Annotated in this window: 52 protein-coding genes and 2 tRNA genes (1 of these 54 only partly in view); 25 read left to right on the top strand and 29 right to left on the bottom strand. The window is 44.9% G+C overall.

Annotated features, from left to right (window positions below; all coding sequences use genetic code 11):
* A protein-coding gene (locus QUB13_RS15510) for a serine hydrolase (RefSeq protein WP_333382228.1) crosses the window boundary here: on the top strand, positions 1–980 show its 3' portion. 478 nt of this gene lie to the left of the window's left edge; 980 of the gene's 1,458 nt are visible here — the last part of the coding sequence; the start codon falls outside the window, past its left edge; its stop codon occupies positions 978–980.
* Positions 981–1,140: 160 nt separating this feature from the next.
* Here QUB13_RS15510 and QUB13_RS15505 read toward each other — a convergent pair.
* The 3 genes from QUB13_RS15505 to QUB13_RS15495 form a co-directional block, all read right to left on the bottom strand.
* Positions 1,141–1,212, bottom strand: a tRNA-Gln gene (locus QUB13_RS15505).
* A 27-nt stretch (positions 1,213–1,239) separates the two neighbouring features.
* Positions 1,240–1,770 (bottom strand): hypothetical protein, encoded by a 531-nt coding sequence (locus QUB13_RS15500; RefSeq protein WP_333382226.1) that lies wholly within the window; start codon positions 1,768–1,770, stop codon positions 1,240–1,242.
* Between the two features lie 6 nt (positions 1,771–1,776).
* Positions 1,777–1,965 (bottom strand): hypothetical protein, encoded by a 189-nt coding sequence (locus tag QUB13_RS15495; RefSeq protein ID WP_333382224.1) that lies wholly within the window; start codon positions 1,963–1,965, stop codon positions 1,777–1,779.
* A 652-nt stretch (positions 1,966–2,617) separates the two neighbouring features.
* Between QUB13_RS15495 and QUB13_RS15490 the strand changes: the two genes are divergently transcribed.
* Positions 2,618–3,007, top strand: a complete 390-nt coding sequence (locus QUB13_RS15490) for a response regulator (protein WP_194013022.1) — start codon at positions 2,618–2,620, stop codon at positions 3,005–3,007.
* A gap of 165 nt (positions 3,008–3,172) precedes the next feature.
* Here the strand turns inward: QUB13_RS15490 and cheB are convergent, their stop codons facing one another.
* From cheB to QUB13_RS15455, 7 genes are all read right to left on the bottom strand, one after another.
* Positions 3,173–4,261, bottom strand: a complete 1,089-nt coding sequence (gene cheB / locus QUB13_RS15485; protein ID WP_333382221.1) for a chemotaxis-specific protein-glutamate methyltransferase CheB — start codon at positions 4,259–4,261, stop codon at positions 3,173–3,175.
* A 204-nt stretch (positions 4,262–4,465) separates the two neighbouring features.
* The gene (locus tag QUB13_RS15480) at positions 4,466–6,958 is read right to left on the bottom strand and encodes a hybrid sensor histidine kinase/response regulator (protein WP_333382219.1); all 2,493 of its coding nucleotides are present in this window, start codon (positions 6,956–6,958) and stop codon (positions 4,466–4,468) included.
* 54 nt (positions 6,959–7,012) lie between these two features.
* On the bottom strand, positions 7,013–7,480 hold the full coding sequence (locus QUB13_RS15475; RefSeq protein WP_333382217.1) for a hypothetical protein: 468 nt from the start codon (positions 7,478–7,480) through the stop codon (positions 7,013–7,015).
* A gap of 110 nt (positions 7,481–7,590) precedes the next feature.
* The gene (locus QUB13_RS15470; protein ID WP_442922171.1) at positions 7,591–7,800 is read right to left on the bottom strand and encodes a methyl-accepting chemotaxis protein; all 210 of its coding nucleotides are present in this window, start codon (positions 7,798–7,800) and stop codon (positions 7,591–7,593) included.
* A 106-nt stretch (positions 7,801–7,906) separates the two neighbouring features.
* Entirely contained in the window at positions 7,907–9,367 is a 1,461-nt protein-coding gene (locus QUB13_RS15465) for a methyl-accepting chemotaxis protein (protein ID WP_333382215.1), read from the bottom strand.
* A gap of 446 nt (positions 9,368–9,813) precedes the next feature.
* Complete coding sequence (locus QUB13_RS15460) at positions 9,814–10,932, bottom strand: chemotaxis protein CheW (protein ID WP_333382213.1); 1,119 nt, start codon at positions 10,930–10,932, stop codon at positions 9,814–9,816.
* Between the two features lie 283 nt (positions 10,933–11,215).
* A complete protein-coding gene (locus QUB13_RS15455) occupies positions 11,216–12,868 on the bottom strand; it encodes a CheR family methyltransferase (protein WP_333382211.1) in 1,653 nt (550 codons plus the stop codon).
* Positions 12,869–12,914: 46 nt separating this feature from the next.
* Between QUB13_RS15455 and QUB13_RS15450 the strand changes: the two genes are divergently transcribed.
* Complete coding sequence (locus QUB13_RS15450; protein WP_333382209.1) at positions 12,915–13,073, top strand: hypothetical protein; 159 nt, start codon at positions 12,915–12,917, stop codon at positions 13,071–13,073.
* Between the two features lie 172 nt (positions 13,074–13,245).
* On the opposite strand, the gene QUB13_RS15445 is transcribed toward QUB13_RS15450, so the two are convergent.
* From QUB13_RS15445 to QUB13_RS15430, 4 genes are all read right to left on the bottom strand, one after another.
* A complete protein-coding gene (locus QUB13_RS15445) occupies positions 13,246–15,024 on the bottom strand; it encodes a R3H domain-containing nucleic acid-binding protein (protein WP_333382282.1) in 1,779 nt (592 codons plus the stop codon).
* Positions 15,025–15,359: 335 nt separating this feature from the next.
* Complete coding sequence (gene ldpA, locus QUB13_RS15440) at positions 15,360–16,508, bottom strand: circadian clock protein LdpA (RefSeq protein ID WP_333382207.1); 1,149 nt, start codon at positions 16,506–16,508, stop codon at positions 15,360–15,362.
* A gap of 515 nt (positions 16,509–17,023) precedes the next feature.
* The gene (locus tag QUB13_RS15435; protein ID WP_333382205.1) at positions 17,024–18,355 is read right to left on the bottom strand and encodes a four-carbon acid sugar kinase family protein; all 1,332 of its coding nucleotides are present in this window, start codon (positions 18,353–18,355) and stop codon (positions 17,024–17,026) included.
* 546 nt (positions 18,356–18,901) lie between these two features.
* Positions 18,902–19,549, bottom strand: coding sequence for a hypothetical protein (locus QUB13_RS15430; protein ID WP_194009295.1), 648 nt, complete (start codon positions 19,547–19,549; stop codon positions 18,902–18,904).
* A gap of 96 nt (positions 19,550–19,645) precedes the next feature.
* Between QUB13_RS15430 and QUB13_RS15425 the strand changes: the two genes are divergently transcribed.
* The 5 genes from QUB13_RS15425 (at position 19,646) to QUB13_RS15405 (ending at position 25,159) form a co-directional block, all read left to right on the top strand.
* Positions 19,646–20,815 carry an IscS subfamily cysteine desulfurase gene (locus tag QUB13_RS15425; RefSeq protein ID WP_333382202.1) on the top strand — a complete coding sequence of 390 codons (1,170 nt, stop codon included), beginning with the start codon at positions 19,646–19,648 and terminating at the stop codon, positions 20,813–20,815.
* A 119-nt stretch (positions 20,816–20,934) separates the two neighbouring features.
* The gene (locus QUB13_RS15420; protein WP_333382184.1) at positions 20,935–22,593 is read left to right on the top strand and encodes an IS1182 family transposase; all 1,659 of its coding nucleotides are present in this window, start codon (positions 20,935–20,937) and stop codon (positions 22,591–22,593) included.
* 266 nt (positions 22,594–22,859) lie between these two features.
* The gene (locus QUB13_RS15415) at positions 22,860–23,705 is read left to right on the top strand and encodes a mechanosensitive ion channel family protein (RefSeq protein WP_333382200.1); all 846 of its coding nucleotides are present in this window, start codon (positions 22,860–22,862) and stop codon (positions 23,703–23,705) included.
* A gap of 41 nt (positions 23,706–23,746) precedes the next feature.
* Complete coding sequence (locus QUB13_RS15410; protein WP_333382198.1) at positions 23,747–24,874, top strand: patatin-like phospholipase family protein; 1,128 nt, start codon at positions 23,747–23,749, stop codon at positions 24,872–24,874.
* 196 nt (positions 24,875–25,070) lie between these two features.
* Positions 25,071–25,159, top strand: a tRNA-Ser gene (locus tag QUB13_RS15405).
* Between the two features lie 251 nt (positions 25,160–25,410).
* Here the strand turns inward: QUB13_RS15405 and QUB13_RS15400 are convergent.
* The 5 genes from QUB13_RS15400 to QUB13_RS15380 form a co-directional block, all read right to left on the bottom strand.
* On the bottom strand, positions 25,411–26,031 hold the full coding sequence (locus QUB13_RS15400) for an FMN-dependent NADH-azoreductase (RefSeq protein ID WP_333382196.1): 621 nt from the start codon (positions 26,029–26,031) through the stop codon (positions 25,411–25,413).
* A 22-nt stretch (positions 26,032–26,053) separates the two neighbouring features.
* Positions 26,054–26,203 (bottom strand): hypothetical protein, encoded by a 150-nt coding sequence (locus QUB13_RS15395; protein WP_333382194.1) that lies wholly within the window; start codon positions 26,201–26,203, stop codon positions 26,054–26,056.
* A complete protein-coding gene (locus QUB13_RS15390) occupies positions 26,200–27,297 on the bottom strand; it encodes an NAD(P)-dependent alcohol dehydrogenase (RefSeq protein WP_333382192.1) in 1,098 nt (365 codons plus the stop codon). The genes QUB13_RS15395 and QUB13_RS15390 overlap by 4 nt, the downstream gene beginning before the upstream one ends.
* On the bottom strand, positions 27,275–27,526 hold the full coding sequence (locus QUB13_RS15385) for a hypothetical protein (RefSeq protein WP_333382286.1): 252 nt from the start codon (positions 27,524–27,526) through the stop codon (positions 27,275–27,277). The genes QUB13_RS15390 and QUB13_RS15385 overlap by 23 nt, the downstream gene beginning before the upstream one ends.
* 130 nt (positions 27,527–27,656) lie before the next feature.
* Positions 27,657–28,595, bottom strand: coding sequence for a serine hydrolase (locus QUB13_RS15380; protein ID WP_333382190.1), 939 nt, complete (start codon positions 28,593–28,595; stop codon positions 27,657–27,659).
* A gap of 95 nt (positions 28,596–28,690) precedes the next feature.
* Here QUB13_RS15380 and QUB13_RS15375 point away from each other — a divergent pair, with 95 nt between their 5' ends.
* The 3 genes from QUB13_RS15375 (at position 28,691) to QUB13_RS15365 (ending at position 32,415) form a co-directional block, all read left to right on the top strand.
* The gene (locus tag QUB13_RS15375; protein WP_333382188.1) at positions 28,691–29,401 is read left to right on the top strand and encodes a C40 family peptidase; all 711 of its coding nucleotides are present in this window, start codon (positions 28,691–28,693) and stop codon (positions 29,399–29,401) included.
* 216 nt (positions 29,402–29,617) lie between these two features.
* Complete coding sequence (locus tag QUB13_RS15370; RefSeq protein WP_333382186.1) at positions 29,618–30,622, top strand: glycosyltransferase family 2 protein; 1,005 nt, start codon at positions 29,618–29,620, stop codon at positions 30,620–30,622.
* Positions 30,623–30,756: 134 nt separating this feature from the next.
* Positions 30,757–32,415, top strand: coding sequence for an IS1182 family transposase (locus QUB13_RS15365; RefSeq protein WP_333382184.1), 1,659 nt, complete (start codon positions 30,757–30,759; stop codon positions 32,413–32,415).
* Positions 32,416–32,500: 85 nt separating this feature from the next.
* Here the strand turns inward: QUB13_RS15365 and alr are convergent, their stop codons facing one another.
* Complete coding sequence (gene alr / locus QUB13_RS15360) at positions 32,501–33,703, bottom strand: alanine racemase (protein WP_333382182.1); 1,203 nt, start codon at positions 33,701–33,703, stop codon at positions 32,501–32,503.
* Between the two features lie 268 nt (positions 33,704–33,971).
* On the opposite strand from alr, the gene QUB13_RS15355 reads away from it, so the two are divergent.
* The gene (locus tag QUB13_RS15355; protein WP_333382180.1) at positions 33,972–35,594 is read left to right on the top strand and encodes a peptidoglycan-binding protein; all 1,623 of its coding nucleotides are present in this window, start codon (positions 33,972–33,974) and stop codon (positions 35,592–35,594) included.
* A gap of 126 nt (positions 35,595–35,720) precedes the next feature.
* Here QUB13_RS15355 and QUB13_RS15350 read toward each other — a convergent pair whose 3' ends face one another.
* The 4 genes from QUB13_RS15350 to QUB13_RS15335 all read right to left on the bottom strand — a co-directional run bounded on the left by QUB13_RS15350 (position 35,721) and on the right by QUB13_RS15335 (position 39,735).
* Positions 35,721–36,782: an S-layer homology domain-containing protein gene (locus QUB13_RS15350; protein WP_333382178.1), complete on the bottom strand. Its 1,062-nt coding sequence runs from the start codon at positions 36,780–36,782 to the stop codon at positions 35,721–35,723.
* A gap of 182 nt (positions 36,783–36,964) precedes the next feature.
* The gene (locus tag QUB13_RS15345) at positions 36,965–37,849 is read right to left on the bottom strand and encodes a hypothetical protein (protein WP_333382176.1); all 885 of its coding nucleotides are present in this window, start codon (positions 37,847–37,849) and stop codon (positions 36,965–36,967) included.
* A 296-nt stretch (positions 37,850–38,145) separates the two neighbouring features.
* The gene (locus QUB13_RS15340; protein ID WP_194066557.1) at positions 38,146–38,751 is read right to left on the bottom strand and encodes a DUF1517 domain-containing protein; all 606 of its coding nucleotides are present in this window, start codon (positions 38,749–38,751) and stop codon (positions 38,146–38,148) included.
* A gap of 492 nt (positions 38,752–39,243) precedes the next feature.
* The gene (locus QUB13_RS15335) at positions 39,244–39,735 is read right to left on the bottom strand and encodes a hypothetical protein (RefSeq protein WP_333382174.1); all 492 of its coding nucleotides are present in this window, start codon (positions 39,733–39,735) and stop codon (positions 39,244–39,246) included.
* Positions 39,736–40,094: 359 nt separating this feature from the next.
* Here QUB13_RS15335 and rfbB point away from each other — a divergent pair, with 359 nt between their 5' ends.
* The 4 genes from rfbB (at position 40,095) to hpsJ-A (ending at position 43,842) form a co-directional block, all read left to right on the top strand.
* Positions 40,095–41,204 carry a dTDP-glucose 4,6-dehydratase gene (rfbB, locus tag QUB13_RS15330; RefSeq protein ID WP_333113839.1) on the top strand — a complete coding sequence of 370 codons (1,110 nt, stop codon included), beginning with the start codon at positions 40,095–40,097 and terminating at the stop codon, positions 41,202–41,204.
* A gap of 226 nt (positions 41,205–41,430) precedes the next feature.
* Complete coding sequence (gene crtA / locus QUB13_RS15325; RefSeq protein WP_333382172.1) at positions 41,431–42,282, top strand: cyanoexosortase A; 852 nt, start codon at positions 41,431–41,433, stop codon at positions 42,280–42,282.
* Positions 42,282–42,950 carry a cyanoexosortase A system-associated protein gene (locus QUB13_RS15320; protein WP_333090091.1) on the top strand — a complete coding sequence of 223 codons (669 nt, stop codon included), beginning with the start codon at positions 42,282–42,284 and terminating at the stop codon, positions 42,948–42,950. Before crtA ends, QUB13_RS15320 begins: the two co-directional genes overlap by 1 nt.
* A gap of 214 nt (positions 42,951–43,164) precedes the next feature.
* A complete protein-coding gene (hpsJ-A, locus tag QUB13_RS15315) occupies positions 43,165–43,842 on the top strand; it encodes an HpsJ-like protein, cyanoexosortase A-associated (RefSeq protein ID WP_333090090.1) in 678 nt (225 codons plus the stop codon).
* Positions 43,843–43,939: 97 nt separating this feature from the next.
* Here the strand turns inward: hpsJ-A and QUB13_RS15310 are convergent, their stop codons facing one another.
* The 5 genes from QUB13_RS15310 to rpaB all read right to left on the bottom strand — a co-directional run bounded on the left by QUB13_RS15310 (position 43,940) and on the right by rpaB (position 46,532).
* Positions 43,940–44,329 carry a type II toxin-antitoxin system VapC family toxin gene (locus tag QUB13_RS15310; RefSeq protein WP_333382169.1) on the bottom strand — a complete coding sequence of 130 codons (390 nt, stop codon included), beginning with the start codon at positions 44,327–44,329 and terminating at the stop codon, positions 43,940–43,942.
* Positions 44,326–44,664 carry a hypothetical protein gene (locus QUB13_RS15305; protein WP_333382168.1) on the bottom strand — a complete coding sequence of 113 codons (339 nt, stop codon included), beginning with the start codon at positions 44,662–44,664 and terminating at the stop codon, positions 44,326–44,328. The genes QUB13_RS15310 and QUB13_RS15305 overlap by 4 nt, the downstream gene beginning before the upstream one ends.
* Positions 44,665–44,715: 51 nt before the next feature.
* Positions 44,716–45,366 (bottom strand): cofactor assembly of complex C subunit B, encoded by a 651-nt coding sequence (locus QUB13_RS15300; protein ID WP_333382166.1) that lies wholly within the window; start codon positions 45,364–45,366, stop codon positions 44,716–44,718.
* A 186-nt stretch (positions 45,367–45,552) separates the two neighbouring features.
* Positions 45,553–45,699: a hypothetical protein gene (locus QUB13_RS15295; RefSeq protein WP_333382164.1), complete on the bottom strand. Its 147-nt coding sequence runs from the start codon at positions 45,697–45,699 to the stop codon at positions 45,553–45,555.
* 101 nt (positions 45,700–45,800) lie between these two features.
* Positions 45,801–46,532 (bottom strand): response regulator transcription factor RpaB, encoded by a 732-nt coding sequence (gene rpaB / locus QUB13_RS15290; RefSeq protein WP_193972076.1) that lies wholly within the window; start codon positions 46,530–46,532, stop codon positions 45,801–45,803.
* Positions 46,533–46,696: 164 nt separating this feature from the next.
* On the opposite strand from rpaB, the gene radA reads away from it, so the two are divergent.
* From radA to QUB13_RS15245, 9 genes are all read left to right on the top strand, one after another.
* Entirely contained in the window at positions 46,697–48,253 is a 1,557-nt protein-coding gene (gene radA, locus QUB13_RS15285) for a DNA repair protein RadA (protein WP_333382161.1), read from the top strand.
* 12 nt (positions 48,254–48,265) lie between these two features.
* Positions 48,266–48,535, top strand: coding sequence for a type II toxin-antitoxin system Phd/YefM family antitoxin (locus tag QUB13_RS15280; protein WP_333382159.1), 270 nt, complete (start codon positions 48,266–48,268; stop codon positions 48,533–48,535).
* A gap of 21 nt (positions 48,536–48,556) precedes the next feature.
* Positions 48,557–48,715, top strand: coding sequence for a hypothetical protein (locus QUB13_RS15275; RefSeq protein ID WP_333382158.1), 159 nt, complete (start codon positions 48,557–48,559; stop codon positions 48,713–48,715).
* Between the two features lie 104 nt (positions 48,716–48,819).
* Positions 48,820–49,059: a DUF2283 domain-containing protein gene (locus tag QUB13_RS15270; protein ID WP_333382157.1), complete on the top strand. Its 240-nt coding sequence runs from the start codon at positions 48,820–48,822 to the stop codon at positions 49,057–49,059.
* Positions 49,060–49,101: 42 nt separating this feature from the next.
* Positions 49,102–49,323 carry a hypothetical protein gene (locus QUB13_RS15265; protein ID WP_015175658.1) on the top strand — a complete coding sequence of 74 codons (222 nt, stop codon included), beginning with the start codon at positions 49,102–49,104 and terminating at the stop codon, positions 49,321–49,323.
* Positions 49,324–49,326: 3 nt separating this feature from the next.
* Positions 49,327–49,656, top strand: a complete 330-nt coding sequence (locus tag QUB13_RS15260; RefSeq protein WP_333382156.1) for a type II toxin-antitoxin system PemK/MazF family toxin — start codon at positions 49,327–49,329, stop codon at positions 49,654–49,656.
* A gap of 55 nt (positions 49,657–49,711) precedes the next feature.
* Positions 49,712–50,566, top strand: a complete 855-nt coding sequence (locus QUB13_RS15255) for a TIGR02587 family membrane protein (RefSeq protein ID WP_333382154.1) — start codon at positions 49,712–49,714, stop codon at positions 50,564–50,566.
* A complete protein-coding gene (locus tag QUB13_RS15250; RefSeq protein WP_333087927.1) occupies positions 50,563–50,967 on the top strand; it encodes a TIGR02588 family protein in 405 nt (134 codons plus the stop codon). The genes QUB13_RS15255 and QUB13_RS15250 overlap by 4 nt, the downstream gene beginning before the upstream one ends.
* A 974-nt stretch (positions 50,968–51,941) precedes the next feature.
* A complete protein-coding gene (locus tag QUB13_RS15245; protein ID WP_333382152.1) occupies positions 51,942–57,632 on the top strand; it encodes a trifunctional serine/threonine-protein kinase/ATP-binding protein/sensor histidine kinase in 5,691 nt (1,896 codons plus the stop codon).
* Positions 57,633–57,671: the final 39 nt, after the last annotated feature.

Genomic DNA, 57,671 nt, shown 5'->3' with positions numbered 1-57,671 from the left:
AAACACCGGAAAGTTTAGTCGATCGTCAAAGCGAGCCTACCTTCAGCTACAACATCAAAACACCTCCTAATTTAACTTACTCTCAAGAATTGCAAGGGATTGTTGATGAAGCTGTGAAGATTGCGACCAGCAAAGGACTGCCCGCAGATCAACTATCAATTAGCTTAATTGATGTTAGCAATCCCCAAACCCACAGCATTGCCGGATATCAAAATCAAAGTCTCAGATTTCCCGCTAGCGTTGCCAAATTATTTTGGATGGCAGCGTTTTACTCAGCCATAGAAAAAGGCATAATTACGCAAAAAGAATCAGCCTTCAAAAACGACCTAGAACAAATGATTGGCATCTCCAACAACGATGCCGCCAGCCGAATTTTAGACAAAATCACTGATACAAAATCAGGAGTCAGGCTCGCAGGAGAAGAGTTGCAAACATGGCTGCAAAAACGCACGCAAATTAATTCATTTTTCCAGTCAGCCGGCTACAATGATATTCGTATAAGCACCAAAAATTATCCCATATACTATTTGAAGCAAGAAGGCCCTCTCGGTCGCGATTTGCAATTGCGGGGCGATGCTTCCCAGCCAATTCGCAATCAAGTAACTAGCGATCAAGCCGCCAGATTAATATATGAAATCTATACTAGGCAAGCTGTTTCCAGCATCGCCAGCCGCAAAATGGCTTACTTGCTGACGAGAGATTTAGACCCCAAGGCCTGGAAAAATGACCCTAGCAACTCGATTAAAGGATTTTTGGGCGAGTCTTTACCAAGTAAGATTTATTTTGGTTCCAAGGTTGGCTATACTTCCAAATCCCGCAGCGAAGTGGCATTTGTCAGGACTTTGGACGATCGCGCGATTTATATCTTAGCTGTTTTTGCTGACGATCCGGCTTATTCCAGAGACGAAACAGCATTTCCGGCCATTTCGCGATACGTCTTCGATCGGCTCAACGCTCGCGAGATCAAAAGTTCGCAGTGATCTGATGTGGGGCGATCGAACAACCACAATAAAATTGGTTTGCAGTGAGGACTTTAGTTTTTTGATTCAGAAACACTGAAGTCCTCACTACAAACCTAATTAATTGGTTCCTAGTGAGGACTTTAGTCGTTCTGAATCAACCATTGTACAAACAATTTAACTGGGGCGAAAGGATTCGAACCTCTGAATGGCTGGACCAAAACCAGCTGCCTTACCACTTGGCGACGCCCCAACGTCTTAACCTTCATCATATTAGCATTCAAACACCTAAATCTGTCAAGCATTTTGACAGTAAAATCTCAAAAATATTTTTGAAACCGATCGCCCGCCAGTTTTTTGTTTGACCGGCGCGGGGCGATAAAGCGGGATTTAAATCCAGAAATCGCCTCCCTGTAAGGGTTCCGAGATACACTTCAAACTGCAACCCTGTTGTTCCACCACAATCTGGTAGCTGATAGACAAGCCTAGTCCCGTACCCTGCCCCATCGGGGTTAGTGATAAAGAAAGGGCCAAACAAGCGGGATTTAGCTTTTTGGGTCAATCTCGGCCCGCTGTCGCGAATCCGAATCACCACAAATTTGCCGTTAGCGGAGCCCGCCCCTACGGGGGCTGCGCCAACGAAGAGGATCGACTTTCCAAACTCAGCATCCTCCCACTCTCTGGCCACCAGCGCCGTCGAGATGGCGATCGTCTTGGGCGCGGGCCGATTTTCCCAAGAGTCGATCGCATTCCCCAAAATAGTCATAAATACTTGGTTGAGAGCTCCGGGATAGCACTCTACCTTCGGCAAGTCGCCCTAGTCTTTAATTACCTCAATTCCCGGTATCAGCCCGTTGGACTTCAAGCCGCCCTGCAAAATCAGCAGCCTGCTGTCAACCCCTTCGTGAATGTCCACCGGCTTCAATACCGGCCCCAGCAAAACAAGCTCTATATTTTGTGTCGGGAGACTGTGGGCACAAGTCGCGTGCAGCCTGCTTGCGCCCAACTCAGAGCAACCCCTTGACTGAAATTGAAACTTTTGAGTTATGGAATTAGGACACCGCAGATCTAAATACGATACAAATTATATTTCGACTTGACTGTGCTTTTTAATACTCCGGCTGGGTGAATCTAAGAGCCTCCCCAGGGAAAAAAACGCTTCACCCATACATCGCGGATAGCAGTTTACAGAGAATTTTTGAATAAGTCAGTCCTAGAGGCAGGCGAGGCACAAAACCCGGGTTTTTTTCCTCAAGCATCTCTGGGATGAGCAACGATTTTCCAAGAAACCGGATTTTTTGGAGCAAGTTCTCTAAATTTAAGTGTATTTTAAGGGACTTGTCTAATCGTGCGTAGGAGGCTTGCTGGTAGATTAAAATAATCAATTTGTGCCACAATACCAGTGCGGTTTACGAGTCTGTGCCACAGACTACTCAATTACAGTGAGAAAATGAAGTACAAAAGATTGCCAAAATGTTAAACTTTGTAACGATAGTTGGTCAAACTCGACCGTCGAGGGTTTTAGCATTGAGATGGAGATTTTGCAAGTGTTGTAATAGGCGATCGACTTTTCTAGCCATCCCTGTTTTCGAGCCCTTCGACATGGCGAAAATTATGTTTTATCTTTTCAAGAATTATAAATAAACCGGGAGAAGAATATGTCTGCAACTAGCATTCAAATACCAACTATTTTGGCAGTTGATGATAGCGTCGTAATGCAAGGACTGGTCAAACAAGCCTTAAGCAAAGAGTTTCGAGTTCTCGTTACAGACAATGCAGTCGATGCTTTATCAACGATTTATCACGAACAAATTTCTGTTTTGTTGCTCGATGTTTCGATGCCTGGTATTGACGGATTGGAACTCTGTCGCACAGTACGAAGCTTACCTCAATTTCAAAATTTGCCGATCGTGATGCTGACAGCCAGAGATGGAGCCTTTGATAAGGTGCAGGGTCGTTTGGCGGGAGCAACCGAGTATTTAACTAAGCCCTTTGATGCTGAAAAGTTGCGCGAAGTTATTGGTAAGTTTATCACTCTAAAATCATAAAAGAAGATGGGCGCGGTTTCAACCGCCGTCTCCTTCTATAGCAGTTAGATCTCTCATAGGAGGTATTGACAGATCGATCGCTCAATCCCTCAATCCCCCAATTCCTCAATCTAAAATGTCAACTCCTCACCACGCTTGAAAAAGGCTATATATTTTCCCTAAGTGCTAAACTTTTAACTTAGCCAACAGCAGGGGAGCGATCGCGCTGATGGGTAAAACGTGCTGAGCTGCACCAAGGGCGATCGCCTCTTTCGGCATTCCAAAAACCACGCAACTGTCTCGATCTTGAGCAATTGTCAAGCCTCCTACTCGCGCGATCGCCAGCATACCCTCAGCACCGTCTCTACCCATTCCTGTTAGCAAAACACCAGCAGCCCCCCTACCATAAAAATTAGCAACTGACTTAAAAGTTACCGTTACAGATGGGCAGTGTCCCCCTTCACCAGCACCTTCCGAATAAATAAATCTCCCTTGAGAATCCAATTCTAAATGACGCTTTTCAGGCGGAAAATAAATAATCCCAGCTTGCGGTAATTCCCGCAAACCAGCTATTCTCACCGGCAGTTTAGATTCACAACCCAACCAGTTAACCAATCCCTGCAAAAATCCTTCACTGATATGCTGGATGCAAATTACCGGCACTGGCAAATTAGCTGGAAACTGCGAAATAATCGACTGCAGCGCTTGTGGCCCGCCTGTAGACGCGCCTACAGCCAATAATTTAATAGTTTGAGGCTTAAGATTTTCCCTGGATAATTGGTAATTGTTCACTGATAATTGATTAATTTTTGGGCTGGGGCGATCGCTTGTTTCGATTCCTCCCAGCCTTTGATGCCGCGTAAATACTTTAACTCCCGACAAAACTTTAACTTTAGCAATTAATTCATTCGCGAGACGAGCGTAATCTGATGCCAACCCGCCAATCGGTTTGGGGAAAACATCTAATGCACCTGCTTTCATAAGTTCAAATACATTTTGAGTATCGCTTGCTTGTACAGAAGCACTAATTATTAAAATCGGTCGCGGGTATTTTTTCATCACTTCCTGCGTGAATTCTAACCCGTTCATTTTTGCCATATTAAAATCCGTACAGATAACGTCCGGCTGAAGTTTCGGAATTAATTCTAGTGCTTCTAACCCGTTGCAAGCGGTTCCTACAACTTGGATTTCTGGCGAAGCATCCAAAATGCGCTTGAGGACGATCGTAGCTACTGGCGAATCTTCTACTAACAATACTTTTATGACCGAAGACATGAATTTTTTAAGTAATTGGGAATGAATAATTAGGAATTGGGCCCAGCGAAGCGGAGGGATTGGGAATTGGGAATCGATAATTGGGAATTGGGCCCAGCGAAGCGGAGGGATTGGGAATTGGTAGCCGTCTATCCCACTCTCCCACTCTCCAACTCTCCCACTCTTCCTATCTTCCTTCCCCTTGCCCTTCCCCTTCTTCTACAATTAAACTAACCTTTTCAAGGTTTCTATTAATACATCTTGATTGAACGTACCTTTAGGAATATAAGCATTAGCCCCGGCATCAGCCCCTCTTTTTCGATCTTCATCCGATGCCAAAGATGTTACCAAAATAATCGGCAACTCATTGTATTCTTTTTGCTCGCGAATTTTAACAGTAAGTCCTAAGCCATCCAAATTTGGCATTTGTATATCAGAAATCAGAGCATCAAAGTAGCGAGTTTTTAATTTATTGAAAGCATCCAATCCATCTACTGCTGTCACTACTTCATAACCTGCACCTTCGAGGATGCGCTTTTCTTGAGTGCGGGTAGCGATCGAATCTTCTGCTAAAAGTATAACTTGTTTTTGGCTGACCGTCTCAACGGGCGATCGCCCGCCAGAAACCTCACGCGACGAAACTTGTTTGCGTACAGATTTTATCAAATCGTGAGGATTGAGTACCATACAAACTTCCCCCGTTCCGAGAATCGTTGCACCTGAAACATTTCGCACCCGTTTCAGCAATTGACTTTGAGGTTTAATCACCACATCCTGTGCGTCAATCAAAGTATCTATAAATAATCCCAATCTTTCCTCCCCAACTTTCAGGACAATACAAGACATTTTTTGAGAATTTGAAGTCAGGGATTCTCCCTCTATTTTCCTGTTGAGTTTTTTCCAACTTTCCTCTCTCCACTCCTGATTTTGAGGCAGCCATTCTCCCTTGTTTAATTCTAATAAATCTGCCAAATACGCAACTGATAGCGGCTGACCATCGACAAGTATAGTTGCTTTCCCTTCTAAAGGAAAAATATCAGAATTAGCCACCATTATTCCGGTATCAACAAACTCAATTGGCAGCGCATAAGCAACACCTTCAACAGCTATAATTAATACATTAGCAGTAGCTATAGATGTGCCGATAGTTAGCCGAAAAATACATTCTTTTCCTGGTACAGATTCAACTTGAATACTGCCTTTTAGTGATTCAACATTAATCCGAACTACATCTAAACCAACCCCCCGGCCAGAGACTTCCGTAACAAATGTTCTGGTGGAAAAACCCGGAGCAAAAATCAACGATTGAATTTGGCTTTCTGTCATGACGGCGAGTGCTTCCGGCGTGCAGACGTTGCGTTTGACAGCAGTTTGTTTAATGCGATCGAGATTCAGCCCCTGGCCATCATCAGCAACTTCAATGATAATATTACTAGCAGTCTGGTAGCCTTTAATTCGGAGAGTAGCCACGGGAGGTTTGCCGAGCCTTTCGCGTTCGGCGGTAGTCTCGATGCCGTGGTCGATCGCATTCCGAATCAGGTGCATCAAAGGGTCTTTCATTTCTTCTAAAATGCGTTTATCAGCTAAAGTTTCCCCACCTTCAATGACTAATGCAACTTCTTTTTCTTCCTGCTTCGCCAAGTCTCTAACCGCTCGGGGAAATATATTAAAAATATTAGACAAAGGCAGCAGTCTAAGAGTGCGAATTCCTGAGCTTAATTCCTCCGTAATTAATTCGAGTCTAGCCGTATCTTCATCAACTAGATTGTTCAAGCGATTTACTAAAGTTCCCAGATGTTCTAAATGTTCTTCAGTCCGCTGGTAATATTTCTGAAACTGCATGAATATCTCGTTTTGTTCAGATCCGGTTGTCTCAGTTTCTATTTGATGATCAGCCAACCGATTTATAAAAGATTCTCGGCTCCAATCTTCCCACAAAGTGGTAATTTTTTCGAGTTCAGCAAGTCGGTGTACTAACCGAGTTTTGGTAACAGTTAGTTCCCCTGCTTGAGTCATTAAATCGTCTAAATTTTTGGTAGCAACGCGAATTGTTTCGATGCGGTAAGACGAACTAGAAGAACCATTCTTAACAGTCGGTTCGGAAGCCGATGTAGCAGCGGGGCCAGAAGCGGCAGGCAATTTTTGAGATTTCGACAGCAATTCTCGCTCCGATTGTATCGTCAAAAAAGAGAAATTACGATCTAAATTAGTGGCTAAAGAAGTTTCATTGTTTGTTTCTGGTGGCGTATTTTCCGAATTAGTAAATTGCGTTTTTACTAATTCTTGTTCTGGTACTTGTGAAGATGATAGTTCTGCTGTCGGGGCGGCGGGCTGGGGATTGCTAGAAGCACCCATCATGCTAGCGAGCACGTAAAATGTATTGACACCGGAATCTTGACCCGTGACGGCTTCGTTAACGAGTTGGCGAAGCGCCTCTAAACCTTGGGAAAGTCGATCGCTAAGCTCTGGATTTAGTTGAGTTTCTCCCCGCTTGATACCTCCCAAAATATGCTCTATTTGATGAGCTAAAGATGCTACATTTTTTACGCCCAACATCCCAGCATCACCTTTAAGAGAATGGGTTTCCCGCAGCAATTCTTCTAACTTAGCTAAGTCTCTTGGGTGTTGTTCTAAGTACAGAAATCCATCGTCTAGTTTCTGCAAGTGTTCTTGACTAGCAATTTTAAATACATCTCGTAGTTCTTGATCTTCTATCATATATATCTTTGGGTAAGCGGTAATCGCTAATTGGTAATCGCTAATTGGTAATCGCTAATTCTTCGGGAGCATCTCAGTTTTGCAAAAAGCATTTTTTTTATCATAGTACGAGCTTAATATCTCGCGTATTGTACAAATCGCGAGCGGGGAGGCTCGCACTGTAAATGCAAAACTGAAATGCGCCCAATTTTTGATTAAATCCATTAAATCCATTAAATCCCGTATACCCCTCGTTTCCGAACTTCCTTCTGACATCACAGACTTGAAATTTAATGCAGCTTCGTTAGGTTTTTGAGTGCCGATTTTGGCTTGAGTAATGCCGCTGACTGTTTGAAAAGCGGCTTGGTTGAGAGAATTCATGGCATCACCTACTTGCTGAATAGCGATCGCCTGCTGTTTAATATTAAAAGAAATTTGTTGATTGCTAGTAAACACCAGATTGCAAGCTTCCAGAAGCCCCGTAAAAGCTTCTGCCATATCTCGTGCTGTTTTCACGCCTGTTATATCAAATCCTCTCTTCATCGGAATAGTAAATTCACTGTTGACTGTTGACTGTTGACTGTTGACTGTTGATTATTAACATCATGTATGAGTGCAACCGGAATTGATATTACTGCAGTTTTGGCTCCCTCTTATGTTGCTTTCACAGTCGAGTAGATCGCACGTTTAATCTCTGGAATAATACCATTAATCTTTTGTGCCACTTCTTGGCTTTCCTCTGCTAACTTGCGAATTTCCCTTGCTACCAACGCCAAACCTTTATCGTACTCATCGGCTCTGACTGCTTTCACGGCGGCGTTGAGAGCCAGGATATTCCTATGGCTGGCTAAATCGCTAACCAAACTTGCTAAAGTCGAGATATTGCCAAGCTGACTTGTACTGTCATCAAGGGGAAAAGGGGCTTACAGTTGCATATTTTTGTGAAGCTATCAGAACTAATTGCTATTCTTAAACAACTGCTTTTAGATCTAAAGCAGCTTCATTCAATTTTTGAGTACCGACTTTAGTTTGAGTGATACCGGAAGCCGTTTGTGCTGCTGCTTGGTTGAGTGAGTTCATAGCTTCCACCACTTGCTCGATCGCGATTGCTTGCTGTTTGGCGTTCAGCGAAATTTGCTGAGAGGTCAAAACCACATTGTTAATTGCATCAGCCACTCCAGCAAAGGCTGCTGCGGTTTCTGAGGCAATATTTACACCAAATTCTACAGTTTTAGTTCCTTCATCTGTTACCATTACTGTTGAGTTAATCGCCTTTTGAATATCAGCAACTAAGAGATTAATTTGCGTAGCAGATTTTTTACTGCGATCGGCTAGTTTGCGAATTTCTGACGCGACAACGCCAAATCCCTTGCCGTGTTCGCCCGCCCGCACTGCCTCCACGGCAGCATTAAGCGCTAACATATTAGTCTGATTTGCCAAATCGCTAACGACAGTTGAGATATTGCCAATGCGATCGGTTTGCTCGCTCAACTGCATAATTTGCCCTTGCATATCCTGCACTTTTGTTTTCAGGGTTGCCATTGCTTCTAAAGTTTGTTCGACAGCTTTTGTACCTGTTCCAGCTAAATTTAAAGCTTGTATTGCTTGAGATGCGGCAGTTTCTATCTGCTGTGAAGTCGCGCGAGAAGATGCACCCAATTCGTCCATCGTCGTAGTAGTTTGATTGACTGAAGCTGCTTGCTGGCTTGCCATGCGTTCCTGTTCTTCAACTGTTGCTGCAATCTCAGTGGAAGAAGTGGCGATCGAACTAATTGCGCGATCGATAGTTCCGACAATTCCTGACGAAATCAGCCAAGCTATGCCCGCACCAAACAGCATTAAAAGCACCGAAGCAACCAGCAGCGTCGATATCAAAAAGTGTAAAGCTTCCTTTGTTATCTGCGTTTTTTCCTTAATTATATTTAATTCTGCTTCCCGAAATACCCGGTTCACTTCCACAAATTCATTCACAAAATTTGTGTACTTGCCTGTATTAAATAGAGCGATGGCTTTCTCTTTTTGATTTTGCTGCAATAAGCGAACAATTTCGTTAGAACCATCATAATATTCGTTGACTAGCTCTCGCATCCTATACAAACGGGTTTTCTGTGAGGGATCTTTAACGATCTGCTCTACATTATTCGCCGACTGGCGAGCTAATTGTGCACCTACTTGAAAATCCTTTAAAAACTGCTGATTTTTATTAATTATATACCCGCGCATCCCCCGTACCATTTGCTCCGCACCTGCGGATATTTTACTGGTTTGTCCGATTACTTGCTCTACTCTTTCTGTTTCTTGGAAAGTGTTAAACACCTGATTGGTAGTAGCGATAACTATTACGGGAAACCCTAAGTATATAGTTGCTGGCACTAGATATCCGAGCAGTATCTTGTTTCTAATGTTTAAATTGTTAATTTTAGCAAACATCTTTTTTCCTGAATTTAAGATGGGATTTCTGTTGGTAATATTGTGACGCTGCGCTTGTCGTTAGGAATACCGCCTTAACAACAGAAATCAGCCGGCAACTTCTGGCAGCGATGCCGTGCAGTGACACTAACAAATAATATCATAGCAAATTCCGTTTTATTGCTATAGCGGTTCTTAATTTTTGTGAGACATGAGGGCGAGTAATTACATGGCTTACACCCAAAGGTCAATCAACTGGGTTTTTAACCGAGATTGAGGTTTTTTTGGGAGTATTTGGGTGATAAAATTAGCTCTATGGCAACCTATATATAATTCCTAAATTACCAGTTACGAAAAATCCCAGTGTAGGGCGCTTTTGCTGATAAAGGCTATATCTTTTCTTGAATTTTCGGTGACGCGGACTTCGTTAGTGTCGGCGCAATTCCGATGGCTGATAAAATCTTTTTTCAAACCTCCTCGTCAACAACAATTCCCCCTTGTTTCAGGAGTTTATGTAAGTTGAGAACAGCGATAATTTTTTCTTTGTAAATAGTTGTACCGAGCAGATATTCGCGGTTTTCCGAAGTTAGTGCAGCAGGAATAGTCCCAAGCTCTGCCACATTCAAATATATAATATTTAAGATTTCATCAACAACTATACCTGCAACCAAATCTTCAATTTCAACAACGATCGCCTTAGATAGAGATTTTGTATCTGCCGACATACTTAAAACATTCCGAATATCCACTAGCGTCAGAATCTCGCCCCGCAAATTCATATTTCCAATAATGCGATCGGGAGTGCAAGGAACCGGAGTTACTTGGCGAATGTCAGTAAATTCACGCACTACCTCTAGATTAATACCAAAATATTCGTCGTTTAAGAGAACCACCGCCAGCGACAGATTAATTGCTTCAGAATTTTTGCGATCGCCCAAGAGCCTCAAATTGTCAGCTCGCTCTCGAAAAATTGCCTTTTCTTCCGGCAGAGCATTCGGACAAAAAACGCGAGGCTGGCTCAAAAAATTAGCATTTTCCGCTAACAATTTTGGATCTATTTCTAACTGCAAATTTTGGCCCTCTACCTTGCCGGATAACGCCCCAGAGCCTGCAATGCTTGCAGAAAAGGGAATTTCTGCCTCTGTTTTGTCGGGAGAATATCGAATTAGGCGATCGAGATTTAGCAGCATGATCATATCGGCTTCACAGCGAGCAAATCCAGCTACAAAATGATGCGAGGCCTCTGAGTTGTCTCGCCCGTAAGATAGCTGCGGAGTTATTGCATCTTCCGGGATCTGCTTAACTTCGGTAACTTCATTAACAATGATGGCAACTCGAACTTCTTGCCATTCTATAACGATCGCACTATCTGTCAAACAATACTCGTGCCACAGATACCCAAAACGAAGATTTAGATCCATCACCGGCAGAATAGAGCCCCTGAGATCGATCGCCCCAACAATATCTGGAGGCGCTTCGGCGATAGGTGTGAGCTCCGGTAGAAAGAAAATTTCCCGAACGCAGGCGACTTCTACACCCCAGAGCAAACCGTTCTGTTTAAATATAAGATACGGCTTAGTTTCCATATTGATTGTGACACTTTATTGACTGGGACTTGGGAAAAATCAGGGCTAGTATGCTAGAGCGATCGAGGCAGAACATCTGTGTTTTGCATTTAATAACGCACCTCAAGAAATATTGAGGTGTACGATCAAGAAAAAATGCTTTTTTCAAACCCCCAGATGCTCCCATCGAGGCTTGGATACACACCAGAGAGAGCAAAGATTTCAGACTTAAGTTTACACCAATGGGTAGCGAGGTACTTACCAAAAAAATTAGTTTGTAAATTCTCCCTGCCCGTCAGTTTTGTTAGCTGTACAATTTTACCAATTTTTTTTGAACATCCATCAATACTTGACTCGCTGTCATTTTTCCCTGCTGCTCTATCGGAGTATTCGGCGGTAGTTTTTTGAGAATTTCGCAGGATGAGTTGTACATTTTAATAGCGATATTTAGCTTACCTTCTTGAATGTATATATTTCCGAGTTCGAGATAAGCTGAAACAAAAGATGGGCACAGATAAATGATTTTTCTCAAAATAATTTTAGCTGTTTCCAAATCGCCCTGTTCTTCAGCAATGTGCGCTTGTAAACAATAAGGAAATACTGACATAGAATCTACTTTGCTAGCTTGCTTGCAGTGTTCGATCGCCTGAGAATAATTACCTAAATTTGCATAAATTTGCGCCAATAAATAATCAGCATCAAAGGTCTGACATTGGAGAGATAACGCCTTTTTTGCCCGGTCAATCGCCTCAGTATAATCTTTATTTCTAAAGCATTGCTTAGCTTCTTTGATTAGCATTAAATAAGTTTGTTGTGGCGTTTTTTGGGTTAAATTATAGTTTAATAATGCCCCATCCTTGCCCGCACAATGTTCCTCCACATAGCGACTTGGCAGTATTTTTTGCAACGGAGTATCTGCTGTTGACAGCGACCCGATATCTGTAAAATTGCCGTTAGCAAAACTAGCTGGCACCGTTTTTGCTGGTAGCAACTGACGGCTGTCGCTACCAACTTTCGCTCCCTTTCCCGATTCCCCAGAGGCTGATTTTACCTGGGACGCTGGTGTAATCAAAGACTCTATTTTACCTGGTTCATCCCCTAGGACATTCTTGGCTTGATAAACAACCGACTCCGGGAAAATTTTTGGTTGAAACTCCTTCATTACGTGATTGTAAACTTCCGCGTGACCGGTCATTAAATATCCTCCAGGTCTCAGCGTCTTGGCAAATTTTTTCAATACCTGGGAAATATATTTATCTTCAAAATAAACAAAAACATTTCTGCATAGTATCAAATCCATGTTATTAATATCTGTGTAAATATTAGGAAAATTATCTGTCACTAAATTGAGATTGCTAAAGCTCACAAATTGGCGCAATGTTCTATCTATTACCCACTCGGTTTTTCGCCGATCGAAATAGCGCGCTTGCAAATTTGGATCGACTAAGCGAAACGACCAAGGGCTGTAAATTCCCCGCTGCGCTTTTTCTATTACTTCTTGATTGATATCAGTACCTAAAACTAAAATATTCCATTTTTCCAAATCGGAAATTAGATTTTTTAAAATAAAAACTAAAGAATAAGGTTCTTCACCGGTAGAACAGCCTGCACTCCAGATTCGCAGGGTTGGCTTAATCCCCAATTGATCGTGTAGTTTTAATTGGCGATCGATCAATTCCGGGAAAATGACTTTTTCTAGGAGCGACAATTGTCCTTTGTCCCGCATGAAATAACTTTCGTTAGTTGTCAGCAGCAGGGCGAGTTTGTCCCATTCGTTTTGACTTTCCAGACTCGGAGCAGCTAACATTTGATAATAATTATCGGGTAAGCCTATTTTTACAGCTTTCATCCGAGTCAAAAGTTTTTGAGCCAAAGCCGATCGATCTTGCGGGCGAATTTCTAAACCTGTGTGAGCGGCAATTAATTGAATAAATAGCTGAATTTGTGCATCATTCATATCAACTCGGTAAATTTGTTTAGGTAGAATCTATTATGATGGGGAATTGGGAATTGGGGATTGGGAATTGGGAATTGGGAATTGGGAATGGGGGATTGGGAATTGGGAATTGGGAATTTTAGCCGATCGCACTCACCGCCACAATCCGAACGGAAATAAGATCGTGTCAGGTCGATCGACCGCAAGATTCGAGTTGGGGCGGTGAACTCACCCACAAAAACCATCGTTAATTTAGCAGATTGCGAGATCGAAAACAGCAGGTAGAAAACAGACAGCAGCACGAAAAAAATTCGGCCGTTTGCTTTCTACCTTCCGCCTTCAATCGGTAAGGTGCGGCCCGCGCACCCTACACAATGCCGGTTCCAAATCCCGACTGTTTAAGCTGGAAAAATCCGCAGGCGGCGGTTGGGTTCTTCTCCAAAACTGTGAGATTTTAGGTGATAGTGTTCCACAAGTTCGTGCTGCATTTTGCGGACGTTGGGAGAACGCGGTAAGAGTTCCACCGGCTGTCCCTTGGGAATCACAATTTGCTCCACAGCCAAGCGGGTTTCTTCGAGAGCTTCGAGCTCGTCAGAAGTACCGCTGCGGGCGAATAAGGCGAGGTCTGCCACTTCCGGGGTGCCGGGGTCGTCCATGTCCAACAAGCGCCGCAAGGCTCTCGCTACGTGGGGAATAGTGCCGGCCTTAATTGTGTGCAGGGGAACTTGGCGAGTTTTGGCCAAGTGCCTTAATTTTGACTGGTTCCGCACGTTCGATCGCAAAGCCAAAACCACGTCAGCACTTTCAATATCCTTCGTCAACTGCACCGGCAAGTTCAGGGTGGAAATCACCTGTTCTAGCTGGTGGCGAGCTATGCCGTAAGGATAAACGTGGAGGGGCAAATCTTCGCCGTTAGGGCCGACGTTCTGGGAATAACGTCCCCGCTGCTGCGGTACTGGTTCCACGGACAGGGATTCTTCGAGGAGTTGCTCGAAATACCGACTCTCAGGAGCCACCGGCGCGCTGTTAGCTGCTGCGAATTTCTCGCCTTGAGGGGGCATCGGCACCATTTTGCCGGCACTGCGCCACCCAGAAATCGGTGTGACTGGCCGCATTGCTGATACCACAGCGGGGCCTTGGCCGGAAGCTGGCATCCCTGGGAACCGGGCGGGGGGAGAGGCTGACTCGCGCTCGATAATTACTTCTCCGCTGTCGCTGACGCTTCTGATTTGCTGGCTTGGTTCGCGTCCCCGCAGCAGGCTGTCGATCGAATCTGAGACTCGTTCGTGGATTACCCAGCGCTGGCGTTCGAGCATTTCGACCGCAATTTCAAAAGTAGGCGGCGATTTGCGTTCCAAAACTGTCTTTTGAGAACCGCGCCGCCTTGCTTCGTCATCTCCTAGCGTCACCGCTTGGATTCCGCCAATTAAGTCTGCCAGAGTCGGGTTTTTCATCAAGTTTTCGATCCGGTTCCCGTGGGCGGTACCGACCAATTGCACGCCCCTTTCGGCGATCGTCCGAGCGGCCAAAGCTTCTAATTCCGTACCGATTTCGTCAATCACGATCACTTGCGGCATATGGTTTTCCACTGCTTCGATCATGACTTGGTGCTGGAGTTCGGGACGGGAAACTTGCATTCTGCGAGCTCTGCCGATCGCCGGATGCGGGATGTCTCCATCTCCGGCGATTTCGTTGGAGGTGTCGATGATTACCACTCGTTTTTCCAAGTCGTCGGCGAGCACGCGGGCGATTTCGCGCAGGGCTGTGGTTTTGCCTACTCCGGGGCGGCCTAGCATCAAAATTGACTGACCGGTTTCCACTAAATCGCGGATAATGCCGATCGTCCCGAACACAGCGCGGCCCACCCTCAATGTCAAGCCGATAATCTCGCCGCTGCGGTTGCGAAGGGCGCTAATTCGGTGCAGGGTTTGCTCGATACCGGCTCGATTGTCGCCGCCGAAGCTGCCGACTCGATCGATGCAATAGTTGAGGTCTGCTTTGGAAATCGGTGTTTGGGAAAGATGTTCGGCCGAGGATGGAAAACGAGCTTCTGGTCGGCGGCCCAAGTCCATTACAACCTCAATGAGATTGTTGCGCTGCGGGTGCTGCTCTAGGGGCTGCCGGATCTCGTCTGGCACGATTTCTAATAATCTGTTGAGGTCGTCTGTAATCTGCATTCGCCTCGGTGTGTTCGGTTCAGTGGACAAGGGACTGTTGACTGTTGACTGTTGTCTGTTGACTGTTGACTGTTGTCTGTTGACTGTTGACTGTGTACGCATCGGTGGCTAGAAACCCGGCTTCGACGAGTTTTGAGTTGGGTAACGAGAAATATACTAAGAAACCGGGTTTTACTCTTGTCGCAAGTGCGATCGCGAAATCGCAGAATACAGTTGTTAGTTATCAGTTTTTTTTGATTAACAACTAACAACTAACAACTAACAACTAACAACCAACAACTAACAACTAACAACCAACAACTAACAACCAACAACTAACAACCAACAACTAACAACTAACTTTTAATCTGGGAAACTAGAGAACGAGCTAAACTCACGGCCTCCGAGAGAAGTTCTGGGACGGCTTCGAGTTGATTCAACCGAGGTGTTGGAACTTCGGCTGCGCTGTGAGCGGCTGCCACGGGAACGGCATAAGCTCGATCGCTCTGCATTGTGTCTAATTGTTCTAAAATTGGCGACAGCAAAACCCTGGCATAGCTGCCGTAAGCTACACCTGCAATGTATTGGACAGGAGGAACTGACAAATTTTTTCCGCCATCCAAAAGCAGTCCAGAGGCTCTGAGTTTGCTGACAGTGCGATCGTTAGTGCCTCCTGCAAGTTGCACGAATCCCGGCAACTGGGCAGCCAAAACTTTTTGACCGAGTTTTACTGCCGCTCTAGTAGTTCCTGTTCCGATATCTCCGCTCATTGGCCTACCGTCGGTTTGCCAAATTAGGGGACAAGGAAGGGGGGAAATTATTTGATACAGTGTCCGCAAATAGTCAATCAAACCGTCTCCATCGGGGCAACTAATTGCTATTAATTTGAGTCGATCGACCCACGGAGCTATGCTCGACCAAAGTCGCGCAAAATCTACTTCTCTGCCTACTTGCGTGTGGATTTCTAGGGCATCCGCACCGGATTGCAAGATTAAAGGTGCGATCGCAGCGGGAGCAGACACGTAAGAACGAGTGTAGATTAATTGGCTCGGACAAATTGGCAGACAGCGACCGCAGCCATAGCATTGCTGGTCTATCACCCCGGAAAAACCCTCAACAGCTTCCTGAAAAACTATTGCGGAGGCCGGACATATTTTTTCGCAAGGCCGCCAGCAGTCCGTCGGACAATCGGCTGGGTTGAATTCGGCCTTGCGAAAATGCGGGTCTTCCCCATCGTTTAAACTCACCATCAGCCAGGGCAACCCTTTGCCCCCAAACCTGCGGTTGGGGGTTTTTGCCTGTAATTCGCTGGCAACTTGTAGGGCTTCTTTCGCTGCTGCGACGGCGGCGGGATCTGCCGCGACATCGATACAGTCAGCGCCTGCTAAGGTGTAAGCCAAGGTGAGATTCCGAACCGCAGGCAGGTGTTGAAAGCTCGCCCCACAGATCAACTTGAACCAGCGGCCGCTTTTTAATGAGTTTAGGGGATGATAATGTTCTGTCACCCTTATATGCTAATCCTTTCAACTAAAAATTACTACGTGAAAATTTTTTATTTTATTTTTAAATTTCGGCTGATACAACCCAGAAACGCTACTGATAGCAGTAACTGTAGCGCTGTTGGCTCTATATGTAGAGTTCGGGCTGAATTTTTTTCGGAAATTTCATTTTTTTGAAAGCGGCTGTCAGGGGCGATCGCATTTTAGATTTTAGATTTTAGATTGGGAATTGCAAATGATGACTCTTTTAAAGACAGACTCTCTACATTAGCATATTTTGGCGATTTTGGCAAGAAGAGCGTAGGTTATATTTAACTGCTTCCCAGCAGTGCCTGGGAACCTATATCGAGAGGCTCTACCTCGACACAAGATTAGGTCGGCAGAGCCTCCAGCTCGTCGTTACCAGACACTGCTGGTAACGAGTATAAAACGACGTTTTTAAACGGTTTTAGGCTTAAGTTGATATCAATGTTTCCTCTCTCAATAGAATTATATTCATCTGCGTTAGGAAAATGATTCTACTAGCTAGAATGCTTGCTCAGCCGCTTGTAAACCGTAGCCAAAGCATTGCTGTCCCCCACATTTCCCGGAAACAAAACCACTGGTAAATTGGGAAAGAGAGGATGATCGGATGCTGTTTTTACCACCGAACAACCGGCAATAATTTGACCGATTTGCCTGACACTTTTCAGCGACAAACCTGTACTCAAAACATCATTAGAAGTAATGCCACCCTTGCTAATTAAAAACCCGATATCTGCAGGCAGTCCCCGCACGATATCCATCAATAAAGCAGAAACCGCCTCTCCAAATTTTAACCGGACTTCGGTATTTTCAAATTCGAGTTCCTTGCGGCTGGTATAAATTACAGGCGTTTTGCCATCTGCATGAGCAGTGCGGACTTTTTCGAGAATTTCATCGAGCATTTGGGTGCGATACTCGGGTGAATCTTCTAGCAAGTGAGATACATCTATTTCAATGCTAACTATATTGGGTTCTTTTAACAAGCGTTCCAATTGTTCCGTAGTTTTCTTAACGTGGGAACCAACTATTACTGCACCAGGTTTGCCGTCCCTCACGTATTTTGCCATATTGTCGGCTGCGATTGGCTGCGGGCCGAGGTTAGCTAAGGATGTTAAAATACTCGCTGCACTGCGGAATAAAAACTTTTTGCCTTGACTGACTGCATTGAGAATGTGTTTGGCAAATGTGTCTAAATCGCCTTGGCTTTGGCCGTCAACAACTGCACATTGGTTGTCTGTCATGTCCATGAGTCGATCTAAACTTCCGTAGCGAATGTCTGCGAGTAAAATGCGATCGACTGCATCAGCGGGGATGCGACCTTTGGTTTTTTCTTCTACATAGTCTGGCAGGTAACTGTGACTGTACCCGAAGACTGAATCTTTGGCAAATTCGGTTTCGTGTACTGGTGTCGGGACACTGTTAACTATTAGGTAATGCACGCTGTGGCGGGTAATTCTGCCTCCTTCAAAAAAGGCGGGAATTAGAAAATGGGCGTCGAAGGGGCCGAGTTCTTCGGCGATCGCGTCGGTTTCGATGGGATAGTGGCCGCGCAGGGTAGAATCGGAACGGCTAACGATTAGGAAGTCTTCGATTTTTTCGCTGGCGATCGCCCTTTTTAGATTTTGGCACACTTCGCGGGTGACGGAGGCTGCTTTTTCGGGAGTTAGCGATCGAGTATTTGTCAGTATAAAAAAAATCGGGGACTTGTCCCGCAGCCCCAAACGCAGGGTATCTTCGTCCCAACGTGTCAGCAGCAAGCAACTGTGCACGGTTTGCGAACCTGTTGGATCGTCGTCGAGAACTATAATCTTGGGTTGGCTAGAAGACATACTGACCTTGTTGTTAACGTCACCTTTCCAAGATATCCTTACCTGTTACTTAACAGCCAAAAATTTACAATTAGGATATTTCTTAACAATTCTCATTATTCATGAATTTTAAGATGTGTTGAATAATACCGGGCGGTTGAAACCCGGTTGATACTTACCTTACAGCCACTAAAGAGCGGGTTGAAGAAGGGGCGGTTAAAATTTAATAAGGTTGGGTTAACGCTGGTGTCAGAAGAGATTTCTTAGTGTTAGTTTTCGCGATCGGCGACCATCGCGATCGCCGAGATTATGATAGTTATAAATTAACTGATGTGCGCGGGGAGAAATTAGCTTTTTAACTGAACCGTATTTGGCTAAAATTACGTTATACCAATTTCATAAAGTAGCGCTAGACATTACCCCCCCAACCCCCCCTTACCAAGGGGGGGCTAAGACTTCAGCTAGACCACATCTTTAGAAAAATGGTATTATGCTCTTCATTCCGCTTGGCATGGAATTAGTTTGTGTAGACGCGGTTTCAACCGCCGTCCGATCTTTTCCATTTTTTCAATTAGCAGTGTTTCGATCTTGCAACTTTTTTATTTCTGCTTGAACTTCTGTAGCTAACTGCAAAGCTTCGTTGAGCAATCGCCCTTGTTTGCTGGCTCGATCGCTAATTTGCAAGGCATTCAATGTTCTCAAATTATTGGCAAACAGTTCGGAGTTAGTTGCGACAAATTTTTTGTTTTCTCTGAGAATTCTTTCAGTTTTCAAAGCTCGAACTAAATCCTCTCTGATGGCCTGCAAGGCTTGAATGACTTTGGCTCGATCGCCTATTTTGACTTCCGCATTGCCCGCATCTTCTATCCGATCGTTAATTTCGATCGCTTTGATTATACCATTATAGCGATCGACATCATCAAACAAATTGATTAAATCTTTATTTTGGCTGCTCCAAATTTTCCACGCATCCTCAAAAATTAAACCGCATATCGCAGCGAGGTGGAGGGCGAACCAAAACAAATAAGCCCTAGGAAATATCGCAACCAGCAACCAACAACTGATTATAACCAAAACAATTAAACCGACGGTTTTTAAAACTTCGCGCGCAAAATTAGTTGCAGTCGCCGGTCTGTATACGCGATCGGGCCCCGCGCCGCACAGGTGCCTGAGCTCACCGACAGTAATTTCTAATCCTTGAATGTCAGCTCGCATAAATCTTCACAAATATTTGTTAAATATAAAGTTTTGTGGTAGAACAAAAGGCTCGTCTACAATAAATCTAACACTTTTTTCAACCAAAACTGCACTATGTCCGCACGTCCTATCTACCTAGACAACCACGCCACAACTCCTGTAGACAAACGGGTACTTGATGCGATGCTGCCGTATTTTACCGAACAATTCGGCAACGCAGCCAGCATCAACCACGTCTACGGCTGGGAAGCAGAAGCAGCGGTTAAAAAATCGCGGCAAATCATAGCAGAAGCAATCAATGCTTCTCCAGAAGAAATTGTTTTTACTAGCGGTGCGACGGAAGCAAATAATTTAGCGATTAAAGGTGTCGCCGAAAGTTATTTCAGCAAAGGAAAGCACATTATTACAGTAAAAACCGAACATAATGCAATTCTTGATCCCTGTACGTATTTGCAAAAATTGGGGTTTGATATTACTGTTTTACCTGTAAAAAGTGACGGATTGATTGATATTGGCGATTTGATCAAGGCGATTCGGGCCGAGACAATTTTAGTTTCAGTGATGACGGCTAATAACGAAATTGGGGTGATTCAACCGATCGCCGAAATTGCTGCAATTTGTCGCGGAAATGACATTCTGTTTCACACGGATGCGGCACAGGCGATCGGCAAAATTCCCCTCGACGTACAGGAAATGAACATCGATTTAATGTCCTTGACAGCCCACAAAATCTACGGGCCAAAAGGCATCGGTGCTCTGTACGTCCGCCGCAACAAACCGAGAGTGCAGCTAGCGCCACAAATGCACGGAGGAGGCCACGAACGGGGAATGCGATCGGGAACTCTCTACCCACCGCAAATAGTCGGATTCGCCAAAGCGGTAGAATTAGCCGTTGCGGAAATGGAGTCGGAAACAGAACGAGTGATTAATTTGCGCCAGCGTTTGTGGGAAAATTTGAGTGAATTGGACGATGTTTTTCTCAACGGTCACGCTACTAAGAGATTGCCCGGTAATCTTAATATTAGTGTAGGCGGGGTTGACGGTCAAGCGTTGATATTGGGTTTGCAATCGGCGGCGGCTGTTTCTTCGGGTTCGGCTTGTACTTCGGCGAAAATTGCTCCATCTCATGTTTTAGCAGCGATCGGGCGATCGGACAAATTAGCTTATGCTTCAATTCGGTTTGGAATTGGCCGGTTCAATACCGCAGCAGAAATAGATGCAGTCGCCGAACACGCGATCGCAACTATTACATCTCTCCGACAAGCTCAAAAAGTGATGAGTTAGATCGTTCGGCGATTGAAAGAGACTGTTGGCGAATGTCTGAGGGGTTTAACCCCTCAGACATCGCCGTCCTGAATAGGCAGAATGATTGTGCGATCGTACACCATATTAAATAATTTATTATGACTCTTCACCCACGCTCCTTGTCATCGATTCCAGAAATCACCGCCTCCGTAGCACGAACCTCCTTTCCCAAAGGAAATCCCTATATGAAAATGCGCGACGAACTCGGAGTCTTGTACCAAGATACTGATTTTATCACCTTGTTTCGAGCCGACTGCGGTCAAAGTGCTTTATCTCCAGGGCAATTAGCATTAATCAGTGTGATGCAATTTGCAGAGGGATTAACTGACCGACAAACAGCAGAAGCGGTGAGAAGTCGTATAGATTGGAAGTATGCTTTGGGACTGGAAATTACTGATAGTGGCTTTGATTATTCAGTTTTAAGTGAAGGTCGAAGTCGTTTAATTGCTGCGGGACGTGAAAGTCAATTACTCGATAAAATGCTAGCACATTTTATTGAGAAGGGATGGCTCAAAGCCAGAGGGAAAGCCAGAACTGACTCGACCCATGTCATTGGAGCCATCCGTAAAATGAACCGCCTCGAATGCGTTGGAGAAACTTTACGTCATGCCTTAAATCAGTTAGCCACTATTGCTGATGAATGGTTATTAACAGTAGTTAATCAGGATTGGTCTGAGCGTTATGGTACGAGATTTGAGCAATATCGCTTGCCGAAATCTGAAACAGAAAAACAAAGCTTGCTATTAACTATTGGCTATGATGGTCATTACTTATTGTCAGCTTTGTATGACCCTTTGAGTCCTGAATGGTTGCGTCAGTTAAAAGCGGTAGAAATTCTACGCTGTGTCTGGATACAGCAATATGGGTGGTCGGGAGGCAAGGTTTATTGGCGAGAAGCTGATAATTTACCGCCCCACAAGCAGTTAATTACATCCCCTTACGATATCGAGGCTCGCAATCGGACAAAAAGAGATACTAATTGGACTGGTTATACTGTACATCTTACAGAAACTTGCGATCGAGATTTACCTCATTTAATTACCAATGTGGAAACGACACCTGCAACCATTGGAGATGTCGAAATGACTCAGGTGATTCATCAAGCTTTACAGGGTAAACACCTGTTACCACAAGAACATCTTGTCGATACTGCTGATGTTGACGCTCAGCACTTGCTCACGAGTGAGACTGAGTTAGGTATTGAGCTCCTTGGCCCTGCAGGGCCTGACTCTAGTTGGCAACAAAAAGCTAAGCTGGGCTTTGAGCTTTCTTGTTTTACTGTTGATTGGGAGCATCGCCATGCTACTTGTCCGCACGGCCACATCAGCAAATCCTGGCATCAACGCTCGGATAACTATGGCAATCCGGTGATTCAAGTACGCTTTCGTCGGCCCGATTGTGCCACTTGTCCTGTTCGCTCTCAATGTACTCATTCGCCCACCCAAGCCCGTGTTTTGACTCTTAGGCCTCAACCTCTTTATGAAGCTTTAGCCAAGGGTAGGGCCAGACAACATACCGAGGATTTCAAGCAGCGTTCTGCTTTACGGGCTGGTGTTGAAAGCTCCCTGTCTCAAGGCATTCGTGTTTTTGGTTTGCGCGGGGCTCGTTACATGGGTCTTGCCAAGACTCGTCTGCAACATATTGTGACTGCTGCTGCGATGAATTTGTCAAGAATGTGGGGATTTTGGCGCGACATTCCGATTGGCTTGACCCGTGTTTCTCGTTTTTCTGCTCTTTTTAGCTGTGCCTCATCATAGTTTTTTTCCACGATTGTGGGATGTTTGGTTTCACCCTTTTTTAATTCGCCAACAGTCTCTTGAAACCGCGTCTACACAAACGATGTCCGCCTGCGCGGACTGAATAAAATCATGTAAAACTTAATTTTCACCGCCTATTCTTCAACCCGCGCACCATCCGGGTTTTGTTTGTATAGGCGCGGTTTCAACCGCTGGCTTTATATAGTATAATTTCGATGTAACCAAATTTGATATTACCAATTACCCATTACCAATTACCAATTGCCATGACATCCAGCACAATTATACTAATAGCTCAAACCTTGACGGCGCAGCTAGATTTAGAAAGAATACAGGCCATGCAATTCGCCCAAGAATTCTCGAAAAAATTCGTAGAATTGGGGTTTAAAGTTGTACCTCAAATGCTGTGGGCGATCGGCATTTTGTTAATTACGCGATTTGCGATCGACGTTGCGGGGCGCGTGACTCGCCGAGCTCTGAGCCGCACGGAGGCCACGCTGCGGAAATTCTTGGTTCAAGCTGCAGAAATTACGATTTTGATTGTCGGAGTAGTCGCGGCTTTGAGTCAGTTGGGAATTCAAACTACTAGCGTGGTGGCGGTGGTGGGTGCGGCGGGTTTGGCGATTGGCTTGGCGTGGCAAAATACTTTGTCGCACTTTGCTGCTGGGGTAATGTTGATTAGTTTGCGGCCTTTTGAAGTGGGAGATGCAATCGAAGCTACTGATGTGAAGGGAGTTGTCGATAGCATCGGGATTTTTTCAACTACTGTTGTGACGGACGATCGCATAAAAATTATTGTCCCTAACAACCAGCTATTTAACGGTACACTGAAAAATACCACGGCAATGGGAACGAGGCGAGTAGACTTAAAAATTGATATTGGCGATCGGCCGATCCGTCCAACGATGGCTGAGTTATTAGAAATTGCCCACTCTCACCCGCTGGTGTTGGAAAATCCGCCCCCGACTTGTTTGGTAGCCGAGATTACTCCAGATACAACTATTTTATCTCTCCGGCCTTGGTGCGCGTCGGTGGCCTACGAACAAGTGCGATCGCAAGTTCAAGAATACGTCAAAGAAGCAATGAATGCCAACAAAAATCAACAACAATAGATATCAATCCAAAATCTAAAATCCAAAATCCAAAATCTAAAATGAGCAACTGGTATCCGCAGCAAATTTTGCAAGAACCCGGTGTCAGGATGTCCGCCACCGAAAGACAAACAATTCTCAGCAAATTTCCGCCTCCCGACGAAAACAATCAAATTTATGCCGACGCAATTTTTGAAGGCGGAGGCGTGCGTGGAGTTGCATTTTTAGGAGCGCTCAGATGCTGCAGCGATTTGGGCATCCGCTGGCGAAAATTGGCAGGCACTTCTGCCGGTGCAATTACTGCCGCAGTATTGGCAACAGATTTGTCAATAGATGACTTAGAAGAATTGTTGGGACAGCTCGATTACAGCATATTTTTAACTCAAAAAAACAGTCCTCTAATATTAAACGGCGACCCCGCAGACGACCTGCAATCTCCAGCTTGGACGCTACTTTTCCTAACAATTAGCCGCCAAATGGGCGAATATTCTTCGCAGCCTTTCCGGCAGTGGTTGGAAACAATGCTCGGTCGAGGTAACTTGCACACTTTTGCCGATGTCAAACAAATCGTAAAAGACCGGGAATTAAAAGTAGTAATATCCAACCTCACTCGCGGTGAAATGTTGGTAATCCCCGATGACTTGCACCGACGCGAATCGGCGGATTCCGATGCTTTGTACGAGGAGTTGCAGCTCAAAAGTGCTGAAGATTTTAGCGTCGCTGAAGCGGTGCGGCTGTCGATGAGCATTCCCCTATTTTTTGAACCCGGAAAACTCGGAAACGACTTAATTGTCGATGGGGGAATTCTGAGCAATTTCCCGCTGTGGATTTATGACAAACAATCCGTCGGTTCGACTCCGGTTGCACCGCGCTGGTTTACCTTTGGGTTTCGATTGGTCGATACTGGAATTGAGAGTAAAGTTAAGATTGATACTCCGCTGTCGATGCTGGCGGCGATGTTCAGAACGATGATGAAAGCAAGAGACCGCTATCACCAGCGGGAAATGGATAAAGGCAGGGTGATTAATATTGATGTGACTGAAGCTGGGGTGACGACGACGGATTTTCAACTTGATGCCGATCGCAAGGCTAATCTGTACCGGTTGGGCTATTTGTATACTAAGAGGTTCTTTTTGAGTTCCAACTTTAGTTGGGAAAAGCACTTGAAGGCTAGGGGATTTGGGGAATAGTCTTGATTTCGGGAATTGGGCATCGGGCATCGGGCATTGCGAATAGTTTCTTTTTCTTCCCTCTTACATCCTGTATCCGTGTCAAAATCCGTGTTGTGCCCTTCTTCCTTCCATACAGCGTCAGGGATTGAGGATTTTTTGAATTTAGGGGTTGCCAAAGGCTAGATGTGTGTGCTACGATTAGTTGCTGTCATCTGGAGAGGTGGCTGAGTGGTCGAAAGCGGCAGATTGCTAATCTGTTAAGGGTGTTATCACCCTTCGGGGGTTCGAATCCCCCCCTCTCCGTTCTATTTAATATTTGATCGATCGAGGGTTTGAGATTCGTCATATCAATTTCAGTTACACTGGAAGGATATAGAGGAGACGGCAGTGTCCTTGTACTACCCGGATTAATTGTAGGGACACGGCACTCGCGGTGTCCCGGCTATTAGTAATATTAATTCCGATGCTACCGGATTTGAGATCATCCCCTTGAATTTTTTGTTTTTCTTTCATATCGAATTCTTCCATGTTTCGATTTCTTTGCTATCTAAATGTCACCAATGATCGATCGCGCCTTGAATAGATTCCCTAGCGCTGGCAAGTCCCTCTTCGCGGGCTTCAGGGTGTTTCTGCAAACTATGAGCGTAAATAAAGCTCATGTCAGTAATCCCCATAAAGCCAAAAACAGTCCTTAAATAAGGTTCGAGGTGATTGAGTGCCGCATCGGGAGTCCCACATTGATAATTACCTCCTTGAGACGCAATTACTAAGACTTTCTTGTCTTGCAAGAGTCCTTGGAAATTATTTCCATCCATCACAACGGTGCGACCGATCCGCACAATCTGATCGATGTATGCTTTGAGAGTGGATGGAACCATGAAGTTGAAAATCGGTGTGGCAATCAAATAGCGATCGGCTGCAATCAATTCATCCACTAACTCATCCGATATGCGGATGGCATCTGCTAGTTCAGGCGTATGCTCGATGGATGGTGAGAATGCAGCAGCAATCCATGTTTCGGTGACGTGGGGAACAGGATGATGTCCGAGATCGCGATAAGTCACTGTATCGTTGGGATAAACCGCCATCCATTTGTCAATAAACTCTTGTCCAAGCGTCCGCGAGATCGATCGATTCCCGCGCGGACTTGCATCAATTTGAAGAAGATGTGCCATGTGATTTAAGCTCTTTTTTTCATTAGTAAGGACTTGCTGTATATCTGACGATAATTTCACTGATATCAACACAGTCAGGTTGGCCGATCGCAAATAAGATCGATCGGGCGAATGCGATCGCCCGAATGCACAATCTGCGGAATTCTGGCATTCCCACATCTTGCGGTTTCACGATCGGGCAATGTCCTCGGCTGGCGCATTGAGCGTAGCCATGTCGATTACCAAACGATAGCGTACATCTCCTCGCTCCAGCCGTTCAAAACCCTGGTTGATATCCTCCGCCGCAATGATTTCGACATCGGCTGCGAGGTTGTGCTGGCTACAGAAGTCCAGCATCTCCTGCGTTTCCAGCGTCCCTCCCACACCTGAACTTGCTAACCGCCGCCGTCCGATCGTCAGAAAGACGGGGCTAAAATCCAAGTCCTTGGGAATGCCCAGACAACATAGCGTACCGTCGAGTTTGAGCGATCGCAGATAGGGGTCGAGCGGATGGCGAGATGAAACGGTATCAAGAATAAAATCGAAGCGGGATGCTTGACTTGCCATTTGCGCCTTGTCGGTGGACAGGATTGCCTCATCTGCTCCCAGCCCCTTCGCATCGTCCAGCTTTCCTGGAGTCGTGGTGAATACGACGACATGAGCGCCCAGCGCGCGAGCAAATTTCACCGCCATGTGTCCGAGTCCACCCAACCCGACAATCCCAACTGTTTTACCCGGCCCTACTTCCCAGTGGCGTAGTGGCGACCAGGTTGTTACGCCCGCGCAGAGCAGCGGTGCAACGCTTGCCGGATCGAGACCAGCGGGAAGGTGATAGGCAAAATGGGTATCGACGACATATTCGTTCGAGTAGCCTCCGCGCGTGATACTGCGGTCGTGCCTATCAATGCCGTCATAGGTTGTTGTCACCCCTTCGAGGCAATATTGTTCTAACTGTCGCTTGCACGATGAGCAGTGACCGCAGGAATCGACGATCGTACCCACTACTACAGCATCGCCGATTTGGAATTTTGTGACATTCGCGCCGATCGCCGTGACTTCGCCTACCATCTCGTGACCTGGAACCAAAGGAAAACGGCTATTCCCTCGAATTGCGTGCAGATCGCTGTGGCATACGCCGCAAAACAGAATTTTGACGGCGATGTCATTGGGTCGCAATTCGCGGCGCTGGAATGCCCAGGGAACGAGGGGTTCGCCTCGGCTTAAAGCGGCAAGTCCGTAACCGGGACGCATCGATCGATTCTGTTCAATAGAGGTGTTTCCTAGCATTTGCTTTTTCTTTTTGGCGATTTATGTGTGGTGCTTTAGTAAGGGCTGGCTGTTGGTGTGACGATGATTTCGCTGATATCAACATCATCGGGTCGATCGATCGCAAATAAAATCGTAGCTTGCGGGGCCCGACGCCATCGGGCGATCGCAGCCCTGCCTCACAATTCAGCCGCGAGTATTCTCGTATGTTCGGTGCGCCACCAATCAGGGATATTGAACGTTTACGCATAGCATGAGAGTAAGACGATAGTTCGATAACTTAATTAGGACTTAGGCATAAACTCTATCTGTAGGGCGAAGCATACCGCACCTTACCTCTAACAATAGTGTTGCAAAGCAGTTTTTGCGTCCAGAACTGTCTAATTAAGTGCCTTTATCGCTTCGACAAATTGCCGCGATATAAAAGGTAAAATTTCTTCATTCTTGCTATTCTCTTTACCCTCGGTAAATACAACCAACAAATACGGCCGCAAGCCCGGTACTTCAATATAAGCAGCATCGTGACGAACTTGACTTGTCAGCCCTGCTTTTGACCACAATTTTGCATCTTCTGGCAATCCGCCGCCTAAAAAACCTGTAACTTGATTTTCGGGATCTGCCTCTAATTCTGCTGGTGCTAAACTGCGTTTCATTAAGCCCATCATTTCTTGCGATGCTTTGGCAGAAACAGCTACGCCCCCGATTATACTGTGCAGCAAACGGGCCGCTGCATTTGTGGTCAGCATATTTCTATTTTCCATTAATTCTCCCAGAACTGCTCGCTCGCGACCGTAGGGCCCATCGCACCAGGTTTTCTGATTGACGTTAATATTTTCTAATTCTGGCCAATCCAATGATTGAAAGTAACGGTTGACGATGTTTCGCTGCTGTTTCCAAGTTTCAAAGGGGCCTGGTGATAATTCTGGGCCGCTGGTGGTGCCGGTGAGCGCATCTACTACTAAACCGGTGGCGTCGTTGCTGGAATCAACTATCATATCTCGGACGGCGCGTTCTAATTCTGGCGATGTTTGAATCATGCCTTTTTGCGCCCATTCCCAGATGGCAACGAGGTAGAATAATTTGACGATGCTGGCGGGATAAATTCGTTCGGATGCTCGGTTGCTAAAACCTCGCGGTTGATATTTCCAAAATTCTGGTGCGCTGAGGGCTCCGCCCGTGTTGACTCGCACCGGCGGATCGTAGACTATCCAGGTAATGGCTGTGCGATCGCCCGTTAATCCTGTAAATTCTGACAATGCAGAGTCTATAATGCTACTGCCGAGGGTTTCTAATTGTTCGTCTTTGTGGAAAAATGTCATGGTTTATGGCGGACGGTTAACGGTTAACGGCGGTTTGCTAATGGCCATAAATCGTTGGATGCGAACAATTAACAGCAAATAATTAGCAATTAGCAATGGTCAATTCTCAATTATCTGATGTTGTGGAGTACCGGGTGCGATCGCACATAAATATTTACGATTCCCCAAAGTGCGATCGTTTGGCAACTCAAGCATCGCAGGGGCGACATTTGCGCGCCCTCAACCAGAGTCCGAGCGAGGTCAACTTGGATACAAACGCTGTGATGGTGCGGCTGTGCGAAGACGATTATCCCGGATGGTTGGATCTTCGAGATATTGACTTGCTCGAAGTCACAGAAACAGTGTATCATCCCTTGGTGCTTTCTGAGTTTCAAATCAGGGAAAAATTGCCGATCGCAATTACTTTTGCTCGTGAAGCCATGAACCAATCTAATGATTATCTTTGGGGCGGTACAGTCGGGCCAAATTATGATTGTTCGGGATTGATGCAAGCTGCATTTGTGGCTGCAGGCATTTGGTTGCCTAGGGATGCTTATCAACAGGAAGCTTTTACTAAACCTATTAGCATCGGTGCTGTAGAACCGGGAAATTTAGTATTTTTTGGAACGCCAGAAAAAGCCACTCATGTAGGATTGTGTCTCGGAGATCGTCGCTACATTCACAGTTCGGGACAAGCACAAGGTCGCAACGGTATCGGTATCGATGTTTTGTCGGAGGATGGCGATGCAGTCAGTCAAGTTTATTACCATCAGTTGCGGGGATATGGTAAAGTGGTCGCCAGTTATCAATCTGGGAATAGGGAATAGGGCATAGGGCATAGGGCATAGGGCATAGGGCATAGGGCATAGGGCATTAGAACCAAAAACTAACAACAAACATACGACAAATAATATAGGATAACCAACAGCTAACTAATGCCCGATACTTCGGCTACGCGAGCGTACAAGTGCCCGATTCGCAATGACTAATGACCAATGACTAATGACTAATGACTAATGATTACTGATATTATCGAATAAAAAATGGACGCTGCATTATTTTTGGAAAAATTGGCTGCACAACAGGCTGCCGCTGAGGTTGTTCTCGACGTTTCGGTAGTAGTGCCGGTGTATAATGAGGTGGAAAGTTTGCCTCATTTGATTGAGGCGATCGCATCTTCGATTCAACCATCAGGACTCAGCTATCAAATTATTTGTGTAGATGACGGTTCTAAGGACGGTTCTGCTGAACTTCTCAAACAATTGGCCGGTAGTCGCGATGACCTTTGTGCCGTGCTGTTGCGGCGCAATTACGGGCAAACTGCTGCGATGTCGGCAGGTTTCGATCGCGCGACAGGTCGTGCTATTGTTACCCTAGACGGCGATTTGCAAAATGATCCGGCTGATATTCCGCTATTGTTAGAAAAGTTAAATGAAGGCTACGATTTAGTTAGCGGCTGGCGCAAAAATCGTCAGGACAATACTATCAGCAGGTTAATTCCTTCTAAAATTGCTAACTGGCTGATTGGTCGGGTTACAGGCGTAACTTTGCATGACTACGGCTGTTCTTTGAAAGCTTACAAATCTGAGTTAGTCGCCGACTTGAATCTTTACGGGGAATTGCACCGATTTTTGCCTGCTTTGGCGTTTATTGAAGGGGCGAGAATTGCCGAAATGCCCGTGCGCCATCACGCCCGCCGTTTTGGTCAAAGCAAGTACGGAATTTGGCGGACTTTTCGGGTGTTGATGGATTTGTTAACTATTTCTTTTATGAAGAAGTTCCTGACTAGACCGATGCACGTTTTTGGACTTTTGGGACTGAGTTCTATGACGTTGGGAACGGTTTTAGGAATTTATTTGACTTTCGTGAAATTTGGTCTGGGTCAAAGTATTGGTAATCGTCCTTTGCTGATTTTGGCTGTGGTTTTGTTGTTAACTGGCGTGCAGTTATTTTGTTTTGGTTTGCTGGCGGAAGTGATGATGCGGACTTATCACGAGTCCCAGGGAAAACCGATTTATCGGGTGCGCGAGGTTCTTGGTTCTAAGTAAAGGATTAATCCCAATTATACTCGGCGATTGAAAGAGACTGTTGGCGAATGTCTGAGGGGTTTAACCCCTCAGACATCGCCGTCCTGAATAGGCAGAATGATTGTGCGATCGTACACCATATTAAATAATTTATTATGACTCTTCACCCACGCTCCTTGTCATCGATTCCAGAAATCACCGCCTCCGTAGCACGAACCTCCTTTCCCAAAGGAAATCCCTATATGAAAATGCGCGACGAACTCGGAGTCTTGTACCAAGATACTGATTTTATCACCTTGTTTCGAGCCGACTGCGGTCAAAGTGCTTTATCTCCAGGGCAATTAGCATTAATCAGTGTGATGCAATTTGCAGAGGGATTAACTGACCGACAAACAGCAGAAGCGGTGAGAAGTCGTATAGATTGGAAGTATGCTTTGGGACTGGAAATTACTGATAGTGGCTTTGATTATTCAGTTTTAAGTGAAGGTCGAAGTCGTTTAATTGCTGCGGGACGTGAAAGTCAATTACTCGATAAAATGCTAGCACATTTTATTGAGAAGGGATGGCTCAAAGCCAGAGGGAAAGCCAGAACTGACTCGACCCATGTCATTGGAGCCATCCGTAAAATGAACCGCCTCGAATGCGTTGGAGAAACTTTACGTCATGCCTTAAATCAGTTAGCCACTATTGCTGATGAATGGTTATTAACAGTAGTTAATCAGGATTGGTCTGAGCGTTATGGTACGAGATTTGAGCAATATCGCTTGCCGAAATCTGAAACAGAAAAACAAAGCTTGCTATTAACTATTGGCTATGATGGTCATTACTTATTGTCAGCTTTGTATGACCCTTTGAGTCCTGAATGGTTGCGTCAGTTAAAAGCGGTAGAAATTCTACGCTGTGTCTGGATACAGCAATATGGGTGGTCGGGAGGCAAGGTTTATTGGCGAGAAGCTGATAATTTACCGCCCCACAAGCAGTTAATTACATCCCCTTACGATATCGAGGCTCGCAATCGGACAAAAAGAGATACTAATTGGACTGGTTATACTGTACATCTTACAGAAACTTGCGATCGAGATTTACCTCATTTAATTACCAATGTGGAAACGACACCTGCAACCATTGGAGATGTCGAAATGACTCAGGTGATTCATCAAGCTTTACAGGGTAAACACCTGTTACCACAAGAACATCTTGTCGATACTGCTGATGTTGACGCTCAGCACTTGCTCACGAGTGAGACTGAGTTAGGTATTGAGCTCCTTGGCCCTGCAGGGCCTGACTCTAGTTGGCAACAAAAAGCTAAGCTGGGCTTTGAGCTTTCTTGTTTTACTGTTGATTGGGAGCATCGCCATGCTACTTGTCCGCACGGCCACATCAGCAAATCCTGGCATCAACGCTCGGATAACTATGGCAATCCGGTGATTCAAGTACGCTTTCGTCGGCCCGATTGTGCCACTTGTCCTGTTCGCTCTCAATGTACTCATTCGCCCACCCAAGCCCGTGTTTTGACTCTTAGGCCTCAACCTCTTTATGAAGCTTTAGCCAAGGGTAGGGCCAGACAACATACCGAGGATTTCAAGCAGCGTTCTGCTTTACGGGCTGGTGTTGAAAGCTCCCTGTCTCAAGGCATTCGTGTTTTTGGTTTGCGCGGGGCTCGTTACATGGGTCTTGCCAAGACTCGTCTGCAACATATTGTGACTGCTGCTGCGATGAATTTGTCAAGAATGTGGGGATTTTGGCGCGACATTCCGATTGGCTTGACCCGTGTTTCTCGTTTTTCTGCTCTTTTTAGCTGTGCCTCATCATAGTTTTTTTCCACGATTGTGGGATGTTTGGTTTCACCCTTTTTTAATTCGCCAACAGTCTCTTGAAACCGCCGTCTAATCGTCCTAATTAAGAGTTTACCGCAACGCGGGGCAATCGGTGTTTAAAACCGCAGAGAATTTCCCAAGAAATAGTTCCTAAAATTGCGGCCCAATCGTCTGCAGTAATTTCATTTTCCCCATCTTTGCCCAACAGCGTCACCACTTCGCCGACTTCTAAATCGGGAATTGCCGAGACATCCAGCATTAATTGATCCATCGTCACTGCTCCGATTTGCGGCACAAATTTGCCCCTGACTAAAACCTGAATTTTATTAGAAAGATTGCGCGGAATCCCATCTGCATAGCCGATGCCAACTACGGCAATCTGTGTCTGCTGCGAGGCGATAAATTGATAGCCGTAACTGACACCGGTGCCTGCTGCAATTGTTTTCACTTGAGTAATCCGGGCTTTTACCTGCATTGCCGGCTGCAAAGAAGCGATCGACTGCAAGTGAGGAGCTGGATAAATACCGTAGGTAGCCAAACCGACTCGCACTAAATCGTAGTGTAAATCTGGGTCGGAAAGGGCCGCCGCCGAGTTTGCCAAGTGCAGGCGGGGGGGGTTAATTCCTGCTGTTTGAATTTGCTCGATCGCCCGTTTGAACCGATCGTGCTGAACATTCATCACGGCGGGATCGGGACTGTCGGCTGTCGCCAAGTGAGAGTAAATGCTCGCTAATTTTAAATTGGGCAACCGCTTGACTAATTGCACAAATTCTGTTACTTCCGACGCGGGCGTACCCAACCGAGACATTCCCGTATCTAACTTAGCGTGAACCGGCAAAGAGCGATCGAGACTGGCGAGAACTTCGGAAAAAATTAGGGCTTGTTTGGCAGTACAAATAGTGGGCTGCAAGTGCCATTGGGCGATCGCCCTTACCTGCGCCGCTGTATGAGTCGCCCCCAACAGCAAAATCGGCGCTTCTATCCCAGCTTCTCGCAATTCTATGCCTTCGGGAATCGTCGCCACACCAAGCCAACTAGCACCAGCTTGCAATACTGTTTGACTGACTGCAACAGCACCGTGCCCGTAAGCATCCGCCTTCACAACTGCCATCAATTCTGTGCGGGGAGATAACAGATTTTTAAGCTGTTTTACATTGTGAGTTAAAGCTGCCAAATCAATTTCTACCCAAGCCCGCTGGCAAAGTCCGCCATCACCTTCCCACAGCACCATCTGGCGGTTTTTTGTTGGCGCCGATTCTGCTGTTGTTTCTTCCTCGCTCAACATTGTCGCTCCTATCTTGCTTACACAATTAAACACTGCTCGGAGATTTTATCCTAGGTTTAATTATCAGGAATTACGCATTAATACCACAAAAACCGGGTTTAAATCGAGATTAAAGGTCTAGATGCAGTATTTTCGCAATACAACCCGGTTTCTCACCACTCGCGCGTCCAGGACTAATTTATAACTGGTTCCCAGGCAGAACCCGATCGCGAGTAGTACCATAAATCATTTAGGATTGCTATAGCATCCAAAATACCTGGTAAAAACTATGGACGGATTAGCTTACCTGCATTTAGCTGAAACTTGGGAAACGCCTGCGCCTCAAACTCGATCGCCCAATTCGACAAAACACCTAAATTTAGCCTTTGCTCCTTTACTTTTCTTTACGATCGCTCTGACAATTTTAAATATAGTCAATCCCGCCCTGGCCATCAAAAAAGGCGATTCAGGCCCCGAAGTTGCCGAACTCCAGAAAACTCTGCAAGACGCAGGATATTTTAGCAGGAAACCAACAGGATTTTACGGCTCCATAACCCAAGCTGCTGTGAAAAAGTTCCAAGCAGACAACAACCTGAAAATTGACGGAATTGTCGGCCCTCAAACCTTGTCAGCACTTAACGTTAAACCGGAAAGCGCTCTAGCTGACAATCAACCCGCTGACGAAACGCAGTCAAAGTACGATCGGCGTAGCTATCCCCAAGAAAATCAATATTCCCTATCGCCTAGCACCACAGAAAACACCAACAAACTCGAAGATACAACTAAAAGCCAGCCGAAAAAACCTTTTTTTCAAGAACCATTTTTACCACCATTTAAAACAGAAACTCCCGAACCACAATCCGAAGCAGAAATACCTGAATTTCAACCCGAAAAGCAGGTAAAATATCCAGAAAAGATTACCCGCAACATGACATTGAAAAAAACTATTTACGGCAAAATATCGCCGAAATCAATAGTTTATTCAGGAGCAGGATTGTTTTTTGCTCAAAACATGATGTACAGCCACACAATCACAGTTTACGACAGGAACTTTAAATTAGTCAAGACTATTCCCGATACAATAAACTTGTCCAAGTTCGGATTTGCTAAATTCAAAGGTAATTATCGAGGTGCTCCCGTAGAAGCTGCTTTTTCAACAGACGGCAAATATGCCTACGTATCCAACTACCAAATGTACGGTAAAGGGTTCGACAATCCGGGGAGTGATAGATGTTCTCCATCGGCCAAACACGACCAAAGTTTCCTCTACCGCATCAATACCAAAACGTTAAAAATAGAAAACGTAATTCCTGTGGGTGCTGTTCCCAAATTCAATGCTGTTTCGCCAGACAATCGCTTCGCCCTCGCCAGCAATTGGTGCAGTTGGGATTTGAGCGTAGTTGATATCAATAAAAATCTCGAAATCGAGCGGGTAAAACTAGGTGCATATCCTCGGGGAATTGCGGTAACTCCTGACTCAAAGAATGCCTATATAGCCGTCATGGGTTCTTCGGATATTGCGAAAGTAAATCTGATAGATTTTTCGGTAAAAAGGCTGAGAAACATTGGCAATGCCCCGCGTCATCTGACAATAGACCCCAACGGAAATTATCTTTATGCCACGTTAAACGGTGAAGGAAATGTGGCAAAAATTGACCTAAAAACGGGTGAAGTGGCGAAAAAAATTAGGACTGGAAATGCACCTCGCAGTATGACGATTTCGGGGGACGGTAAACTGATTTATGTGGTTAACTATTTCTCGAATACTGTTAGCAAAGTTAGGACTAGCGATATGAAAGTGCTGCAAACAGTGAATGTTAATTCAAGTCCGATCGGAATTACTTACGATCCTGAAACTCATCAGGTTTGGGTAGCTTGCTATTCGGGCAGCATTATGGTGTTTCAAGATTAATTTAGCTAATTCGCAGTCAGGAATTAAATCCTCAGAAAATACCGGAGAAAAAACTAAATTTCTTACTGCAAACTAGCTAGATTAAATCTTATTCTGGATCGCCGAGCCGGAGCTGTCCCAAAAATATTATTTGGACGACTTGACCTGCTTGATCACATACTTAGAAGGTTTAGCAGGTACTTTACCTTTTTTTGCCATAGCTTGGTAAATCATGGCTGCTACTTCCGCGCGAGTTGCTGTTTTGTTGGGCTGCAAAAGTGTGGGCTTGGGGTGGTTGACAACAATGCCAGCTTTTGTGGCTGCTGCTACTTTGTCAACTGCCCATTTCGGCACTTTTTGTCTGTCTGTATAAACTTGTAAAATCTTGGTGGAATTCCCTTCTTTTTTCAGGTTTAAACCGCTAGCTAATGCTACGATGACTTCGACACGGGGAACGTCTTTTGTGGGACGAAACTCATTGTTTGGATATCCTTTAAGAAATCCTTTTTGAACGCTGCCATCGATCGCGCTAGCGGCAGGGTTCTTGTCTTTCACGTCTTCAAAATTAATCGGTTTTCGGGTCTCTTTTTTGTCTGACATTCGCTCAATTAAGCGGGCTAGTTCGGCTCGCGTCATTGGTTCGTCGGGACGAAACTTGTCGTCGGTGAAATCAGTAAAGATTTGCCGATCGACCAAAGCGACAATAAATGGACGCGCCCAATATTTGTCAGGCATATCGGAGAATGTAACCGGCCCGACTTTTGGTTTAGGGGCTTTCGGTTTGGTAATGATTGCAGGGGGAGTCTCGCGCGCAATAGGCGTTTGGGGAACCACGATCGCCCCCTGGGGAGGAATTGCCGGTAAAATCGGCCCTAAAGGCGCAACAGGCGCAATCGGTACAATCGGTACAATCGGCGCAATCAGTGCGGCATTAGGTTGCGAGGGAATCAGCTTTGTAGCGGGCGCAGGCGCGGGCGATCGCAAATCCGAACTCGGCAGGGGTGTTAAGATTGTCGAGTTTCCGGGTGTGACAGCAGGCGCTGAAAAAACGGCTGGAAATTGCCAATTTCTCATGCCGAATTGATTGGGGTTCTTGCTGGTGGCCCAAAAGAAAATTGTTCCCATCGTGCCGAAAGCAACCAAGATGGCAATCAATTCGTCGAATCCTAGAGGGTTTCTTTCCCCTGATGGGGGTTGTGAAGAAGACATATTGTCACCACATATCAATGTAGCAATTAAATCACATATTTTTTGGGTCTGGTAAATACACAAATCGATCGCTCAACTATTCCCAAATTCTCACCGTCAATAACTGCGGCCGCGTGGTATACAGAAGAGCGATCGAATCCACTTTTATCGATCGGGCGTTGCTGATTTTGGCAATCTTCTAATCAGCGCCCTCTGCTGCGGGAAGAGCCACTGCGACTAGGCCTGCGAGAAGCACCACCGCTACCAAAACTCGGCTGGCGCTTGTATTGATTTTGACGCGGCTGCTGCGATCGTTTCAAAGTGCTGCCGCCGTAACCCGAACCGGTCGATCGATTGGCATTCGGCGGTGCTTGCCGTCTTACTGGCGCATTCGATGTGGGCGATCGCAAGCGGCCGGTCGTCCTTAAAACTTGACGGTTTCTGACAGCAGCAGGCGGGGCTTGGTAGCGAGTTTGATATTGCGAGACAGCTTCGCCGTAAGTATTGCCGTACCCGCCATATCCCCTCATAGTTACCCCAGGCTGATAGACTGGCGGCACGTAATATCGCGGTGTAAATAACAAACTGCCGATCGCCTGACCTGCCACGGCCCCAGCAAACGGAGCCCAGAAGCCCGATTGCTGCCGCACCACCACCGTTTGCGGCTGACCTGTTTGAGGATTAGCAACAGTTTCAGTAACGTTATGAACGTACTCAATTTTAAAATCTTCTGTCAAATGCAGGCTCGCATTATTGTTATCAATTTTTAGATAACTTTTCTTACCTGCCGATATTTCTTCCTCCGTCAAACGAGCCATTTGTAAATCGGTACTGCGATAAATAGAAGAATTACCGGGGGCAGTATTCAGCAACATCAAACTGTACTCGCCATCGCCATCGTCGTAGGTAGCTTGCTGTACGGGATATTCCCCTTGACTCAAGTTATTCTTTGGTGAAGTACGCACCCTGTTAATCTCCTGATTTCCAGCAGCAGGATTTGTCGGAGCTTGGACTGAAGGAGAGCCGCAAGCGGTTGTCGTCACTAACAAAATTACAGCCATCAAATAAACTGTCAGTTTTCGCAGCATAGTCAATAATATTTGCTCATTGGTTGTTGGTCGTGAAAGCATTTCTGCGCCAGCTTTAAGAGTGCGAAATGAATGTCGCGGCGAGTCTTCTAGCTAACCGCAAGCATCCTCTCTCGCCCTATAAAAAAAAGCTTTTTACAAAGCCCGTAGTTTTTCCTCGGTAAAAAATCCGAACGATCGAACCTTTTTATTTTTCTTCTTTTTTTTAAATCGTGTCGGCTAACATTGTTTTTGTCAAAGCGAATTATTTTTACCAAAGCACTGGTTCGTTGTGTTGATGGCAACTTTTCCAGTTTTTAAAGGGGAATGAGTTCTGGGAAATTGACCAAAACTTGGTCGTTGGTAAGTTCGTCTCCCAATTGTGCCGGAGAAAAGTGAACTTGCACGGCTCGCAGCCTTTCCTGGTACTGTAAATTAATCAATGCTTTCAAACCAGCTTTCAGGGCGCTCATGTCAGCGAGGTCTGTTTCTAGGGCTGGAACTTCACCTTCATAAGCAACTGTCAGCATCACTACGACATTTCTAGTTACCGGCAAAGACAACGGGGAATTTTTTTCGTCAGCAGATGTGCTGTATTGAGGTTCGCTGAGATAGCGGGAGGCTGAATCAGTGAAAAGTTCATCCACATAATCGCCCGCTTCGCCTTCATCCCAAAAAACATCACCTTCATTAGCGGCTGCTTGCCAGTAGTTGTCATACTGTAACAAGTGATTGCAAATTTCTACAAGGCCTTCTCCCAAAACTGTTACATCGCCATCGGCATCAATTGCTTCTCTGGCGGTGCTGTTGAGAACTCCTAACATCGGTGCAACTTCTTCACCTGTTAGCTGAACGAACACGCGACAAACTGCTAATCTAGTTTTACCTGTAAATTGATTGAACCGATCGCGCAAACCACTCATAATAAGCTAATAGTTGTCATTTTTTGGGCAATGCTTTCTATCATATCACCCTATTGGAACTATTGTTATCTACCTTCAGATTGAGATCGAGATTTTTTTCGGCGATCGCCCCGGCAGCCTACAATCTCGCTTTGAGCGATCTAATTTTCAACAGTCGATCTTAGACAATCCTAAAAAGCCTGTAAAGAGCAGGATCGAAGAGCCAGATCCGGCTGGGAAAAAAGCATTTTTTATTCAGCGCGCGATCGCCTCAAAAATTCGCGAGTTCCCGACAGCATTATTAAATGCCAAACACAAATGCTCGCAAATTGCAAATTAAAAAACCTCCAATCTTGCAAGATGGGAGATTCCTTCAGCGAATACTTTGTCGCCAGATAACTATTTGAAATCGTGTCGATTACCATAAAAAAACGGATCGCGCGTGGGTCAGTCAGCGTCCGCTTGCTTGGCTGCAGACTGAAGCCTGCACGCGCGATCGAAGCTGATTGCAGTCTATTTGACGATCGCGCGCTTTACTGGTTCGATCGCACTTTCACAAACTAACTCTGCAACTTGCTCCACCGGCAAATCTAGCTCGCCGCCTGGAGCTTCCGGGTGTTCGCGAACCACAGCAACCGCATCTGCAGTCTCAGCTACACTTGCATCTGTGATCGGCTCAACTGGCTCTTCAAAAACTTCAAAATTATCGCTCATCGCAGCACAAGCCGCAGAGGCCCGCTGGCCGGCGCGATAGCTCATGTAGGCCGCACCGCCACCCAAAACCCCAAACAAACCCAGAAAACCCAGAGCCGCTATTTTGTCGGATTTCCACGGATTCATTCGATCGGAGCCGCCCGAACCTAGGAGCGTTGTCGCAGAACCAGATTGAGTCGCCCCTGATTTTTTGTAGGAACAGGGAAATGCAGATGCAGCGTCACCTATGGCGATGCTACTGGCGATCGCTGCGACGGAAGCAATGCCAGCTAACACTTGAAACTTCTTCATGGTGCTCTGGAAATTGTAAAGGATATTTAAAAAATAAATGGTAACAGCTCTTTACAAATAGATCAACAGTCGCTATCGGCTCAAATCACAGATCGATCGCAAATATCCGCGATCGCCCGATCGCCACTAAAATTTTAAATTACCAAAAATAAACAATAAAAACCTTGTTATGTAAGCGTTACGCTCAAAATCACAGATAGAAATTTAAGTGTGTTGAGTCAATATTTCAGCGCCCCAAAATCAGAAAATCTGAAGTCCGACAACAGAAAATTCGATCGCTGAGCGACAAACACTTGATGACAAACTACATTTAAGGCTACTTTTAAAAAGACTTAGTTATTGGAAAAACTTTTATTTTTATGACAAACATTGGGAATCAACGCATTGAGCGAGAACCTCATCGATTGTTGGTGACGGGCGGGGCTGGATTTATCGGCTCGAATTTTGTGCATCACTGGTGCAGCAGCTATCCGGGCGATCGAGTAATCGTACTCGACGCTTTAACCTACGCCGGCAACAGAGAAACCCTAGTAACCTTGGAAAAAGGAGAAAATTTTCGGTTTGTGCAGGGGGATATTTGCGATCGAGCCCTAGTCGATAGCTTGCTCAAACAAGAAAACATCAACATAGTCGCCCACTTTGCCGCAGAATCCCACGTTGACAGATCAATTATCGGGCCAGCAGCCTTCGTTCAAACCAACGTCGTCGGAACCTTCACACTCCTAGAAGCCTTCCGCAAGCACTTTGAAGCAACAGACGACTCGTCTCTCAAAGCACAAATGCGCTTCCTCCACGTTTCCACCGACGAAGTTTACGGCAGTCTCGGCCCCGACGACCCAGCATTTACCGAAACCACCGCCTACTCCCCCAACAGCCCCTACTCAGCCTCCAAAGCCGGCAGCGACCACCTCGCCCGCGCCTATTTCCACACCTACGGCCTCCCCACAATCATCACCAACTGTTCCAACAATTACGGCCCCTATCACTTCCCCGAAAAGCTGATTCCATTAATGTGCATCAATATGCTACTCGGCAAACCCCTGCCAGTATACGGCGACGGTCAAAACGTCCGAGATTGGCTGTATGTCCTCGACCACTGCCGCGCCTTAGATGCCGTTATCCACCGCGGCCAACCAGGAGAAACCTACAATGTTGGCGGCAACAACGAAGTAAAAAATCTCGATTTAGTCAAGATGCTCTGCCAGCTAATGGACGAATTAGCCGAAGATTTGCCCGCGCGTCCTTGCGAACAACTGATCTCGTTTGTCAAAGACAGAGCCGGGCACGATCGGCGTTACGCTATTGATGCCAGCAAAATAGAAACAGAACTAGGTTGGACTCCCTCAGTAACAGTTGAAGAAGGCCTGCGGCAGACCGTAGAATGGTACTTAGCCCATCGCGAGTGGTGGGAACCCCTGCTTTCGGAGGAATATCAAACCTACTACCAAAAAATTTACGCTCATCAGTAATTGGTAATTGCTAATTCGGGTAAGGTGCGAATTCCGCACCCTACAAATTCTTCTGATTTAATTAGATGAAAACTAATATCACAAACATTCACTCTTGTCAATTATTGTGAAGATTTAGTTAACATTCATCCCAAACGCATAAATTTCAGTGTTTGTGGCTGATAATTTCTATAGAGTTACCTGCTCGAGCATTTTATAAGCTTTTAGTAAAAAACAAAAAGCAGCAATGATAGAAATCAACTGGATCAAACAAGTCCAAGAACCTAAATATTGGCTGTTAGGCATAGCCTGCGGCTTGATTGCCTTGCAACTGACTCTGGCTGCCAGAACAAACGACACAGACCTCTTCGGCACAATGTTAATGTTTTGGGGAGTCGTGGTATTTCTGATTTGGGAAAAACACGAATCCCTAACTTTTGAAAGCGGAATTTTCGCCAGTTGTTTTGGGGCATCGTTAATTGCTTTCATTTTGCTCAAAACTTCCTCCATATCGGGCTACGACTTGTTTATCAGAGTTGCCCCTTTCTTATCTGGAATCAGTCTGGCTTTGCTAGCCTCCGGCACAAAAGGACTGAAACAATATTGGCAAGAACTGCTAATACTTGCCTATGTTATTATTCCTCCCGGAGCGATCGGAGTATTTGTTGACGTAGCCCTACTAACAGCAAAATTTTCAGCTTTCCTCCTGCACTATCTAGGATTTGAAGTTATACGGAAAGGAGTTTTTCTCATCCTAGAAAAGGGCAGCGTCGAAGTGTATCACGGCTGTTCTGGCGTGAATGCCATGCTACAACTATTGGGACTATCCCTAGTTTTCTTGCTGATGTTTCCGACAACTAGGGGACAGAAAATTGTAGTCCCAATCGTAGCAATACTTATTGCATTTGTCGTGAATGCCGCGCGGATTGCTCTCCTGGCAGTGCTGGTATCGCTATCTCAATCAGAAGCATTTAAATACTGGCACGAAGGTAGTGGATCGGTAGTTTTTTCGATGATTTCTGTATTCTTTTTCGGGCTATTCTGCTGGTTTGCAATCTTGCAATCGGAACCGCCCAATAATAAAAAACAAAATTGCTAATGGCTATTACCTCTTGGAAACCAATTAGAATTTCTCTTTTGGCTGTTACTTTGGCAGGAGTTTTATTAGTGGCCGGAAAGTTGACATTCTATCCCTCAACAGGCAATAGTCTAGTAACCCAGTTTAATTTTCCCGAGTCGGTGCCTTTAGCAGAGTGGAAACTAATCAAGAGCGCGCCGCTGGAAATCACCGATACTTCACAAGTCAAGGCTGCCCGAAAGTATCAATATCAAAAAAATAGCAAGGATCTAGAAATAGAGATGCGCTATTTGGTGAATACCATTGGGGACGTGGAAGGTATGATGAAGGGACATACTATTCTCAAGTCGTCTCCTGGTAAGCTAGCATTAGCAAGCACTCAAGCTGCCGGGTTTCACGGAATTTTGCAACAGCAAAATCGACTGTATTTGAGTTCCTGTATCAATCCTCGCGGCAGTCCTACAGTAACTTCCCAACAGTTTAGATACAATCGAAATACTAGCGATTTGCAGCCGAACCGCATTTTGTTTTGGCTTTTGGGTAGGGGAAATATTCAAGACAAGCGCTGTTTGTGGACTCAGATGTCTATGCCTTTGGATAAAACAACTCCAGAAGATGCCAAAAAAATCCTAGAGAATGCTTGGGTTTCTTGGTATGGGTGGTGGCAGCCACGATTTCCCGAACCTTAAGTAAGTCGATTTTAGATTCTTCGACTTGCTTCGGCTACGCTGGCTCACAAGTCGCTAGCGAACAAGTTTTAGATTTTAGATTTACTCAACCTGATTAATCTGGGAACTCTAACTTTGGTCTAAAATTTGGAGATTCGACGACTTCAATCTGTAGCTGGTATCCGTTTTTAACGGAGAGATAGATTTTTTTGTTAACAACAACAGTGAGGATTTTATGAATGACATACAAGGCGAACAAGGTTTTTCTATTTACAGGCTGCGTTGGATTGGCTACGGTTTATTAATTTTGTCTTTATTAGATACGATCGCAGTTTTGATACCAGCAAACTTCGGCAATCGCGTCTGGGAATTGCAGACGATTGGCGCTGTAGTGGAACGGGTGCCAGTTCCGCTGCTGGCTATGGCGCTGATATTTTTTGGAGAAGATTACGATCGCAGGCGTTTTGAAGACCCTTTGTTAAAGCTTTTGTCTTGGGTTTCTTTGCTGTTGGCGCTGCTTTTTCTGTTGATGTTGCCTTTGGGAATTTTTGGCACTATCTACGTCAACAACCAAAACAGCAAGCAAATTACTACTCAAGCCGATCAACAATTAGCTCAATTGCAGCAAGTGGAAGAACGACTGAACAAGGGCACTCCTGAAGATTTAAGGAATTTGGCGGGGGAACTTACCCGTTTGGGGGTACCAGCGGATACGCAAAACCCGCAGGAATTAAAAAGCCAAATTTTGTCGAGAATTACTCCGGCCAAGGAACGGTTGCAGACGCAAAGCGCAGCGGTGCAGGCCAGTCAGCGCTTGGGGTTATTTAAAAATGCTGTTAAGTGGCTGCTGGGCGCGCTGATTTCTAGTGTTTTGTTTTTTACAATCTGGCGCGGTACTGATTGGGCGAGATAGTAGTTAATAGTTTTGAGTTTTGAGTTAGATGTAAGGTGCGCGTCGGCGCACCTTACGAACTTATAAATGCAACATAATTCACACATTTCAACCTCTATTATTTAAGAGTCTGCACTTCAGGATATGCCAAAATTTTCGCGTCAGCCGTCAGCACCGGACACCCATGTATTTTCGCTGTTGCTACAATAAGTTGGTCAGCAGGATCGCGGTGAAAACCCGTGAGTTTGGTTGACTGAATAATAATAGGAATTGTGAGTTCGAGTTGCTGCACTCCCGGATAAGCTAAAGCTGCTGCTAACCACTCATCAACTGCTAGGGACAGAGTTAGTCTTTCCAGCTCTACCAATTTAGCGACTTCCCAACAAGAAATCATGCTAACTCCTAAACCTTGAGACTGATATTGTTGTATCCAGTCCTGGTGTTTTTGAGTCAGTCGCGCATTTTTGTCAACCCACCACACCCATATATGAGTATCCAGTACAATCATTGCAGCACTTCCCAATCTTCTGAGGGGGCAGCAGGTTCAAAGGGGTCATCATAGCGCTTGACAGTACCGTGTAGATGATACAAAAAAGATTTTTTTATAGTTTCGTTAACCAAATTTAGATAATCCACCAATTCTTGATATTGATTTAGTTCTGTTTCTTGTTCAGAAGTGAGAGCTGATTCTGTTTTTTGAGCGGTTAAGGTTTCTATTCGCTCCTGTATTTTGGTGGAAATGCGAAATACTAGGAGTCCTTTGACTAGCTCAATACGGATAGAACCCTCGCTCGGTAAGCTGTTGGGTAAACGCTGCAGATTGAGAAGCAAATTAGTTTTCATAGTAGCTTGATTTAAATATTATGGAAAGGTGCACAATGCGCCCCTACAAAGTTAAGAACTTAGGTGCTGAGCGATCGTATTTTCTAGTTTTTCGGCAATGCCTTCTACCCAGTTTTCGTCTTGTTTGGTGTAGCTGCGGGGCGCGTTAGCACCTAAGATTAAAACGCCTTGGCTGCCGATCGGCTGACAGATGACTCCTTGGGTATTTTCTGGTAAGTAGTCAAATTCAATTTTGCCGGGATAAATATCGAGCTTTACTAAATAAATTGGTTTGTTTTTGTCGATCGCTCGCTGCAATATTGGGCCCGGTTTGACTTCGGGATTGATGCCTAAAATGCCGCGCCGCAATAAAACTTTTCCTCGATACACAATGACGATCGCCCTTGTGGCGGTATTTGTCAACAGCAAACGCGACGCCCAGGCTAATTCTAGCTTGACGGCATCGGGTAAATCCGGCGCAAACTCGAAGCCTTCAGAGCCGATCAGCTTTACCGAATCGGGCGATCGCGCTTGCACCTGCTGCCACAGCAAGCCTGTTAAAATCAGCAGGGCGCTGATAATTACTCCCAAAGCGTCCGATCGAGCTTGAGAGTCTGTAATCTGCTCTGTTAGCAAGCGGTTTACCATCAGCAGCGTACCTGACAATCCTCCTGCAACTAAGGGCAATTGCCGCAAAACTTTATTTGGATCGGATTTAGTCATTAGTTATTGGTTATTGGTTATTGGTTATTGGTTATTTGTTATTGGTTATTTGTTATTGGTTATTTGTTATTTGTTATTTGTTATTTGTTATTTGTTGACTGTTGACTGTTGACTGTTGACTGTTGACTGATAACTAATAACTACTTCTTTCCTGCCAACTGCCAACTAACAACTGCCAACTGCCAACTAACAATTAACAACTAACAACTGCCAACTGCCAACTAACAACTGCCAACTGCCAACTAACAACTGCCAACTGCCAACTAACAACTGCCAACTGCCAACTGCCAACTGCCAACTGCCAACTGCCAACTGCCAACTAACAACTGCCAACTAGCAACTGCCAACTAACAACTGCCAACTAACACCTGCCAAATGCCAAATGCCAACTGCCAACTGCCAACTGCCCACTGACTACTGACTACTGACCAAATTTACCCAACTTCTCCAGGTTCGACAATTCGCTGGAACAGATAACCTGTGCCGCGGGCGGTTAAAATTAATTCGGGATTGCTGGGGTCGTCTTCCAACTTTGCCCTGAGCCGGGAGATGTGAACGTCCACTACGCGGGTATCTACGTGGCGTTCTGGGGTGTATCCCCAAACTTCCTGCAAAATTTCCGATCGCGAAAAAGGCTCTCCAGAACGGCTCACCAGCAGCTCTAACAAGCTAAATTCCATGCCGGTGAGCCGAATCCGCTCGTCGCCTTTGTAAACTTGGCGCTTGTTGGTGTCAATCCTAATATTCGTGACTTGAATGACTCCAGAACTGGGAATCCCGGAAGCACCGTTTTTGTCAACCCGGCGCAGCACGGAACGGATGCGGGCTTCTAGTTCTTTGGGGGAGAAAGGTTTGACGACGTAATCGTCGGCGCCCAATTCTAAACCGGTGATGCGATCGGCTACGTCTCCCAAAGCGGTTAGCATGATGATGGGTACGTCTGATTCTTTACGCAACTCCTGACAGACGCCGTAACCGTCTAGCTTCGGCATCATCACGTCCAAAACCACTAAGTCTGGTTCGCTGTTGCGAAATGTTTCGAGAGCTTCTTCGCCGTCAGCAGCGGTGACGACATCGTAGCCAATCATCGAAAGGCGAGTCTCCAGAATGCGCCGGATACTGGCTTCGTCATCGACTACCAGAATTTTTTCTTTATGGTTTTCCAATTTACCGAGCACTCCTTAAGTTACATTTCAGATAATGTTAATTTTTTGTACCCTATCATAGAAGCTACAGATTGAATCATTGGTGGCGATCGATCTGAAAGCTTTATAATTGCTTTAACTCAGATTTTTCTAAATGTTAGGGTGACTATTTATCATCATAAACAATGGCTAAGCCTCGAATACAATATATTTGTCGGGAATGCGGGTATGATTCACCACAATATTTTGGCAGGTGTCCTAGCTGTCACAAGTGGGATTCTTTTGACGAGCAGTTGGAACAACCTACTGCTGGTGGCTCGCGGGCTGGTTTAACTGGGGTGACAACTAAGACGGTGGGCGGTTCGCCTCCTGATAAGTCGAAGGGTCAACCGAGAGCATCTTTTAGATTATCGCAGATTGCTGACCAAACTCAGTCTCGCTGGCCTTCTGGTTACGGGGAGCTCGATCGAGTTTTGGGAGGCGGGATTGTTCCGGGTTCCCTGGTGTTGATTGGCGGGGAACCGGGTATCGGGAAATCGACGCTGCTTTTACAGGTGGCGAATATGTTGGCGCGCAAGGATCGGATACTGTATGTCAGTGCGGAGGAGTCTGGCCAACAGGTGAAATTGCGATCGCAGCGTTTGGGTGTAGCTAATCCGGTTGATTTGTCAAGCAACGGCGGACATAAATCCGGCAGCAACGGGGAAGCTAAAGCGGATTCCGAGGACAAGTCAGCGGAGAATTTCTACTTGCTTCCTGAGACGGATTTAGAAGTAGTTTTGCGGGAGTTGGAATCGCTCAAACCGAATGTGGCGGTGATTGACAGCATCCAAACTATTTATTTTGCTAGTTTAACATCGGCTCCGGGTTCGGTGGCTCAGGTGCGGGAATGTACGTCAGCTTTGATGCAGGTGGCGAAGAGGGAAAATATTACTTTATTTATTGTCGGTCACGTTACTAAGGATGGAGGTTTGGCGGGGCCGAGGGTGTTGGAACATTTGGTAGATACTGTACTTTATTTTGAGGGCGATCGCTTTGCTTCTCACCGGCTTTTGCGATCGATGAAAAACCGTTTTGGCGCGACTCACGAAATCGGTGTTTTTGAAATGGTAGCAGAGGGTTTGCGAGAAGTAGACAATCCGTCGGAGTTATTTTTAGGTAATAAAGATGAATTTTCTCCCGGTACTTCTACGACGGTTGCTTGCGAAGGAACTCGACCAATTTTAGTAGAAATTCAAGCGTTAGTTAGTCCTGCGAGTTTTGGTTCGCCGCGCCGCTCTACTACGGGTGTTGATAATAGTAGATTGCAGCAAATTTTAGCTGTTTTGGAAAAAAGAGTGGGGATTCCTTTGTCTAAATTAGATACTATTGTAGCTTCGGTGGGCGGGTTGAAGGTGGAGGAACCGGCGTCGGATTTGGCAGTTGCGATCGCGGTTGTGGCCAGTTTTCGCGATCGGGTAATTGATGCGCGCACAGTTTTGCTGGGAGAAGTGGGTTTGGGTGGACAGGTGCGGCCGGTTTCTCAGTTAGAATTGCGGCTGAGGGAGGCGGCTAAGTTGGGGTTCAAAAGGGCGATCGTTCCGAAGAATCAACCGGTGCCAGATTTGGGGATGGAAATTATTCCGGTGGCGAGAGTAATCGATGCAATTATTGCCGCAATTCCGGCTACTCCGGCTCAGTTGCAGTCAGATGATATGGAGTTGCCGTCTCTTGATTTGGAGGAAGAAGATTTATCGAATTGAGTTAGAATAGTGATGTTGTCAATTGAGATTAAGGAGGCAAAAATTATGTATCAAGTAGACATTATTGAGGCAAAAGAAAAACTGCTTGAATTAATTGAAGCGGCGATGAGAGGTGAAGAAGTTGCCATTAGTAAAGATAACCAGCCTGTTGTAAAATTGGTAGGGATACCGCCAGCTAATAAGAAGCGGTGGCCATCCAAAGCTGGGAGTGCTAAAGGCATGGTTTGGATGTCTGATGATTTTGACGAACCGCTAGAAGAATTTAAGGAGTACAGGTTATGAGCTTAAGGAGGTAATAGCAACGTGAGCGTTAGATTACATCCCCATGCTCGATCGCGATTGATTGAGCGAGGTGCAACTGAGGCAGAAGTAATTGCTACTGTAGAAAGTGGTACAACTTTTCCGGCTCAATTTGGCAGAACCGGATTTAGGCGCAACTTTTCCTTCAATGCTGAGTGGTAGGGAAAAGTTTATGCTATGAAGAAAGTGCAGGATCGCAGCTAAGGAAGGCGAAGACTGGATAATTATCACTGTAATTATCAAATTCTTTTGAGCAGGAGGTTCCCGTGAAACTGACTTACGATCCGAGATACAACGTAGCTTATATATACCTGCAAGAAAAAACCGCACAGGTAGAAACTATCCAGGTTAGCGATCGAATGAATGTGGACATTGCCCCAGACGGTACTATTTATGGAATTGAATTACTCAATGCCAATCAACAATTAGGAGCAGATAGTCAAGGAAAATTGATTGTTGTCAACGAAGCTTTGGGAGAATATTCTGAGATTAAACTCGCACTATAACTGCCTTAATAAAATTATGTTAAATACAGATTCAAACCTACCATGAAAGCATACGAGTTTCCCGCAAAAGTCACAGATGAAGGGAAAATAGAATTTCCCGATACCCTCTTAAAATACTTGGCAGCTAACCAACAAGTCAGAGTTATTGTTCTGGTGCAAGAACCAACTGACACAGAAGAGGAAAACGCTGCTTGGCAGATCCTTGCTGCTGAGCAATTATTGGCTGGCTACAGCGAGGAAGATGCTATCTACGACAATATTTGAAATATGCCAAATTATCAATCAGGAGAAGTTCTCTTACTGGCACTACCTTTTGCCGATGTAACAACATCAAAACTCCGTCCTGTGCTGGTACTTTTGGATACAGAAGATGAAGATATTGTTGTTGCACGAGTGACAAGTCAAACAACTAGGACTGTTTTTGATGTTGAGATTGTAGAATGGGAGCAGGCCGGTTTGTTGCGATCGTCAGTGGTTCGGCTGCATAAGGTGAACACAATAGAAAAGCGTTTGGTCAATCGTCGATTGGGAATTTTAACCGCTAGCGACTGGACTCAAGTTAGAGAAAGAATACAACAAATATGGTATTCTATTTGATCCGGTTTAAAAAAATATTTACTTGCCAATTTTTTGAGGTGCCTTTTCACGAAACATGAACAAATCAAAAAGACGCAAAAATCAGTGGTCAAATGAACTAAACGACATCATTAGAGGTGCATCGGGGGGCTTTTTATTCGGCATTCCGCTGCTTTATACGATGGAGGTTTGGTGGATCGGTTCGCACAGTAAACCAGCAGAAATGTCGATCGCCATTGCAACTACTTTTATCGCCGTTTTCTTGCTGGTTCGTACTGAAGGTTTTCGCAAAACTAAGAACATCCGCTGGCGAGATGCTGCAATGGATACCGTAGAAGCGATCGCAATTGGGATTGTCTGCGCCGCTGCGATCCTGTTTTTGCTCAGGGAAATTAGGCTGGAGACTCCGCTGCAAGAAACTTTGGGGAAAATCATCTTTGAAGGCTTGCCGTTTGCTTTGGGAGTGGCACTAGCAAGGGGTTTCTTGAGCGGCGATCGCTATCAAAGCTCAGACGGCGACAGCGAACCTACAATTAATCCAACTGTAGCAGATATCGGCGCTACTTTAATCGGCGCTACAATTATTGCTTTCAACATCGCCCCAACCGACGAAGTTCCCATGTTAGCGGCAGCTATTTCGCCGCCTTGGCAATTAGCAATTATCGCCGCTTCGCTGCTAATTTCCTACGGTATTGTATTTGTAGCAGGCTTTACTTATCAAGAAAAGCGCCAACAACAACAAGGGATTTTTCAGCGTCCCCTCAGCGAAACTGTAATGGCGTATTTAGTATCGCTGGTTGCTTCTGCATTTATGCTGTTTTTCTTCCAAAAACTCAACTTTGACGATCCGTGGTCGATTTGGTTGAGCTATACGTTAGTATTGGGATTGCCGGCGACAATTGGTGGCGCGGCGGGGAGGTTAACGGTATGAGTGAAAAAGATAACGAACAGCAACAAAAAAGAAATCCTGCTGAATGGGTGACATTTGCGATCGCCTGTTTCATCCTTTCTGGCCTCACCGGACTCGTACTCTACAACTGGGCGACTAAAGAACAGAAACCTCCGGTGATTTCTGTCACTCGCAATGCACCAATTCGCGAAACCCAAGGGCAATTTTACGTGCCGTTTACAGTGACTAACACGGGCGGCGAAACGGCTGAATCAGTGCAAATTATTGCGGAACTACGAGTCAACGGTGAAGTGTTGGAATCCGGCGACCAACAAATTGACTTTTTGTCAAGCGGCGAAACTCAAGCAGGAGCTTTTATTTTCAGCCGCAACCCCAGTCAAGGTGAATTGATCGTGCGATCGAGCAGTTATAAACTACCTTAGTAGTGCTAAAGAAGTAATCATACATAGTAGTGATGTACAAAATAGCACATGGCACTGATGTGATTTTCTAGCGGTTAGGAAAAAGACCAGCTTTTTCCGGTAGTGCCCTAGAACTAATGATGCTATATTAGCAGTAGTTTTTGCTAATTTATCCCTGACAATCCCTCTTGTCCTAACTATTCTTCTTGCCAGACTGTCAAAAACGGCCGCATTCACAACGGTAAACAATGGTTGAAGTTGCTTAAGTGCGATCGGCAATTCGTTGAACATCCGCATTCATAAAGTGATTTACCAGCAGACACGATAACTAATTGATCGATTGTTGTTAGAACGTATTTCACTTGCCGGGATTGCTCGTGCGATCCAGATTTCTCAGCAATGGCTCCAAACCTAGGTTAATGAGAAACATTCTGGGTACCCCGAAGCGTGATTGATTGAATCCGTAGGAGAAGCGAGTTATTTACCTGTCTCCTTATTCTCCCGATTTAAATCCGATTGAAAACAGAAGAGTCTCAGCTAAAAGGATATCTACGTTCGGTTGCTGCACGTAAGTAATTACACCTGAGAGTCAGCACTTGTGCACGGATTCGACTCGATCGCTCTCAAATCTATCACAAATTCGTTCACTCGTTGTAGTTACTGTACCTAATACGGTTGAAAACTGCTATACGAAGGTGGGCGGGGCGGGTTTTAAGAGGGCAAAATCTCTCCTAGCAATGATTCCGGGCTAAACCCGCCCTACAGATCATTTATTTTGCGCCTATCTACTTAGCTGCGGGATGTGTTATCATCAAAAATATAAAACTTAAATAAAAAGGGTCATATGTTTTACAAAAGTTCAGACTTTTTCCAGCTAGTTAACGAAAAAATACTTTTTTCAGGTTTCAATATTAAAGAAAGAGATATTTACCGAAACCACCCCAACTCTTTACTTTCGCACAGCATCAAATACTGTTAAGAGAGATACAATATTTATGAATATCAAGGCAAATTACAAACTCATAGAAAAACTTAATGAAGGTTTGACTACAGTAGTTTATCGCGCAGAGAGGAAGGAAGATCGGACTGCTGTGATTATCAAAATCCTTAGCTCTGACTATCCTACTCTCGAAGAGATTATGCAATTGAGACATGAATATGAAATCTCCCGACATCTCAATTTAGAAGGTATTGTCAAGCCCTACGGTTTAGAAAATCATCGTAATGGTCTGGCATTAATATTAGAAGATTCAAAAGGAGAAGCACTAAAAAAGTTTTTGAGACTTCGCCAACTTCAACTAACAGAGTTCTTAGCAATAGCTATTCAGCTAGCAGACACTCTGGGTAAGTTGCACGACAACCAAATTATTCATAAAGATATTAAGCCGACAAACATCATCATTAATCCTACAACCCTCAAAGTAAAAATTACTGACTTTAGCATTGCCACGCGATTGTCTAGAGAAACCCAAGCACTCAGCCATCCCACTTTACTAGAAGGAACCCTCGCCTATATATCGCCAGAGCAAACAGGGCGAATGAATCGCTCCATTGACTACCGCACCGACTTCTATTCTTTGGGCGTCACATTTTATGAAATACTGTGCGGCGAACTGCCATTTAAAACTCCCGATCCGATGGAATTAGTTCACTGCCACATCGCTAAACAGCCAGTACCGCCCTACGACATTGTACGTGCAAAGGCGCAGAATAGCACAGCAGAACATACCATCGGCAATCCCAAATCAAAAATTCAAAATAGCGAGATTTCCAAAGCAATTTCTGACATTGTGATGAAATTATTGGCCAAGACTGCTGAAGACAGATATCAAAGTGCTTATGGCATTAAAGCGGATCTAGAACAATGTCTAAGTCAGTTGCAACAAACTGGCCAAATTTCAAACTTCATCCCCGGTGAGCGCGATAAATCCGGTCAATTTCTCATCCCGCAAAAACTGTACGGACGAGAAACGCAACTAGCCACCCTGATGGATGCCTTTGACCGTGTTAGCGCTGGAACAGCCGAAATGATGCTAGTTTCCGGTTACTCAGGAATAGGTAAATCTTGTTTAGTTTATGAAGTACACAAACCCATAGTCGGAGCTAGGGGTTATTTTATTGCTGGCAAATTCGACCAATTTAAGCGTAATATTCCCTATGCAGCCTTGATTCAAGCGTTCCAGGAATTGATCCGACAACTGTTAACAGAAAGCCCTGAAAAAATTAGTTTTTGGAAACAGAATATCTTAAATGCTTTAGGGCCAAATATTCGGGTAATTATTGACGTTATTCCCGAATTAGAATTGATAGTTGGCGCGACACCAGAAGTTTCTCAGCTAGGTGCAAACGAATCGCAAAATCGCTTTAATCTTGCGTTTAAACAATTCATTCATATTTTCTCACAGAAAGTACATCCGCTAGTCTTATTTTTAGATGATTTGCAATGGGCCGATTCAGCCTCTTTGAAATTGATTCAGTTGATGCTAACCGACTCAGATAGCCAATATTTGTTGCTGATAGGAGCGTATCGAGATAACGAAGTCAGCCCAACCCATCCGTTAATGCAGACCTTAGATCAGATTCGTTCATCTGGGTCAATAGTAAATAATATCATCCTCCAACCGTTGGCACTCAGTACAGTAAATCAATTAGTTACTGACACCTTGGGTGACAACTGCTCATCAGCAGTCTCCACTCTTGCTTCTTTTTCCGATCGAGACGGAGAAATTGAGCGAGAAAGTTTGCTTGCTAAAAACAATAACACTGAAAGAGAAAAGTGGAAGTTATTAGCTGAGCTAGTTTTCAATAAAACTCAAGGCAATCCCTTTTTTCTAACTCAGTTGCTCACCTCCCTTTACGCAGAAAAGCTGTTGACATTTGACTTCAGCATCGGCAGTTGGCAGTGGGACATGGGGAAAATTCAAACTATTGGAATCGCCGATTATAATGTCGTCGAACTCATAGCCAGAAATATTCAAAAACTGCCTCCAGACACCCAAAAAGTTTTAAAGTTAGCAGCTTGTATTGGGAACCGATTTAATTTAGACGTTTTGGCAATAGTAAGTGAACAATCTATATCAGAAACTGCATCTGCTTTATGGGATGGACTTCAGAGCGGTCTAATTTTGCCGATCGGGGAAAGTGCCTACAAAATCCCGTTACTATGCAAGGGTAATGACTCCTTAGCAATGGGTAAGAGTCAAGAAACCCAATTAGAAGTTAACACTTACAAAGTATCCTACAAGTTTTTGCACGATCGCGTGCAGCAAGCGGCTTATTCTCTGATTCCTACTGACAATCAAAAAGCTACGCACCTGAAAATTGGTCAACTACTGTTGCACAATACAAATCAAGACGATTTAGAAGAAAATGTCTTTGATATTGTTAACCAGCTCAATGTAGGAGTAGAATTCATTAATGAGCAAGAAGAAAAATACAAGCTGGCTCAATTAAATTTAATAGCTGGTCGAAAAGCCAAAGCAGCGACAGCTTATGAAGCTGCTGTCACGCTACTAAAAGTAGGGTTAGAACTATTAGCAGAAAACAGTTGGCAGAGTAACTACGATCTGACGATCGGACTTTATGTAGAAGCGGTGGAGGCGGAATATCTTACTACCAATTACGAAAGGTCTGCAACTCTTGCTGAAGTTGTTCTGCAACAAGCTAAGACTCTGCTCGAAAGAGTGAAAGTATACGAATTGCAAATCCAGTTTTATATGGCTCAAAATCAGATGTTAAAAGCCATTGATACTGGTATGGAAGTGCTGGATATGCTGGGTGTCTCCTTGTCAAATGACGAAGGTAATGGGGGTTTTGTGGTTGAATTGCCAAACCTCACGGATTTAGACAATATCCCAGAGATGACAGACCCTTACAAGATAGCGGCTTTAAGAATACTGATGTCCCTTGTTTCTCCTGCTTACGCTGCTAAACCCGAAATTTTGTCCCTGCTTGCAGTAACTCTAGTTAAAATCTGCGTGGAACACGGTCATTCCCCTCTTGCCGCTTTTTCGTATGTTTTTTATAGCATAATATTGTGTTCAGCAATCGGGGAAATAGATGCTGGATATCATGCAGGTAAGCTAGCGTTAAAGCTGTTGGATAAATTTAATGCCAATTCCCTTAAATGTAAAGTCTACGAATTATTTAACGGTTTTGTCGTACATTGGAAAGAGCCTGCTAAAGAAGCCTTACCATTCTTAATATCGGGGTTGCAAAGTGGACTGGAAACCGGAGATATAGAATATGCTGGTTATTGTACTACTGTCTATTGTGCCAGCATATTTTTGACTGGGGAACAATTAGAAATTGTAAAAGAGGAACAAGAGCAATATCTTGATTTAGCACTCAAACTAAAACAAGACTATTCTATTTATTACATCCAGATATTTCACCAATTGACGCTAAATCTTCAAAATGAGGCTGAGGGCAAATGTCAGTTGGTGGGCAAAAGTTTTAATGAAACACAAATGCTGCCTGTTTTTATTAAAACTAACAATAGAATTTTAGTGTTTATTGCTTATCTCGCCAAGACGATTCTCTTTTATATGTTTAAAGATCCTAAAAATGCCGTTACCAGCGCTAGTTTAGCAGCAGAACACGCAGTCAGCGTAATCGGTATGGTAGTTTCTGCTCCTCACAACTTCTACTATTCGCTGGCTCTCCTCGCTGTTTATCCTCAAGCTTCACACGCCGAACAACAACAATACATCAACTTAGTAGAATCTAATCAACAACAAATGCAGAAATGGGCATTTCATGCCCCCTTTAACTTTCAGCATAAGTATGAGCTTGTGGAAGCAGAAAAAGCTCGTGTCTTAGGGCAAATTGTAGAAGCAATGGAGTATTATGACCGAGCTATAACGCGAGCCAAAGAACAAGGCTATATTCAGGAAGAAGCACTAGCATCAGAACTAGCAGCCGAGTTTTATTTCTCCCTCGGCAGAGATAAGTTTGCTCGAATTTATCTGACACAGGCTTACTACGGATATATTCGTTGGGGAGCTAAAGCTAAAGTTAAAGATTTAGAGTCTAGATATCCTTTGGTATTTTCCGAGATGCTGATGCGAGAATCCATAGGCATAGAGATTAATAGGACAACAACATCGACCACGGGAGGAAGTTCGGCGGTTTTGGATTTGTCCACTGTGAACAAAGCATCTCTGGCCTTGGCTGAAGAAATAGTTTTCGATAAGTTGCTCGATAAGTTACTGAAAATTGTGATGGAAAATGCTGGAGCTACAACGGGCTGCTTGATCTTAGAAAAAGATGGAAAGTTATTGATAGAAGCTACAGGTGTTGTGGATAGAGATACGGTTGTGTTGTGTTCAGAATCACCAGTTGAAAACAGCGATAATCTGCCAATTACCATAATTAATTATGTGGGCATAGCTAAAGAAAATGTGGTTTTAAATGATGCAGCATTGTCACGAAGATTCATAAACGATCCTTACATCATAAAAACCCAACCGAAGTCAATATTATCTATGCCTATTCTTAATCAAGGCAAGCTCATTGGCATTCTATATTTAGAAAATAATATAACAACTGCTGCCTTTACAAAGCAGAGGGTAGAAGTATTAAAAATACTTTCTTCACAGATAGCTATATCCCTTAAAAATGCGATGCTTTATGGGAAATTGGAAACTGCAACTCAAAACTTGAAAACAGCCAACGAGCAATTAGACGATTACAACCAAACCCTAGAACAGAAAGTGGAAGCCAGGACGCTGGAGTTACAAGAAAAAAATACGCTTTTGAGAGAACAAGCAATTCAGCTTGAACTTGCTCTACATGAATTGCAAGTGACACAGACTCAGTTAATTCAAACTGAAAAAATGTCAAGTCTGGGGCAAATGGTTGGTGGGGTTGCTCACGAAATCAATAATCCGATTAACTTTATCTATGGCAATCTTACCCATGCTAGTGACTATTTCCATGACTTGCTGGGATTGCTGAATCTTTACCAGAAGGAATTGCCTAATGCAACTCCTGAGATTGAGAACCTTGCAGAAAGTATCGATCTGGAATTCTTAATTTCCGATTTTCCTAGATTGCTTGATTCGATGCAGGTAGGGGCAGAACGCATCCGCCAGATTGTCTTGTCGCTGCGGAATTTCTCGCGCTTGGATGAGGCTGTAATGAAACCAGTAGATATCCATGAAGGGATCGATAGCACTCTGCTACTATTGCAAAATCAGCTAAAAGCGAAACCAGAAAATCTAGGTATTGAAATTGTTAAAGAATATGGAAATTTATCTAGAGTAGAGTGTTACGCCGGCTTCCTGAACCAAGTATTTATGAATATACTCAGCAATGCGATTGATGCTATAGAGGAATCATTGGTAAAGTCTCCTATAGCATCAATCTCCAAGAAAAAATCACAAATTCGCATTCGCACCAGTGTCATAAATAGTAACGAAGTAGAGATTCGGATTGCCGACAATGGAGCGGGGATGACAGAGGAAGTAAGCCAGAAGATTTTTGACCCTTTCTTTACTACAAAACGTGTCGGCTCTGGCACTGGTTTGGGATTGGCTATTAGCTACCAGATTGTAGTAGAAAAACATCATGGTAGGCTGACTTGTATTTCCGCTCCTGGACAGGGAGCAGAGTTCGTGATTCAGATTCCTCTCAAGCAGGGAACTGAGCGCTCTTTGGGGGCTAAAGCCCAACTACTTACCTGACTTAAGGGTTGATTCAAAGGTACGTAGTTGCGCTTCAGC

It is taken from the genome of Microcoleus sp. B4-D4, from assembly GCF_036705185.1.
Classification (GTDB): Bacteria; Cyanobacteriota; Cyanobacteriia; order Cyanobacteriales; family Microcoleaceae; genus Microcoleus.
The sequence above is the reverse complement of the archived record's forward strand: the minus strand, read 5'-3'. Positions and strand labels throughout refer to the sequence as shown.

What these genes read in the sequence shown, in the direction of transcription:
- QUB13_RS15490 (WP_194013022.1), top strand. Translation starts at nt 2,618, where the DNA reads ATGTCTGCAACTAGCATTCAAATACCAACTATTTTGGCAGTTGATGAT.
- cheB (WP_333382221.1), bottom strand. Translation starts at nt 4,261, where the DNA reads ATGTCTTCGGTCATAAAAGTATTGTTAGTAGAAGATTCGCCAGTAGCT.
- QUB13_RS15480 (WP_333382219.1), bottom strand. Translation starts at nt 6,958, where the DNA reads ATGATAGAAGATCAAGAACTACGAGATGTATTTAAAATTGCTAGTCAA.
- QUB13_RS15475 (WP_333382217.1), bottom strand. Translation starts at nt 7,480, where the DNA reads ATGAAGAGAGGATTTGATATAACAGGCGTGAAAACAGCACGAGATATG.
- QUB13_RS15465 (WP_333382215.1), bottom strand. Translation starts at nt 9,367, where the DNA reads ATGTTTGCTAAAATTAACAATTTAAACATTAGAAACAAGATACTGCTC.
- QUB13_RS15460 (WP_333382213.1), bottom strand. Translation starts at nt 10,932, where the DNA reads ATGGAAACTAAGCCGTATCTTATATTTAAACAGAACGGTTTGCTCTGG.
- QUB13_RS15455 (WP_333382211.1), bottom strand. Translation starts at nt 12,868, where the DNA reads ATGAATGATGCACAAATTCAGCTATTTATTCAATTAATTGCCGCTCAC.
- QUB13_RS15445 (WP_333382282.1), bottom strand. Translation starts at nt 15,024, where the DNA reads ATGCAGATTACAGACGACCTCAACAGATTATTAGAAATCGTGCCAGAC.
- QUB13_RS15435 (WP_333382205.1), bottom strand. Translation starts at nt 18,355, where the DNA reads ATGTCTTCTAGCCAACCCAAGATTATAGTTCTCGACGACGATCCAACA.
- QUB13_RS15430 (WP_194009295.1), bottom strand. Translation starts at nt 19,549, where the DNA reads ATGCGAGCTGACATTCAAGGATTAGAAATTACTGTCGGTGAGCTCAGG.
- QUB13_RS15425 (WP_333382202.1), top strand. Translation starts at nt 19,646, where the DNA reads ATGTCCGCACGTCCTATCTACCTAGACAACCACGCCACAACTCCTGTA.
- QUB13_RS15420 (WP_333382184.1), top strand. Translation starts at nt 20,935, where the DNA reads ATGACTCTTCACCCACGCTCCTTGTCATCGATTCCAGAAATCACCGCC.
- QUB13_RS15415 (WP_333382200.1), top strand. Translation starts at nt 22,860, where the DNA reads ATGACATCCAGCACAATTATACTAATAGCTCAAACCTTGACGGCGCAG.
- QUB13_RS15410 (WP_333382198.1), top strand. Translation starts at nt 23,747, where the DNA reads ATGAGCAACTGGTATCCGCAGCAAATTTTGCAAGAACCCGGTGTCAGG.
- QUB13_RS15400 (WP_333382196.1), bottom strand. Translation starts at nt 26,031, where the DNA reads ATGGCACATCTTCTTCAAATTGATGCAAGTCCGCGCGGGAATCGATCG.
- QUB13_RS15390 (WP_333382192.1), bottom strand. Translation starts at nt 27,297, where the DNA reads ATGCTAGGAAACACCTCTATTGAACAGAATCGATCGATGCGTCCCGGT.
- QUB13_RS15385 (WP_333382286.1), bottom strand. Translation starts at nt 27,526, where the DNA reads ATGCGTAAACGTTCAATATCCCTGATTGGTGGCGCACCGAACATACGA.
- QUB13_RS15380 (WP_333382190.1), bottom strand. Translation starts at nt 28,595, where the DNA reads ATGACATTTTTCCACAAAGACGAACAATTAGAAACCCTCGGCAGTAGC.
- QUB13_RS15375 (WP_333382188.1), top strand. Translation starts at nt 28,691, where the DNA reads ATGGTCAATTCTCAATTATCTGATGTTGTGGAGTACCGGGTGCGATCG.
- QUB13_RS15370 (WP_333382186.1), top strand. Translation starts at nt 29,618, where the DNA reads ATGGACGCTGCATTATTTTTGGAAAAATTGGCTGCACAACAGGCTGCC.
- QUB13_RS15365 (WP_333382184.1), top strand. Translation starts at nt 30,757, where the DNA reads ATGACTCTTCACCCACGCTCCTTGTCATCGATTCCAGAAATCACCGCC.
- alr (WP_333382182.1), bottom strand. Translation starts at nt 33,703, where the DNA reads ATGTTGAGCGAGGAAGAAACAACAGCAGAATCGGCGCCAACAAAAAAC.
- QUB13_RS15355 (WP_333382180.1), top strand. Translation starts at nt 33,972, where the DNA reads ATGGACGGATTAGCTTACCTGCATTTAGCTGAAACTTGGGAAACGCCT.
- QUB13_RS15350 (WP_333382178.1), bottom strand. Translation starts at nt 36,782, where the DNA reads ATGTCTTCTTCACAACCCCCATCAGGGGAAAGAAACCCTCTAGGATTC.
- QUB13_RS15345 (WP_333382176.1), bottom strand. Translation starts at nt 37,849, where the DNA reads ATGCTGCGAAAACTGACAGTTTATTTGATGGCTGTAATTTTGTTAGTG.
- QUB13_RS15340 (WP_194066557.1), bottom strand. Translation starts at nt 38,751, where the DNA reads ATGAGTGGTTTGCGCGATCGGTTCAATCAATTTACAGGTAAAACTAGA.
- QUB13_RS15335 (WP_333382174.1), bottom strand. Translation starts at nt 39,735, where the DNA reads ATGAAGAAGTTTCAAGTGTTAGCTGGCATTGCTTCCGTCGCAGCGATC.
- rfbB (WP_333113839.1), top strand. Translation starts at nt 40,095, where the DNA reads ATGACAAACATTGGGAATCAACGCATTGAGCGAGAACCTCATCGATTG.
- crtA (WP_333382172.1), top strand. Translation starts at nt 41,431, where the DNA reads ATGATAGAAATCAACTGGATCAAACAAGTCCAAGAACCTAAATATTGG.
- QUB13_RS15320 (WP_333090091.1), top strand. Translation starts at nt 42,282, where the DNA reads ATGGCTATTACCTCTTGGAAACCAATTAGAATTTCTCTTTTGGCTGTT.
- hpsJ-A (WP_333090090.1), top strand. Translation starts at nt 43,165, where the DNA reads ATGAATGACATACAAGGCGAACAAGGTTTTTCTATTTACAGGCTGCGT.
- QUB13_RS15310 (WP_333382169.1), bottom strand. Translation starts at nt 44,329, where the DNA reads ATGATTGTACTGGATACTCATATATGGGTGTGGTGGGTTGACAAAAAT.
- QUB13_RS15305 (WP_333382168.1), bottom strand. Translation starts at nt 44,664, where the DNA reads ATGAAAACTAATTTGCTTCTCAATCTGCAGCGTTTACCCAACAGCTTA.
- QUB13_RS15300 (WP_333382166.1), bottom strand. Translation starts at nt 45,366, where the DNA reads ATGACTAAATCCGATCCAAATAAAGTTTTGCGGCAATTGCCCTTAGTT.
- radA (WP_333382161.1), top strand. Translation starts at nt 46,697, where the DNA reads ATGGCTAAGCCTCGAATACAATATATTTGTCGGGAATGCGGGTATGAT.
- QUB13_RS15280 (WP_333382159.1), top strand. Translation starts at nt 48,266, where the DNA reads ATGTTGTCAATTGAGATTAAGGAGGCAAAAATTATGTATCAAGTAGAC.
- QUB13_RS15265 (WP_015175658.1), top strand. Translation starts at nt 49,102, where the DNA reads ATGAAAGCATACGAGTTTCCCGCAAAAGTCACAGATGAAGGGAAAATA.
- QUB13_RS15260 (WP_333382156.1), top strand. Translation starts at nt 49,327, where the DNA reads ATGCCAAATTATCAATCAGGAGAAGTTCTCTTACTGGCACTACCTTTT.
- QUB13_RS15255 (WP_333382154.1), top strand. Translation starts at nt 49,712, where the DNA reads ATGAACAAATCAAAAAGACGCAAAAATCAGTGGTCAAATGAACTAAAC.
- QUB13_RS15250 (WP_333087927.1), top strand. Translation starts at nt 50,563, where the DNA reads ATGAGTGAAAAAGATAACGAACAGCAACAAAAAAGAAATCCTGCTGAA.
- QUB13_RS15245 (WP_333382152.1), top strand. Translation starts at nt 51,942, where the DNA reads ATGAATATCAAGGCAAATTACAAACTCATAGAAAAACTTAATGAAGGT.